The organism is Streptomyces sp. SID5464 (assembly GCF_009862985.1).
In the GTDB taxonomy this organism is placed as follows: Bacteria; Actinomycetota; Actinomycetes; order Streptomycetales; family Streptomycetaceae; genus Streptomyces; species Streptomyces chartreusis_D.
In genome coordinates, this window is sequence record NZ_WWIQ01000037.1 from 1 (window position 1) to 46,609 (window position 46,609).

General features: G+C 67.8%; 42 protein-coding genes and 9 pseudogenes. 27 read left to right on the forward strand and 24 right to left on the reverse strand.

The genetic code is table 11. From position 1 onward, the window contains the following. Positions 1-210: 210 nt before the first annotated feature. Both GTY47_RS20170 and GTY47_RS20175 read right to left on the reverse strand, forming a co-directional pair. Complete coding sequence (locus GTY47_RS20170; RefSeq protein ID WP_158688479.1) at positions 211-411, reverse strand: hypothetical protein; 201 nt, start codon at positions 409-411, stop codon at positions 211-213. Between the two features lie 8 nt (positions 412-419). Then, the gene (locus GTY47_RS20175) at positions 420-857 is read right to left on the reverse strand and encodes an Lrp/AsnC family transcriptional regulator (protein WP_010048344.1); all 438 of its coding nucleotides are present in this window, start codon (positions 855-857) and stop codon (positions 420-422) included. A gap of 170 nt (positions 858-1,027) precedes the next feature. Here GTY47_RS20175 and GTY47_RS20180 point away from each other — a divergent pair, with 170 nt between their 5' ends. Then, the gene (locus tag GTY47_RS20180) at positions 1,028-2,305 is read left to right on the forward strand and encodes an ArgE/DapE family deacylase (RefSeq protein WP_173937218.1); all 1,278 of its coding nucleotides are present in this window, start codon (positions 1,028-1,030) and stop codon (positions 2,303-2,305) included. Between the two features lie 822 nt (positions 2,306-3,127). Here GTY47_RS20180 and GTY47_RS20185 read toward each other — a convergent pair. After that, entirely contained in the window at positions 3,128-3,616 is a 489-nt protein-coding gene (locus GTY47_RS20185) for an NUDIX domain-containing protein (protein WP_078602995.1), read from the reverse strand. A gap of 168 nt (positions 3,617-3,784) precedes the next feature. Between GTY47_RS20185 and GTY47_RS20190 the strand changes: the two are divergent. After that, positions 3,785-4,738: pseudogene (locus GTY47_RS20190) on the forward strand (IS701 family transposase); the annotation flags it as partial. Here GTY47_RS20190 and GTY47_RS41035 read toward each other — a convergent pair. Both GTY47_RS41035 and GTY47_RS20200 read right to left on the reverse strand, forming a co-directional pair. Next, complete coding sequence (locus GTY47_RS41035) at positions 4,680-5,381, reverse strand: Lrp/AsnC ligand binding domain-containing protein (protein ID WP_231911035.1); 702 nt, start codon at positions 5,379-5,381, stop codon at positions 4,680-4,682. The pseudogene GTY47_RS20190 and the gene GTY47_RS41035 sit on opposite strands and share 59 nt — an antisense overlap. After that, complete coding sequence (locus GTY47_RS20200) at positions 5,378-5,890, reverse strand: MarR family winged helix-turn-helix transcriptional regulator (protein ID WP_231911037.1); 513 nt, start codon at positions 5,888-5,890, stop codon at positions 5,378-5,380. Before GTY47_RS20200 ends, GTY47_RS41035 begins: the two co-directional genes overlap by 4 nt. 140 nt (positions 5,891-6,030) lie before the next feature. Here GTY47_RS20200 and GTY47_RS20205 point away from each other — a divergent pair, with 140 nt between their 5' ends. The 8 genes and pseudogenes from GTY47_RS20205 to GTY47_RS41050 all read left to right on the forward strand — a co-directional run. Continuing rightward, positions 6,031-7,164 (forward strand): extracellular solute-binding protein, encoded by a 1,134-nt coding sequence (locus tag GTY47_RS20205; RefSeq protein WP_010048360.1) that lies wholly within the window; start codon positions 6,031-6,033, stop codon positions 7,162-7,164. 160 nt (positions 7,165-7,324) lie between these two features. After that, complete coding sequence (locus GTY47_RS20210) at positions 7,325-8,131, forward strand: MBL fold metallo-hydrolase (RefSeq protein WP_010048363.1); 807 nt, start codon at positions 7,325-7,327, stop codon at positions 8,129-8,131. Between the two features lie 5 nt (positions 8,132-8,136). Beyond that, positions 8,137-8,559: a nuclear transport factor 2 family protein gene (locus GTY47_RS20215; RefSeq protein WP_040904401.1), complete on the forward strand. Its 423-nt coding sequence runs from the start codon at positions 8,137-8,139 to the stop codon at positions 8,557-8,559. A gap of 606 nt (positions 8,560-9,165) precedes the next feature. Beyond that, positions 9,166-9,603, forward strand: a pseudogene (locus GTY47_RS20220) (ABC transporter substrate-binding protein); the annotation flags it as partial. 369 nt (positions 9,604-9,972) lie between these two features. Next, a complete protein-coding gene (locus GTY47_RS41040; protein ID WP_231911213.1) occupies positions 9,973-10,692 on the forward strand; it encodes a recombinase family protein in 720 nt (239 codons plus the stop codon). Between the two features lie 513 nt (positions 10,693-11,205). Next, positions 11,206-12,855: a BBE domain-containing protein gene (locus GTY47_RS20230; protein WP_010048376.1), complete on the forward strand. Its 1,650-nt coding sequence runs from the start codon at positions 11,206-11,208 to the stop codon at positions 12,853-12,855. Positions 12,856-12,996: 141 nt separating this feature from the next. Next, positions 12,997-13,149: pseudogene (locus tag GTY47_RS41045) on the forward strand (IS110 family transposase); the annotation flags it as partial. Positions 13,150-13,314: 165 nt separating this feature from the next. Then, positions 13,315-13,806, forward strand: a pseudogene (locus tag GTY47_RS41050) (transposase); the annotation flags it as partial. A 764-nt stretch (positions 13,807-14,570) separates the two neighbouring features. Here the strand turns inward: GTY47_RS41050 and GTY47_RS20245 are convergent. After that, complete coding sequence (locus GTY47_RS20245) at positions 14,571-15,818, reverse strand: MFS transporter (protein WP_029181762.1); 1,248 nt, start codon at positions 15,816-15,818, stop codon at positions 14,571-14,573. A 205-nt stretch (positions 15,819-16,023) separates the two neighbouring features. Then, positions 16,024-16,302 (reverse strand): annotated as a pseudogene (locus GTY47_RS20250) (LysR family transcriptional regulator); the annotation flags it as partial. Positions 16,303-16,413: 111 nt separating this feature from the next. Between GTY47_RS20250 and GTY47_RS20255 the strand changes: the two are divergent. Continuing rightward, a protein-coding gene (locus tag GTY47_RS20255; protein ID WP_231911039.1) for an IS5 family transposase occupies positions 16,414-17,308 on the forward strand; the annotation gives its coding sequence in 2 pieces (ribosomal slippage) (positions 16,414-17,268 and positions 17,270-17,308; 894 coding nt in all). Positions 17,309-17,483: 175 nt separating this feature from the next. Here GTY47_RS20255 and GTY47_RS20260 read toward each other — a convergent pair. Further along, positions 17,484-18,320, reverse strand: coding sequence for an MBL fold metallo-hydrolase (locus GTY47_RS20260; protein WP_010048385.1), 837 nt, complete (start codon positions 18,318-18,320; stop codon positions 17,484-17,486). A 404-nt stretch (positions 18,321-18,724) separates the two neighbouring features. Between GTY47_RS20260 and GTY47_RS20265 the strand changes: the two genes are divergently transcribed. Further along, positions 18,725-19,027: a hypothetical protein gene (locus GTY47_RS20265; protein WP_010048386.1), complete on the forward strand. Its 303-nt coding sequence runs from the start codon at positions 18,725-18,727 to the stop codon at positions 19,025-19,027. Positions 19,028-19,122: 95 nt separating this feature from the next. Here GTY47_RS20265 and GTY47_RS20270 read toward each other — a convergent pair whose 3' ends face one another. The 3 genes from GTY47_RS20270 to GTY47_RS20280 form a co-directional block, all read right to left on the reverse strand. After that, complete coding sequence (locus tag GTY47_RS20270; protein WP_158688480.1) at positions 19,123-19,509, reverse strand: hypothetical protein; 387 nt, start codon at positions 19,507-19,509, stop codon at positions 19,123-19,125. Positions 19,510-19,745: 236 nt separating this feature from the next. Next, positions 19,746-20,069 (reverse strand): DUF6336 family protein, encoded by a 324-nt coding sequence (locus GTY47_RS41055; RefSeq protein WP_010048388.1) that lies wholly within the window; start codon positions 20,067-20,069, stop codon positions 19,746-19,748. 563 nt (positions 20,070-20,632) lie between these two features. Then, positions 20,633-21,241, reverse strand: a complete 609-nt coding sequence (locus GTY47_RS20280) for a TetR family transcriptional regulator (RefSeq protein WP_010048389.1) — start codon at positions 21,239-21,241, stop codon at positions 20,633-20,635. A gap of 32 nt (positions 21,242-21,273) precedes the next feature. Between GTY47_RS20280 and GTY47_RS20285 the strand changes: the two genes are divergently transcribed. Together GTY47_RS20285 and GTY47_RS20290 are read left to right on the forward strand one after the other, a co-directional pair. Next, positions 21,274-22,587, forward strand: a complete 1,314-nt coding sequence (locus tag GTY47_RS20285) for a M14 family zinc carboxypeptidase (protein WP_040904395.1) — start codon at positions 21,274-21,276, stop codon at positions 22,585-22,587. Between the two features lie 169 nt (positions 22,588-22,756). Further along, positions 22,757-22,909, forward strand: coding sequence for a hypothetical protein (locus tag GTY47_RS20290; protein WP_010048394.1), 153 nt, complete (start codon positions 22,757-22,759; stop codon positions 22,907-22,909). Between the two features lie 400 nt (positions 22,910-23,309). Here the strand turns inward: GTY47_RS20290 and GTY47_RS20295 are convergent, their stop codons facing one another. From GTY47_RS20295 to GTY47_RS20305, 3 genes are all read right to left on the reverse strand, one after another. After that, on the reverse strand, positions 23,310-23,915 hold the full coding sequence (locus GTY47_RS20295; RefSeq protein ID WP_010048397.1) for a dihydrofolate reductase family protein: 606 nt from the start codon (positions 23,913-23,915) through the stop codon (positions 23,310-23,312). 395 nt (positions 23,916-24,310) lie between these two features. Next, a complete protein-coding gene (locus GTY47_RS20300; protein WP_010048399.1) occupies positions 24,311-25,546 on the reverse strand; it encodes a SpoIIE family protein phosphatase in 1,236 nt (411 codons plus the stop codon). A 583-nt stretch (positions 25,547-26,129) separates the two neighbouring features. Then, positions 26,130-26,876, reverse strand: coding sequence for a phosphotransferase (locus GTY47_RS20305; protein WP_010048401.1), 747 nt, complete (start codon positions 26,874-26,876; stop codon positions 26,130-26,132). A gap of 262 nt (positions 26,877-27,138) precedes the next feature. Between GTY47_RS20305 and GTY47_RS41060 the strand changes: the two are divergent. Together GTY47_RS41060 and GTY47_RS20315 are read left to right on the forward strand one after the other, a co-directional pair. After that, positions 27,139-27,336 (forward strand): annotated as a pseudogene (locus GTY47_RS41060) (transposase); the annotation flags it as partial. An 810-nt stretch (positions 27,337-28,146) separates the two neighbouring features. After that, positions 28,147-29,010 carry an alpha/beta hydrolase gene (locus GTY47_RS20315; protein ID WP_010048405.1) on the forward strand — a complete coding sequence of 288 codons (864 nt, stop codon included), beginning with the start codon at positions 28,147-28,149 and terminating at the stop codon, positions 29,008-29,010. On the opposite strand, the pseudogene GTY47_RS20320 reads toward GTY47_RS20315, so the two are convergent. Then, positions 29,005-29,920 (reverse strand): annotated as a pseudogene (locus tag GTY47_RS20320) (IS5 family transposase). The gene GTY47_RS20315 and the pseudogene GTY47_RS20320 overlap by 6 nt on opposite strands. A gap of 107 nt (positions 29,921-30,027) precedes the next feature. On the opposite strand from GTY47_RS20320, the gene GTY47_RS20325 reads away from it, so the two are divergent. Then, positions 30,028-30,636: a GNAT family N-acetyltransferase gene (locus tag GTY47_RS20325; RefSeq protein ID WP_010048415.1), complete on the forward strand. Its 609-nt coding sequence runs from the start codon at positions 30,028-30,030 to the stop codon at positions 30,634-30,636. 74 nt (positions 30,637-30,710) lie between these two features. On the opposite strand, the gene GTY47_RS20330 is transcribed toward GTY47_RS20325, so the two are convergent. Both GTY47_RS20330 and GTY47_RS20335 read right to left on the reverse strand, forming a co-directional pair. Continuing rightward, positions 30,711-31,562: a chromosome condensation regulator gene (locus GTY47_RS20330; protein ID WP_078602997.1), complete on the reverse strand. Its 852-nt coding sequence runs from the start codon at positions 31,560-31,562 to the stop codon at positions 30,711-30,713. Positions 31,563-31,621: 59 nt separating this feature from the next. Beyond that, positions 31,622-32,229: pseudogene (locus GTY47_RS20335) on the reverse strand (transposase). Between the two features lie 188 nt (positions 32,230-32,417). On the opposite strand from GTY47_RS20335, the gene GTY47_RS20340 reads away from it, so the two are divergent. The 4 genes from GTY47_RS20340 (at position 32,418) to GTY47_RS20355 (ending at position 35,528) form a co-directional block, all read left to right on the forward strand. Beyond that, positions 32,418-32,861 (forward strand): PaaI family thioesterase, encoded by a 444-nt coding sequence (locus GTY47_RS20340; protein ID WP_010048419.1) that lies wholly within the window; start codon positions 32,418-32,420, stop codon positions 32,859-32,861. A 314-nt stretch (positions 32,862-33,175) separates the two neighbouring features. Then, positions 33,176-33,772 carry a TetR/AcrR family transcriptional regulator gene (locus GTY47_RS20345; RefSeq protein WP_010048420.1) on the forward strand — a complete coding sequence of 199 codons (597 nt, stop codon included), beginning with the start codon at positions 33,176-33,178 and terminating at the stop codon, positions 33,770-33,772. 128 nt (positions 33,773-33,900) lie between these two features. Continuing rightward, positions 33,901-34,635 (forward strand): NAD(P)-binding domain-containing protein, encoded by a 735-nt coding sequence (locus tag GTY47_RS20350; RefSeq protein WP_029181764.1) that lies wholly within the window; start codon positions 33,901-33,903, stop codon positions 34,633-34,635. A 194-nt stretch (positions 34,636-34,829) separates the two neighbouring features. Further along, positions 34,830-35,528, forward strand: a complete 699-nt coding sequence (locus tag GTY47_RS20355; RefSeq protein ID WP_010048423.1) for a nitroreductase — start codon at positions 34,830-34,832, stop codon at positions 35,526-35,528. A 693-nt stretch (positions 35,529-36,221) separates the two neighbouring features. Here the strand turns inward: GTY47_RS20355 and GTY47_RS20365 are convergent. Together GTY47_RS20365 and GTY47_RS20370 are read right to left on the reverse strand one after the other, a co-directional pair. After that, the gene (locus GTY47_RS20365) at positions 36,222-36,782 is read right to left on the reverse strand and encodes an AAA family ATPase (RefSeq protein ID WP_040904397.1); all 561 of its coding nucleotides are present in this window, start codon (positions 36,780-36,782) and stop codon (positions 36,222-36,224) included. A 394-nt stretch (positions 36,783-37,176) separates the two neighbouring features. Next, entirely contained in the window at positions 37,177-37,761 is a 585-nt protein-coding gene (locus tag GTY47_RS20370; RefSeq protein ID WP_010048425.1) for a TetR/AcrR family transcriptional regulator, read from the reverse strand. Between the two features lie 213 nt (positions 37,762-37,974). Between GTY47_RS20370 and GTY47_RS20375 the strand changes: the two genes are divergently transcribed. Further along, on the forward strand, positions 37,975-38,913 hold the full coding sequence (locus tag GTY47_RS20375; RefSeq protein ID WP_010048426.1) for an alpha/beta hydrolase: 939 nt from the start codon (positions 37,975-37,977) through the stop codon (positions 38,911-38,913). 206 nt (positions 38,914-39,119) lie between these two features. Here GTY47_RS20375 and map read toward each other — a convergent pair whose 3' ends face one another. Next, positions 39,120-39,902: a type I methionyl aminopeptidase gene (map, locus tag GTY47_RS20380; protein ID WP_010048427.1), complete on the reverse strand. Its 783-nt coding sequence runs from the start codon at positions 39,900-39,902 to the stop codon at positions 39,120-39,122. 65 nt (positions 39,903-39,967) lie between these two features. Here map and GTY47_RS20385 point away from each other — a divergent pair, with 65 nt between their 5' ends. Further along, the gene (locus GTY47_RS20385; protein WP_010048429.1) at positions 39,968-40,270 is read left to right on the forward strand and encodes a helix-turn-helix transcriptional regulator; all 303 of its coding nucleotides are present in this window, start codon (positions 39,968-39,970) and stop codon (positions 40,268-40,270) included. Between the two features lie 187 nt (positions 40,271-40,457). Here GTY47_RS20385 and GTY47_RS41065 read toward each other — a convergent pair. Continuing rightward, positions 40,458-40,678, reverse strand: a pseudogene (locus GTY47_RS41065) (polyprenyl synthetase); the annotation flags it as partial. A 239-nt stretch (positions 40,679-40,917) separates the two neighbouring features. Here GTY47_RS41065 and GTY47_RS41070 point away from each other — a divergent pair. Beyond that, a complete protein-coding gene (locus tag GTY47_RS41070; protein ID WP_231911049.1) occupies positions 40,918-41,223 on the forward strand; it encodes a hypothetical protein in 306 nt (101 codons plus the stop codon). 47 nt (positions 41,224-41,270) lie between these two features. Continuing rightward, positions 41,271-41,936: an SGNH/GDSL hydrolase family protein gene (locus GTY47_RS41075; RefSeq protein WP_231911051.1), complete on the forward strand. Its 666-nt coding sequence runs from the start codon at positions 41,271-41,273 to the stop codon at positions 41,934-41,936. 234 nt (positions 41,937-42,170) lie between these two features. On the opposite strand, the gene GTY47_RS20400 is transcribed toward GTY47_RS41075, so the two are convergent. The 3 genes from GTY47_RS20400 to GTY47_RS20410 all read right to left on the reverse strand — a co-directional run bounded on the left by GTY47_RS20400 (position 42,171) and on the right by GTY47_RS20410 (position 44,276). Continuing rightward, positions 42,171-42,395 (reverse strand): hypothetical protein, encoded by a 225-nt coding sequence (locus GTY47_RS20400; protein WP_029181766.1) that lies wholly within the window; start codon positions 42,393-42,395, stop codon positions 42,171-42,173. Then, on the reverse strand, positions 42,392-43,519 hold the full coding sequence (locus GTY47_RS20405; protein ID WP_010048430.1) for a hypothetical protein: 1,128 nt from the start codon (positions 43,517-43,519) through the stop codon (positions 42,392-42,394). The genes GTY47_RS20400 and GTY47_RS20405 overlap by 4 nt, the downstream gene beginning before the upstream one ends. 253 nt (positions 43,520-43,772) lie before the next feature. After that, positions 43,773-44,276, reverse strand: a complete 504-nt coding sequence (locus GTY47_RS20410) for a hypothetical protein (protein WP_158688481.1) — start codon at positions 44,274-44,276, stop codon at positions 43,773-43,775. Between the two features lie 1,213 nt (positions 44,277-45,489). Here GTY47_RS20410 and GTY47_RS41645 point away from each other — a divergent pair. Then, positions 45,490-45,819, forward strand: a complete 330-nt coding sequence (locus GTY47_RS41645; RefSeq protein ID WP_267880853.1) for a DUF899 family protein — start codon at positions 45,490-45,492, stop codon at positions 45,817-45,819. After that, the gene (locus GTY47_RS41650) at positions 45,806-46,249 is read left to right on the forward strand and encodes a DUF899 family protein (protein WP_267880855.1); all 444 of its coding nucleotides are present in this window, start codon (positions 45,806-45,808) and stop codon (positions 46,247-46,249) included. The genes GTY47_RS41645 and GTY47_RS41650 overlap by 14 nt, the downstream gene beginning before the upstream one ends. Positions 46,250-46,609: the final 360 nt, after the last annotated feature.

The window sequence follows — 46,609 nt, forward strand, 5'->3', positions numbered from 1 at the left end:
ACTAGAGACATCGCCCTACGGCGAAACCGGGCGTTCCCCGCTCTGAGCAACAAGTGGTGTCAGCTCCCACGTACAAAACCAACCTCGTGCTGGTTCCGGGAGAGTGACCCCGACATCTGCTTCTGTGACGGCGGCGGATGCCGCAAATGACCCGCCTCCTGGACACGCTGAGAACGAGCGCATGAGACGGTGCCGGGAGGGTCCGCCGCCTTACAGGTTCTCGGCCTCGTCGCCGAGGTCGCGCAACCTCTGTGATTCGCGGACGGCGCACACGACGAGCGCGGCGAATGCCGGCATCGCCCACGTCTCCGGATCGATCGCCCGTCTGCTGTAGCCACCGAGGCGACCACCGGTCTGCTGCGTCGGCCCGAGGCGGGCGGACGCCGGCCTCGGCACTCGCGGTGGTCCCACGGCGTCGATCACACGCGAGGCCGGTTCAACAGCCGGGAGAGCACGATGGCGCTCTCGGTCCGTTCCACAGGAGGGGTGGCGCGCATGCGTTGGATGGCCTGTTCCAGGTGGGGGATGTCTCTGGCGAGGATGTGGACGACTGCGTCGGCGGCCCCCGAGACGGTGCAGGCTTCTACGACCTCGGGGATGGCCTCCAGCGCTTGGCGCAGTTCGGCGGGGGCGGGATTGCCGGCGCAGTAGACCTCGACGAAAGCCTCGGTATGCCAGGCCAACGCCTGAGGATCGACGAGAGCGGTGAAACCGCGGATCGCTCCGGTAGCCACGAGGCGGTCGAGACGCCGCTTGGCGGCGGGCGCGGACAGCCCGGACGCCTTGCCGATCTGGGCGTATGTGGCCCGTGCGTCGTGCAGCACGTACCGGATGATCGCTTGATCGATGGCGTCCATGACCTCACTCCAGACATCGGAACCCTGCGGCCCAGCGCAATAAATGGCCACGGGCCCGCTGACATTGCAAGAAAGCGATGGTGGACAGCAGCAAATGGCGATTGCTTGCATTATCCGCCGAACATAGTCTCCGGCTTGTCCTGATGTCACGTGCTGGGAGCGGTGTTGAGATGACAGCAAGCCTGAGCGATGTGGAAGCCTCGGCACTGGCCGCGGTGGACGAGGCGGGCATCGCCCGGCTGCTGCTGGAACTTCTCGCTGTTCCGAGCGTGACGGGGAGCGCCGCGGAGTCCGAGGTTCAGCACGTGCTGGCCCGGCATCTGAAGCGGATGGACCTCGATGTCGACCTGTGGTCCATGAACCTGCCCGAGCTACGTGACCATCCCCGTTTTCCCGGCAGCGAGGCCCCGCGCACCGAGGCGTGGGGCCTGGTGGGCGGCACGGTGCCCCAGGGCGACGGGCCGACCCTGATCCTCCAGGGGCACGTCGACGTCGTCCCTTCCGGGGACCTGGCGCGTTGGGAGGGTGACCCCTTCCGCCCTCGGGTTACCGGGGACGTGGTGCACGCACGAGGAGCGTGCGACATGAAGGCGGGTGTGGTGGCGATACTCGGCGCCCTGGCCGCGATACGGGAGGCGGGCGCAAGGTTGCGCGGCCAGGTCTCCGCGCAATTCGTGGTCAGCGAAGAGGACGGGGGGCTCGGGGCGTTCGGTACTCTCCAACGCGGCCACACCGGCGACGCCTGCATCATCACCGAACCGACCAGCGGCGCGGTCATGACTGCGAACGCCGGCGCCCTGACCTTTCGCATCCAAGTACCCGGCCGGGCCACCCACGGCAGCACCAGATACGTGGGAGTGAGCGCCATCGACGCATACCTGCCCGTCCACCGCGCGCTCGCCCATCTGGAAGCCCGCCGCAACGTCGGCGCCGACCCGCTCATGTCCGAATACCCCATCCCCTACCCGCTGTCCGTCGGTACCGTCCATTCCGGCGACTGGGCCAGCAGCGTGCCCGACCTCCTGGTGGCCGAGGGAAGACTGGGCGTCCGGCTGGGCGAGGATCCGGCCCAGGCACGCACCGAACTGGAGGCGTGCGTGGCCGAAGCCTGCGCGGCCGACCCCTGGCTGCGCTCCCACCCCGCCACGGTGACGTGGCCCGGCGGGCAGTTCGCCAGCGGACGGCTGCCGGCCGGGCATCCGCTCGCGGCCCAGGTCGCCGACGCGCACGCCGACGTCACCGGCGGCCCGCGACCTTCCGAGCGAGGCGCCCCCTACGGCAGCGACCTGCGGCTGTACTCCGGGGCGGGCATCCCCACGCTGCAGTACGGCCCCGGCGACGTACGCCTCGCACACGGTCCACAGGAACAGGTCCGCGTGAGCGACATCGTCACCGTCACCCGGGCACTGGTGCTGGCCACACTGCGCACGGTCGGCACCAAGTCGTAGCCCCCCAGCCTCACCCCCTACCGGCTGCTTGTGCCCCGGTGGAAGTGACTGTTGCGGCGAGCCGGAGGCGGTCGCAGGGGTGGCCGGCGGCGGTTCCGACAGTACGGCAGTCCTCGGCCACCGGCCCGAGAGCGATCACCGCAGTCCTCTCACCACGGCCGAACCGCTCACCTTCCTCGTACCGGATCCGCTCACGAAGCCGTCGCCTCTCGGCGGTCAGCCCGCCACCCTGCGCGTACCGCATACCACCGGCCTACAGGGCCCACCCGTCACCACCCCCGACCACACCCCGAGGAAGTCAGTGATCAACAGGCACGGTAGCGAGATCAAGACTCGCGGACCGATCAACCCACCTGCCCGGGCACGTCTTTCATCCGTCACACCCCCTCCAACGACTCACAACCCGCACTGCTCCGCCCTGCGGGTTCAAGGACGGGATCTGACGTCATTTCTCGTGAACATCCACGGCCCCGCCGACCGCCCATCGCCACCCAAACCGATGGACAAACGCTGCTGCTTGAAGTGAACGAAGCCAGTGAGCGGTGTCGGGATGGCGGAGCCGCAGCTTGTTGATCACGCGTCGTGCAATGGGCGCCGTGCGTCGACGACAAGGGCAGGGCCGGCGACCGTAACCACTCCTCAACCGCCGCGCCGCCACGGCATAGACGCTTCCCGTGTCCGTGGCACACCGTCCGGTGCAGTGGTGGCACGCGCGGCGAATCCACCCACCTGAACACCCCTGCCTGCAACACGACACCCGGATACCTCGGCGGCCTAGTCGTGAGCGGGCTGAGCAACGAGGGTGATGCTCACGGTTTCGCTCTACCAGTCACACGGAGCGTGCAGGTCGCGGATCGAGTCGTCGAGTTGCACGGGCCGGTCGGGCCAGCCGTTTGTGGACCATTCGGTGATGCGCCACGCCAGTCTCTTGGGCCAAACGGGGGTGTTGGGCAAGAGGGCCACGTCCACCCACTCCAGTTGCTGACCGGGCGACAAGTCACCGGGAACTGCGCGCTGTTCAGCGCAATGCGGGTCGCCCAAGCGCATCAGGTAGTAGTGCTCCACGCGGTCGCTGTTACGTACCACGGCCAGTTCCCGCTCAGCCGTCGCGGTCAGACCGGTCTCTTCCGCCAACTCCCGCTCGGCAGTCAGCGATGGGGCTTCCCCTGGCTCGACGCCACCGCCAGGGATGAAGTACTTGTGGCCGTCTTCGGGGGCATATCGGATGAGAAGCATCCGCCCTCTGGCCAATACGACTGCGCCTCCCCGGCGAGGAACGTCGCGGGTACGACCCTGCCATGCATCCGTCATCGTTACTCCTGCACTCCAGCATCAGATCGTGATTTGGCTGGTCAAGGCCCGATGTGGCATGAGTGCGGCCACCGTTGATCATCGTGAGTTGTGTGGACAGACGACGAGACGGTGGGTGCAGGCCACAGCATAGATCCCGTCCGCTGGCGGGAGACGTTCGAGGTGGCCATGGGGCGTATCGCGGGCCGGTTCGCGCGGGTCGAACCCCGCCTGCGGGCCGGGCGGTTGGTGTTGGGCTGCTGGCTGACCTGCCGCGCAAGAGCTGCTGGACGATCGCGGAGTGGGCCGGGGAATCGACCCCGCACGGCATGCAGCACCTGCTGTGCCGGGCCTCCTGGGACGCGGATGCGGTCCGTGACGACGTGCGCGAATACGTCGTCGAAAACCTCCACGACGAGGCCGCGGTACTGGTCGTCGACGAGACCGGCGATGTGAAGAAGGGCACCCACACGGTCGGGGTGCAGCGCCAGTACACCGGCACAGCCGGGCGGATGGAGAACTCCCAGGTCGCCGTCTACCTCGTCTACGCCGGCGAGCGGGGACACGCCACAGTGGACCGGGAGCTGTACATTCCGCGGTCCTGGACGCGCGACCCGGAACGCTGCCGGGCCGTGGGCTCGGCGAGGACACCTCCTTCGCGACCAAGCCGGAACTGGCCCACACGATGATCGAACGGTTTCTGGACGCCGGACACCACGTGAGCTGGGTCAATCCGGGGACGAGGTCTACGGCGGCAACCCGAAACTGCGCACGGCCATGGAGGAACGCGCCTGGGCTATGTGCTCGCGGTGGCCTGTTCGGCCGGAAGACCACCGGCGCAGGCACCTTCCGCGCTGATGCCTGGCGCGGAAAGTGCCCAAGCGGGCCTGGCAGAAGCTCTCGGCCGGACGCGGCGCGAAGGGACAACGGTTCTACAACTGGGCCGTCATCGATCTCGCCGAAGCGGCGCCGGGCCACCGCCAGCTCCTGATCCGCCGTAACCGCACGACCGGTGAACTCGCCTACTACCGCTGCTGCTCACCCGAGCCGGTGCCGCTGACCACCTTGGTGACGGTCGCCGGATTCAGATGGCGGGTGGAAGAAACCTTCCAGAGCGAGAAAGGGCTGGCCGGCCTCGATGACCCCAAGGACCTCTTCGGCTTTGCCTTGTCCCCCAGCCCGGTCGGCTGAGCCCACCGAATCGCCAGTAGTCACAACGAAGGGCCGGTTGAGCAGCCGGGAGAGCACGATGACGCTCTCGGTCCTGTCGACGGGAGCGGTGGCGCGAACCCCGTTGGATGGCCAGTTCCAGATGGGTGATGTCTCTGGCAAGCATGTGGAGCACTGCATCGGCTGCTCCGGAGACGGTGCAGGCTTCGACAACTTCGGGGACGTCTTCCAGGGCTTGGCGCAGCTGGGCGGGGATGGGGTTGCGGGCGCAGTGCACCTCGACGAACGCCTCGTGTGCCAGGCCAGCGCCTGGGGGTCGACGAGAGCGGTGAAACCGCGGATCGCGCCCGTGGCCACCAGGCGGTCGAGACGTCGCTACCCGACAACACCCCGAGGAAATCAGTAACTGGCCGACTATGAGGATGTCGCCGAGCAGGAGCGCGCTCGCCTCGCGCAGTTCCTCGCGGTCCTCCGCGACGAGGTCCTCTCCCGACAGGGCGGTTTGGACCACGGCCTCGATGCAGAACTCCAGCTGTCGGTGACCGAGTGCGAGGACCGTTACCGCCGACCATCGTCCGAGCGCGCAGCTATCGCCTGGGTCTAGGCCCGAGCTCACTGGTTGGCGTCGCGGAGTGTGCGCAGGATGCGTGCAAAGTGGCAGCGATCTTCGGCTGAGAGCACGGAGGTGACATGACTGCGCAGGTGGGAGACATGTGCGGTCAACGCCTTGTTGAGGGCTTCGCCGCCCTGCTCGGTCAGTACGGCGAGTGCCGCCCGCCGGTCGCGGGGGTCGGGCTCTCGGCGGATCAGCCCTTCCCTCTCGATGCGGTCGGCGAGCCGGGTGAAGCCGCCCGAGCTGAAGGACACGGCATCGGCCAGGTCGGTCATGCGCATCCGGTGACCGGGTGTGCGGCCCAGTCTCAGCAGCACCTCGAACCAGGTGTCGGGAATGCCGATATCGCGGTTCACCAGTGGCTTGATGCATGCGTAGGCCTCCACGAACAGACCGAAGAGGGTCACGTCCTCGTCATTCAGCAGTTGCTCATTCACCTCACCAGAATGCCAGAAGTCCGATGTCGGAAGGATCTGCGCTTGCAGAATCTGCAGCAGCAGATATATTTCCAAGCACGTGGTGTCGCCCGCCGCGTCGGCAGCGGCCGGGGCTGACGTCCGCGGACCGGGTCACCGTCCTGGACCCCACCCACGGCATCGGCGCCCGGCATCTCTGACCGCCTGAAACCCTCCAGGCCCCCGAAGGAGTAGTTGTGAAGTCGACCCGCAGCACCTGGGCCCTCGGCGTCGCTCTGTGCGTCCTGGCCGCGGGCGGTGCCACCGCCGCCGTCCCCTCCTCCCAACCCGCACAGACCGGATCGAGTGCGGAGGCCCAGCTTCAGGCGCTGTACCAACAGGCCGTGACCGAGGGCGGCCGCCTCGTGGTCTACGCCGGGGGAGACAAGCCCGGCCAGGCCGACTACCTCAAGAAGGCGTTCGAGAAGAAGTTCCCCAAGATGAAGGTCGACATCGTCGTCGACTTCAGCAAGAACCACGACGCCCGCGTCGACCACCAGGTCGCCGAACGCCACGTCGTCGCCGATGTCGTCCATCTGCAGACCCTCGACGACTTCCCGCGCTGGAAGAAGGAAGGAGCGCTGCAGAAGTACAAGCCGGTCGGCTGGGACAAGGTCTACCGGCAGATCAAGGACAAGGACGGCTACTACACCGGCCTGTTCTTCTTCGCCTTCGCCAACGTCACAGCTACCACCCTCGGCTCGGACGCGCCGGTCGAAGCGAGGGACTTCCTCAAGCCCCAGTTCAAGAACAAGCTCGTCTTCACCTACCCCAACGACGACGACGCCGTCCTCTACTACTTCAAGCAGCTCACCGACAAGTACGGCTTCGACTACCTGAAGCGACTGCTTGCCCAGAACCCGAAGTTCGTGCGTGGCACCCAGGACTCCGCCGACCTGGTCGGCACCGGCAACAACGTGGCGAGCTTCGGCACCGGCGGCAGTGCCAGTGGTCTCTCCCGGACCAGCCTGCCACGCAAGTCCCCTTGGGTGGCCTGGCCTCAGACCGGCGCCATCCTCAATAGCGCCCCACACAAGGCCGCCGCCAAGCTGTACCTGAGCTGGCTGCTGTCCAAGGACGCCCAGGAACACGCCATCGGCACCTGGAGCGCCCGCACCGACGTCGCCCCGCCGGCCGGCCGCAAGAGCGTCTTCGACTACGCCAACATGAACCCGCTCGGCCTCGGTGAGTTCATGAGCGACCGTGCGGCCCTGGATCGTTACAAGGCTCGCATCGGCCTTTACGTCGGCGACGTTCATGGCGCCAACCCGTCGGATCCCAAGAACCTTCTCGGTCTTTACCCCACAGACCAGAACGGCACCCAGGGCTGACGGTCCGCTCCTACCGGCACGGCGTACGAGCCGACGTGTGCTCCGTGCAACCGCAGATCGATCTTGACTGCAGCTCCGACCTCACCCGTCTCTCCAGGACGCACCGCCACATGGCGGAGCGCCGGTTTCCCCAACCAGCACCTCACGTCAGGAAGCAGCCATGAGCACTCTTTCCTTCAAGGTCCTCGACCTCGACTTCCCCGCCGGCAGCAAGAACAAGACCGCCACCCTCGTCACCGGCGAGCACGAGGCGCTGCTGGTCGACGCCGCCTTCACCCGCGCCGACGGCCACCGCCTGGCCGCCGAGGTCCTCGACTCCGGCAAGAAGCTCACCACGGTGTTCGTCAGCCACGGCGACCCCGACTTCTACTTCGGTGCCGAGGTCATCGCCGACGCCTTCCCCGAGGCGCGGTTCGTCGCCACCCCGATCGTCATCGAGCACATCAAGCACTCCTACGAGGGCAAGCTCAAGGCCTGGGAGGCTCTCGGCCCCAACCTGCCCACCCGCCTGGTCGACCTGGAGCCCTTCACCGGCGACCTCACCCTCGAAGGCCACCGCTTCGAGCTCAAGGGCGGCCCCGCCGGACTGTCCGACCGCCACTACCTGTGGCAGGCCGAGCACCGCGCCCTCCTCGGCGGCGTCCTGCTGTTCCAGAAGGAGCACGTGTGGGTTGCCGACACCCCCACCTCCGACGACCGCGCCGTCTGGATCGGCCTGCTCGACGAGATGGCCGCCCTGCGGCCGGAGCTGGTCGTTCCCGGCCATCGCCTCCCCGGCGCCCCTGCCGACGCCTCCGCCATCACCGCCACCCGCGACTACCTGGTCGCCTTCGAGGAGGAGCTGGACAGGGCCGCCGACGGCGCCGCGCTCACCGAGGCCCTCGTCGCGCGCTACCCGGACAACGGCATGCTGATCGCCGCCCAGCTGGGGGCGAAGGTCGCCAAGGGCGAGATGAAGTGGGGCTGACCGGCATGACGCACGACAGCACCGATCTCGTCGCCTCCACCGCCCCCCCGGACGTCGTCCGCCGCCAGTACCTGGCCTCGGCGGCCGGTGACCTGGCGGCCCTGCGGGCCACGCTCGCCCCCGACGTCGAGTGGACGGAGATGGCCGGCTTCCCGCTCGCCGGCACCTACCGCACGCCCGAAGGCGTCACGTCCAACGTGATGGAGAAGCTCGGCCAGGACTGGACGGGCTGGATCGCCCACGACGACACCTACGTCGTCGACGGCGAGAACGTCGTCGTCCTCGCCCGCTACACCGCCGTCAACAAGGCCACGGGCGAGCCGATCGACGTGCGCGTCGCCCATCACTTCGTCGTCCGCGGCGGACTCATCGTCCGCTTCGAGCAGTTCGTCGACACCGCGCTCGTCCGCGACGCGATGAACGACTGACCATCGCAACGCCGGCCGTTCGCCGCGGTTCCCCGTCGCGGCGCATGGCTTCCGCACGTGAGGAGGACACTTATGACGTGCTGGCCGCGCATTCCTACGGCGGTGTTCCCGCCACCTGGGCGGCGGCCGAGACGGGCCAGGTCGCAGAGCTGGTCTACATGGCCGCGTTCGCGCTGGAACCGGGCAGCTCGATGATGGAACGGATGGGCGGCGATTTCCCGCCCAACTGGATCCACTCGCCGGACGGACTCGCCGTCAAGGCAGGTGACGTCCAGCAGGCCATCTTCAGCGGTGTCGATCCCGACCTGACCGCCCAGGCCGTCAAAGGGCTCAACTGGCAAGGAATGCGCGCCTTCACCGAAACGCTCGGTGCCGCCCCCGCCAACACACCACTCACCTACACCGTGGCAACACAGGACCCCTCCCTGCCGCCGGCCGTGCAGGAACAGTGGGCCGCCCGCGCCGCACACAGCGTGCAGGTGCCCTCGGGGCATTCCCCGCACCTGTCCCTACGATGTCGCGGCGATGCTCGCCGAGGCGGTCGCACGGGCCGCGGAGCGCGCCTGAACCGAGATCACCCTCCCCTCACGCAGAAGGCGAAATCCCGTGACCAACTTGCCCAGCCGACGACGACTTCTCGCCACCGGAGCGGGGACTGCGCTCAGCCTCGGCACACTCGGCACCACCGCATCCCACGCCTCGGCCGCCCCCGCCTCGGCCGCTTCCACCAAGTCCGCGAACGGCAGCGGCTCCGAGGAGAGCAGGACCCTCGACGAGCTGTACCAGGACGCCCTCACCGAGGGCGGCGACCTCGCCAACTCGGGCAGCGGTGCGAGCGTGCGCACCGTCTTCCGCGCACGGTTCCCGGAGATAGACCTCCAGCTGATCGTGGACTACAGCAAGTACCACGATGTCCGGATCGACAACCAGTTCGCGACCGGCACCCTCGTCCCCGACGTTGTCCAGCTGCAGACGCTGCAGGACTTCACCCGCGGGAAGCGCGAGGGCCGGCTGCTGCACTACAAGCCCGCCGGCTTCAGCAAGCCCCACAAGAAGTCGGAGCCGAACACCCCGGCCGGACTGGTGGGCACCCGGAGGGAAATCCGGCCTGTGCAGCGAGTTGCAAAGGAGTGCCCGGCGGCGGCACATGACCTCACCAAGCCGCCGCCGGGCTCCTGTGCCGCGCAGATCCCGCCCCAACGGTCCGCAAACGACCGTCTGTCGCTACTCACCCGGGTGATCACAAACCCCAGGTGGGCAGTGTCGGCTCGCGTCGGGCATCAACGTCGGTGAACAGTCCGGCCGATCGATTTCGACACACGCTCATCGGCTACGCGCGGGCCTCGACCGCCGACCAGAACCCCGATCACCAAGATTGACGCCCTGCTACGAACCGGCGTCGACCGCGACAACATCCACGTCGACAAGGCGAGCGGTGCGAAGGCGTCCCGGCCGAAGCTCAAACTCGTCCTTAAGCTGCTGCGTGAGGGCGACACATTGAAGGTCACTCGGCTCTCCCGTTCGGTGCTGCACTTGGTGACGCTCGGCGCCGACTTGCGCGAGCGCGGGATCGGGCTGCACGTCATCGAGCAGGGCATCGACACCACCACGATGGCGGGCCGGGCGATGTCCGGGATGCTGTCCGTGCTCGCCGAGCTCCAGCGTGAACTGATCGTGGCGAACACCAACGACGGTCTCGCCTCCGCGCGGGCTCGGGGCCGGGTCGGCGGGCGCCGGCCGAAGCTCACCTCGGACCAGGCCGCGCTCGCCCAACGGTTCTACGATGAGCGAGAAAAGACCGTCCAACAGATCGCCGACATGTTCGGCGTGCCCCGGTCGACGGTGTACGGGCACCTCGACAAGATCAAGACCGTGCCTTGCAAGCCCGACCCCGCTGACATACAACTGGTGCAGCACGCCGCCACCATCGCCCGGCACAAGACACGATCAGACCACCGCCGGATCACCAACTCCTGTCGCGGCGGCGATTGGTGCTGGCCACGTCCCGTATCAGCGCGTTGCCGCAGTACACGTCGCGGCCTCAGGCCGCGCGCCCCTCAGCTGAACTCGGATGTCTCGCTGCAGGACATGCCCAAATGGCTGCAACGCCGTCTACATACAGGCAAGAGCTAGAACTCGGCGCAGGTGAAGATGCGCTCAATCCTGGTTGCTGACATCACGCCCGCGGCAAATGATTATCCCACTAACAGATACGCTGAGGGACTCTGACGCCGCGTAGTTGCAGTGTGTGCTGCCGCACAAGTCAAAAGACAGATGGCACCGGCGCGTCTTTCCCCCGGTGCGCAAGCCGCGCTTTCACATGCCAGCGGTGCAAACGCGGCGCGTGAGGCGGTCCTGTGGGGGACGGCGCGCATTAAACGCAAAGCCGCACGCCTTCCTCTGCAGGCCGACGTCTGGCGACAGTGACAGGTGTACGCGTTCCGTCCGTGATGAGCCCTGACGGGTGGTTGCCTGCGGGGTGCGCCGACGGGTGCTCCCCGGTGGTGAACAGCTGTCGACGGAATGCATCGCCGCAGTCGGCGAGTGGTTGTGGCGGCCGGCCAGGCACGGCCGACCTGTCCGAGGCCGCCGACCGACTCCGACCTCGCATGCTCATGCACGCTCCCCCCACCATGAGAGGCACCGATGCCAGCACAACCGATCGAAGTCAAGCCGGGCGATGAGCGGTACGACGCACTGCGCCGCGGGTTCAACCAACGCTGGATCGCCCATCCCGACCACATCGTGGTAGCAACGTCCGCGGACGACGTGTCAGCAGCCCTGACCACGTTCCTCAGCAAACCGGCCAACACCAAGCGCCGCATCACCGTACGCTCCGGCGGCCACTGCTATGAGAACTTCGTCTCCTCCCACGACGTCGGCGTCATCATCGACGTCAGCCCCATGAACCGCGCCTACTACGACCCGTCGATGAAGGCGTACTGCGTCGAGGCGGGCGCGACGAACTGGCACAGCACCACCCAGCTGTACCGGACCACGGGCCGGGCCCTGCCGGGCGGCTCCTGCTACTCCGTCGGCAGCGGCGGCCACATCTGCGGCGGCGGATACGGCCTGCTGTCCAGGCTCCATGGCCTGACCGTCGACTACCTCTACGCCGTCGAGGTGGTCACCGTCGCCGATGGCAGGACCCCCCGGGTCACCGTGGCCCGCAAGGACTCCGACGACCCGAGCCTGCGCGACCTGTGGTGGGCCCATACCGGCGGAGGCGGCGGGAACTTCGGTGTCATCACCCGCTACTGGTTCCGCGACCTGCCTCAGCCACCCGCCCAGGTGCTGCTCAGGTCCGTCGCCTGGAAGTGGGAGCAGTTCCAGCAGCACCCCGACCTGTTCAAGTCGCTGGTGCGCCGCTACGGGCAGTTCTTCGAGCACGAGCATGCCGGGAACGGACCGGACTTCATCCACCGCTACGGATACCGAGACCTGTTCACCCTGCTCAAGCTCACACACGTGTCCAACGGCAAGGTCGGCCTGATCATCCAGATGGACGGCACGAGCGACGACTCACCCGCGCGCCTGAAGGCCTTCCTGGACTACATCACCGAAGGCTTCACCGCCGGCACCCAAACGTACGTCCACGAGACGGTCCTGGACCAGCCGACCGGTGAGCACCCCGCGCAACGTGAGCTGTTCATTCCCACCCTCCTGCCGTGGCTGACCGCCACCCAGAGCCTGAACGACTCCGGCCCCAACCGCTGCGGCAAGTACAAGTCGGCCTACCACACCAAGGCGTTCACCGAGGAACAGATCGACGCCATTCACCGCCACCTCACCGACACCACCTATGAGAACCCCGACGCTCTGCTGCAGGTCGACTCCTACGGGGGGATGGTCAACGACGTCGCCCCGGAGGCGACAGCTGTACCGCAGCGCTCCTCTGTCATGAAGCTGCAGTACCAGGCGTACTGGACCTGGGACAAGGACGCCGACGCCAACGGGGTGTACGACTACCGCGACGCCGACAAGGACAGCGGGATCGCCGAACCGCACCTGCGCTGGATCCGCAACTTCTACAAGGACGTCTACAAGTCCACCGGTGGCGTGCCCGCGGTACCCGATGTCGCCCTGCCCGCATCGCAGACATCAAACACAGACGGCTGCTACGTCAACTACCCCGACGTCGACCTCGACAACGCCACCCTCAACACCTCCGGGCAACGATCACCCCGGCTCTACTACAAAAACAACTACAAACGCCTGCAGCGCACCAAGCAACGCTGGGACCCCAAGAACGTCTTCCGCCACGCCCAGTCAATCCGACCGCCCGAACGCAGTTGATCACCGCGGCTGGCGCTGGGGTACTGGCCCCGGCCGGACTTTGTCGGCGTCTGTCCTTCTGGCAGTGGCCGGGTCCACCGCGGGGTTTCGGTCTGGGTCCAAGAGCGCGCAGGTCGATCACCGCATGGCCGACCCCGCTCCCGCGACCCGCACTCGGGCTCGTACAAGAAGATCGCCGTAGGCAAGCACCGCACCCAAGGCCTCCTCTGCCTCGCGAGACGACGAACCGACGTGCTCTTCGCAATGCTGCGCGACGGCACCTTCTACGACCCCCAGCCCGCTCCCACAGGTTGACCAAACCCATAGGGGCCCCCTACACACCAAGCGCCGTCAAGCAGCGCGAACATCACCCAAAAGAAGTGAGAGACTGTTTCGTGCGATCACGATCCGTTGCGAGTGCATTCGCCGTCGGGGTGGCGCTGGTCGCTACCAGCGGCCGCGGGTGCCGGACCGCAGGCGTTCGGCTCGGGCATGACCTGCTGGCGGCGTCTGGCAGCCTGGAACGAGGCCGGCGTCTAGGACCAGCTGCTGCTGCACCGGCTGCGCTCGAAGAACAAGCTGGACTGGTCGCGGGCGGTGATCGACTCCTCTCACGTCCGGGCGGCCCGGCGGGGCCCAAAAGCGGTCCCAGCCCGGTCGACCGCGCACGCCCGGGCAGCAACCACCACGTCATCACCGACGGCCAGGGCATCCCGCTCGCGGTGTCGCTGACCGGCGGCAACCGCAACGACGTCACCCAACTGCTGCCCCTGCTGGACAAGATCCCGGCAGTGGGCGGAGTCGTCGGCCGGCCACGCCGACGGCCCGACATGCTGTTCGCGGACCGCGGCTACGATCCCGCGCGGTACCCAGGCCGGTGCCGTGCGACTGTCCCCGCTCGGCGATCGCCGACCGCATGGCTTCCGCCGTCTGCGGATCCGGTGGGAACGACGCGACGACATCAACGAAGCACAGTTCCCGCCGGACGCCCCCGCGACCCTGGCCGACATCGAAATCCGTGGTGGCAGGTCAGCACCGCCGACCTTGTGGACCGCTACAACCTGCAGTGCAGACCGGTCCGCGACCTCATCGTCGACTACCTCACCGAACGCCAGCCGAACCTCGACTACACCTCGCTCAACAAGCTATCGACGTCCCTGACAAGCCTGTTCTGGGCCGACCTCGAGCAACACCACCCCGGCATCGACTCCGTCTGGATGCCGAAACGGGCACGGCCTGGAAGACCTGCCTCGCCACGAAGACGGACCGGAAGCGCAGCCCGAACGGCACCGTCGTCACCATCACCGAACCCCGGGCCAGCGCCCACACGGTCAAGCAGGCCGTCCGGGCCTTCTACCCGGACATCGCTCACTGGGCCCTCGATGAACCCGAGAGATGGGGCCGGTGGGCTGCACCAGTCCCCACATTCGATCAGATCGCCGCCCGCAACAGCGCCGTCAGAAAGCCCTGACCGTAGTGATCTCTGCCTGCGCCGAGCGCCGCCTACGATTCCGAATCGTCGTCATCCAGGGTGGGCGAGAACGCCTTCGCTTAGCTGCACCGCAGCGGCCGCGCCCAGCAGGAATCCTCGCGGACTCCACGCCGCAGACCGCGGTGATGCCGACATGCTTGAACGGCTCGACGCGGACGTGGACGACCGCGTGCAGGGCCTTGGCGCCTCTGAAGATTGCCCACACATCGGCATGGCCGTCCATCCATACACGTCAGAGTCGAGTTCAGCCAGGCACCGGATCTTCGGAGGCGGGCAGCGGTTCCGCGGTCTTCGGAGCCAGGGCGCGGATGGAGGGGGTGGCGACCATGGTGAGGGTGGCGAGGAGGATGAGCGCGGCGGCCGCGTAGAGGGTGGCATGGAGACCGAGGAGGAGCACGGCGGGTCCGGCGGCGAACTGGGCGAGCGGAAGCGCGAGGTAGGAGCCGAGGTCGTCGTAGGCGTAGACGCGGGCCAGGCGGTCCTCGGGGATCTGCTCGTTGAGGGTCGAGTACCAGGCGACGCCGGCCTGTTCGACGCCCACGCCCGCCACAAAATTGGCCACGACCAGCACCCAGGTATACGGGGCGAGCGCGAGCAGCAGCGGGATCGTCGCCGTCAGGCCCATCAGCGCGCAGCCGACCAGAATGGCGCGCCGGGGCCGCCATCTCAGCGACAATATGCCGCCGGCGACCGCACCGAGCGAGCCCGCAGCAAGGGCCAGGCCCCAGCCGCTGCGGCCGATCCCGGTGGTGTCGGCGACGGCCGGGCCGAGGACGGTGAACGAGGCGGTGAGGCCGGCGTTGAGGAAGCAGAAGGCCACCACGATCACCCACACCCAGGTACGGGAGGTGAACTCCCGCCAGCCGAGGCGCAGTTCATGCACCAGGCCGGGGCTGGGCGCGGGCGGCGCGACCTGGACGCGGACCAGCGCGAAGGACGCGGCGGCGAGCGCGAAGCTGAGCGCGTCGACGGCCAGGCCCCAGCCTGGGCCGATGGCGGCGACCAGTACGCCGCCCAGCGAGGCGCCCACGATCATCGCGCTGCTGCCCGCGACCCGGGAGAGCGCGAGGGCCGCGCGGCCGGACTCGGCCGGCACGGTCTGGGGCAGCAGGGCCTGGGCGGCCGGCTGATAGCAGGAACTTGCCGCCCCGTTCACCGCGGCGAGCACCATGAGCACAGGGATGGCGGCGCTGTGGGTGAGGACCAGGGCCGCGACCACCGCCTGGCTCGCGGCGCTGACCACACTGCTGCCCACCAGCAGCGGGCCGCGCGGCAGCCGGTCCGCCAACACCCCGCCGTACAGCAGGAAGAGGATGCTGGTGAGGGAGTGGGCGCCGACCACCAACCCGAGCGAGCCGACCGAGCCAGTGGCGTCGAGCACGGCGAAAGCCAGGGCGATCGGCGCAACTCCGTTGCCGAGCAGGTTGGCCGTCGTACCTATGAAGAGGTAACGGAACGCGCGGTGGCGCAGAGGCATCAGGGCGGCAGACATGCGCCTGATCGTCAAAGCCGGGCGGCGTGCCCGTCAACGGATTTTACGACCGGGCCGGGTGTGCGGCTGCCCGCTCATTGGCTTCTGAACGACGCCTACGCCGGCGCGGCAGGCGTGGCCCTGCGGATCGACGGTACCGCGGTCCAGTCCGCCGCCGCGCGCGAACAAGCGGGCCCAGGGGGTGTCTGTTAATTCGGTCATCTGGTCAGCGGGCTACCCAGTCCGGTGCCCACACGTCGTGCCGGCTAGGCGGGCCTGCGGTGCGCAGATGGTCGCGTAGCGCGGTCAGCACGGGGTGCTGGTCTCCGCTGCGGAAAAGCAGCACATGCGGGTAGACCGGGGTCGGGTCGTGCAACGGGATGCGCCGCAGGTCGTGGGTCTGGGGCCACAGATACCGGTCCCCGCTGCCGACGAGGGTGGCCAGCGAGGCCGAGTCGGCCAGCGTGTCCATCAGGGCCTCGTCGCCGGTGTTGGGGCCGAGCGCGTGTTCCAGCTGGCACCGTGGTCGCGGGAGTGCCCGCCCAGGTGATCAAGACGATTGACTGATCCAGGCCGGGCCGGCCCAGCTGCACAGCGCCCCCACGGTCTGATCCTGTTGCCTCGCTACGCCCGGCTGACCGACCGGCTGTGGGACCGGATCCGACCTCTGCTGCCCTCCGGTACCGGTCGTCGCGGCAGGCCGTGGGCCGATCACCGCTGCGTTGTGGAGGCGATCGTCTACCGGTACCGCACCGGCATCCCTTGGCGAGACCTTCCAGCCGTGTTCGGATCCTGGAAGACCGTGTGGGCCCGCCACCGCCGCTGGGCCGCCGTCGGAATCTGGGACCGCGGGCTCGGCGTCCTGCTCGCCCGCGCGGACGACGACGGGCTGATCGATTGGCGGGTGGCGGTGGACTCCACCATCACCCGGGCCCACCAGCACGCCACCAACACGCACCGTCCCGAGGAGTGCCGGGCTGCAGCCCAAGGGCAGGGCCTCAACGGCCACCGAGAGCCCGCTGGGCACGCGATCGGCCGTTCCCGCGGTGGGCTGACCACGAAGATCCACCACGCCGTGGACGGTCAGGGCCGACCGCTGGCCGTCATCGTGACGCCTGGGGAGGCGCACGACGGCCGCTCCCTGCCGTTGCTGCTGGACGAGCTGCGAGTCCCCAGGACTGGAGCGGGCCGCCCCCGCGCGACCCCGACCATGCTGCTAGGGGACAAGGCATACTCCTCCCGAGCGATCCGAGCGACGCTCAAGGCCCGGGGGATCACTGCGGTCATCCCTGCGCGGCGTGACCAGCAGAAGCACCGTCGCCGCCGTGGTTCAGCAGGCGGGCGTCCGTCGAAGTTCGATCCGGTGGCCTACAAAAACCGCAACGTGGTCGAACGGTCCTTCGCGCTGCTCAAGCAGTGGCGGGGTTTGGCCACTAGGTTCGACAAGCTCGCGATCGTCTACCGCTCGGGCTGCGGTCCTCGCCGCAGTGCTGGTCTGGGCTCGCATTTAACGGACACGCCTAGTGGCGGCTTGCATGGAGCAAAGGAGGTAGGCTGCCCCGCGCACTGTGACTCGCAGCGATAGTTGGCCACTCGCAGTGCTGCTTGGCCAGGTGGACGCCCGATCCGCACCGATCACCGACCGCTACATCACGGCCTGTCGCGCATATGCAGGCGACGCGGAAGTCATCCCGGGCTACCGGGTGCAGGCTGGTGCCCGCCGCCGGTGGGCTCGAACCCTGCCAGCATCTGCTCCAGCGCCGCCTGGTCCGGCCCTACGAACGCCGATTCCCCGGCTGCCGAGCCGAGCGTGTCGATCATCGACGCGGTGAGCCCCGGCGCCGGTGGCAGATGCGTGGAGAGGATGAGCTCCGGCTCCCTGTCCCGCAGCGGCTGGAAGGTGCCGAGGAACTTCTGGACATCCACGTTGTGCACCCACGGGCTGTCGACCGTGGCCCACAGCAGTTGCGCGGCCCTCAACTCCTCCACGCCGACCGCACGGACGTCATCGGCGTGTGCCAGTTCAGCACTGGGCATCGGCCCACCGAAGCAGTCGGAGCTGAAGCAGACCCCCGACCGGTCGTCGAAGAGGGCGACTGTGGCTGGGTTGTCGAACAGCGGCGGCTTGAACCCCGTGAGCGTGCGGTCGCCGACATTGAGGCTCTGCCCCGGATTGAGCAAATACAGGCGATCGAGCGGCAGCGGCCTCTCACAGGACATGAACCCGGCGGACAGGAACGTGGTCACGACGCGCGCCTTGGGCGCCGCGGCGAGCAGATCGAATATGCCACCCGTGTGATCACGATCCGGGTGCGTAAGCCAGATCCATCGCACGTCGGCGGGATCCAGCACAGAACCAAGCACCTCTAGAAAGTTCCTGTCGGGGAGCCCTAGTCCGGTGTCGATGACGACGGGCTGCGAGGCGAGCAGTACGAAGGCGTTCACCGGGAGGTGCCCGATCCCCGGCGCCTCAAGGCTGTCATTCAGAACGCTGATGTCCGGGCGGACCTTGTGAACCGGCATGTCGCATCTCCATGCCCCCAGGATGGTGATCGCGCCGCGGCCTACGCGTCAATCATCTGCCCCTCTCCCTGGCCTCGCATCCCGGCCACGGCATCAGGCAGGCGTGGCAGCAGGAGCGGTGGCGGCGGCAGGAAGGTCGCCGAGGAGCGGACCCGCGAAACGGCCCCTCCAAGCCTGAGCCCTCCTCCATCGGCCGGAGCCGGGAGGCCGCTCGCAGCGCACTGCGGGGCGGCCTAGCACTCAAGCGGTAGATCGTGATCTTGCTCCCGCAATGCTGTGGCAGGAGCGCTCCGCGCGGTGGCTGAACTCTCGCACGTTTTGCATGCCCAGGGATGCGGCGAGAGCCTGGAAATGGCGGGGCTGCCGCCCGGCAGTCACGGCTCGCAGCAGTTATGGGAGGTCTCATGGCTGTCCTGGTGGAGGTCGAGTTTTCGGGAGTGACAGCGCAGCAGTACGACACTGTGGATCAGCGTGTGGGCGCGCGAGCGGAGCGGCCTCCTGAAGGGCTGCTGTTCCACACGGCGATCATCACTGACACGGGTTTGCGGGTCGTTGACCTGTGGGAGTCGACCGAGGCGTGTGAAGCGTTCATCGCGAACCGGCTCCAGCCCGTCATCAGGGAGGTGGGCTACCCCGAGCCGTCGTCGGAACCGAAGTTCTCGAATGTGCACTACCACTTCGAGCGGCGGCAGCAGGTCGACGCCTGAGGTTCCTGAAGCGACAGGCTCCAGGGCACGGCCCCACCGCACCGCCCTTTCACGGTTACGGGACAGTCCTTAGCTGGGGAATAGACCGCGCACCCCTATGCCTGGAATTGAATGCCCCTCGAATCGACAGGCCGCCAGAGGCGGCGTGCCACGGCATCCTGAAGTTGAGCCGCTACCTCTCGATTCTTAGCCCACTGGCTGATGAACGTCGTATCGAAACAATCTTGCTCGCTATTGGAAGCGACCTGGGCAACCAAACTCCCATGGCCTTGACCCACGCCGTTGTCCCAAGCGTTGTTGCATGGAAGGGTCCGAATCCTTGCCTCGAGCCAGGATCTGAGTTCGGCCGGTACGAGTACGTAGCAGGCCCTCAGGAAGGCGATGGTCTGCTGAGGGGCAACGGGCAGCGTGTCGCCCGCGATGATGCGGCGGGTCATGCTCTTGGTCCCGGCGAGCTCCTCGTCCTTGGTGGTGGTGACCACGATGAAGGCCTGGACGGTCTCCCAGGCGGGGACAGTGCTGCGGAGGCGGCGCGCTCAAGCGTCGCCTTCGACGGTGCCCCCCTTCACGTGCAGGAGCTTGGTCATCTGCTCATAGGTCAGTCAGCCCCGGCCTTGCGGCTGCGCAGAAAGTCCGCGAGCTTCGCGCACGTCGGTACGGTGCGGTCCACCGGCTTCTCGGGTCGTCCCATGGCGACCGCCCGCGCCGGGCGCGAAGCTCAGTCGCCGTACAGCCAGCTGCCGTATCCGGCGCCGCCCACGAGATAGTGCAGGCCGAAGACGCCGGGGAACAGCACCAAGGCCGGCACCCCGACCCGCATCAGGACCGGGGCCCCGACCGACAAGGGCCCGGCCCGGCCCCTGACGGTGCGCCAGTCGCAGCAGCGCCGGACCTCTCCCCCGCGAAACCACCACAAGAAGAGCCCGGGGAGCGTCCCCACCACGGCTATGAAGGCGGCACACAATCCCACGACAGCGAGGAACATCCTCCGGCCGCCGTGGCCACCCAAGAACAGGGAGGCCACCCCGAACAGAGCCACCACGGCCAGCCCCTACACGGCCCCACGCACCGCCACGTCCCCAATTCACCGACAGAGTCGTTCCAAACGAGGCACATGACGCCGGGTGGCCGGGCCTCTCCGCCACAGGCAACCTACCTCTACGCCCTTCGAACGGGCGAAACTCCTCATCCGTGCGCAACCACCGGACCCGGGTACGTGTCCCACGCAGGCGACGTGCCTGCAATCCCCGCGCCCGCGCCTCTTCCAGGACCTGTCCACTGTTCGGGATTGTGCTGGCGACGACAGCCGCAGCGGCTACTGCCTCGATGCCGTCTCCGCCATCCACGCGTGCTCCGGAGTCCGTGACTCGATGAAGTGCTCGCTCAAGCACGTCGATGACCTTCTGAGGAGTCAGCCCCTCAAGCTCATCGACGAAGTCTGCAGCGAGGTCGCTGTCGAATGGGCCGGTTCCCCACGTTCCCATGCACGGCTTCTGCCATCGCTCTATCGGACGAAGGCAGCATTCACTTTTGGCGTCGCCCAGGGGCTTGCGGTGGGACGGTGGACGGTGGAGTGGTTCTGCCGCGGGACTCGATGCGTCACTGTCAGGCAGGCCCGAGCACCTCGGGTGCGACCAGGGCGCGGGCGGTATCGGCGAAGTACCGCTCAGGGGCCTGCTCGGTCAGGCCGAGGACGGCGCGCTGGCCGAGTCCGGAAAGCAGTGCCCGCAGCGCTCTTGCCAGGTGCCGCGCCTGCCGCGCCGACACCGTGGAGCCCTGATGCGGTCTGCCGGTGAACAGCTCAGCCAAGCGCTCTTCGTGTGCCTGGATGGACGTAGCCAGCCTGGCCTTCAGCTCGGGGTCGCGCAGGGCCATGTCCTGCAGGCTCGTCTCAAACGACAAATGACGCAGGGCCTCGGGGTTCGCACAGGTGCGCGCGTAGAAGTGGGCGAACGCCTCGACGGCCGCCAGCAGGTCGAGGCTGGCGGGCACCGCCTGGTCGATCCCGTCGTAGTGCGGGCCGAGGTGGTCGGCGACCAGGGCGGTCAGCAGGCCGTTCTTGCTCCCGAAGAGCGAGTAGACGGCCCCGGTGGTCAGGCCGGCCTGTTCGGCGATCTCTTCCAGCCTGGCGCCATGACCGTCACGGGTCACGACCCGGCGTGCGGCCTCCAGCAGTGCGCGGCGGTTGCGTTCCTTGGTCTCCGCCCTCGTCATTCTCATAATCACATTATTACAGTAATCTCCTTATGGATATCACGCGCTACATGGGCCAGGTGCCCGACTACCCGTCCTTCCCGTCCGTCGACGCCCTCCACGCGGAGTTCGACGCCATCACCACCACCCACCCGCAGCTGGCACGGATCAGGACCGTCGGGACCTCGCGGCTGGGCGATCCCCTGCGCGTGCTCACCATCGGCGACGGCCCGGCGGACGCCCTGGTTATTGGTGGGCCGCACCCCAACGAGCCGATCGGCTTTCGCACGATCACCGCCCTGGTCGACCTGCTCTGCCGGGACTCGGCACTGCGCGCTGAGTTGGGATGCCGCTGGCACGTCCTTGCGTGCGCCGACCCCGACGGCGCCCGGCTCAATGAGGGCTGGTACGGAAACCCCGGCGACCGCCGCGCCTACGCCGAGCACTTCTACCGCCCTGACCTGGACGAGCAGGTCGAGTGGAGCTTCCCTCTCACCGTCGGCGACTACCGCTTCGACCGCCCGTTGCCGGAGACCACGGCTCTGATGCGGCTGATGGACGAGATCGAGCCGGACCTGGTCTGCTCGCTGCACAATGGCGAGCACCAGGGGGTGTTCTACTACCTCAACCGCGACGACGCGGCGCTCGCCCGGCAGCTCGCCGAACTCGCCGCCATCGAGGGGCTACCCAGCCATCACGGCGAGCCCGAGGTGCCGGGCTCGCGGCTGATCGCGCCATCCGTCTACTCCACCCCCACCGGCTCCACCCTCGGCCCGGCCTTCGGGGCGGGCGCCGGCAGTGCCGACTACGCCGCCCGATTCGACGCGCTGCACTTGGTGGCCGAGGTCCCCCTGTGGACCGACGACCGGGCGGCCGACGAGACCGCGACGGACCTCGACTACCGAGACCTGGTAGCCGCCTCCGCAGCCGCCCGGAAAGAGGCGTTCACGACCGTGGAGACCGCACTGAACGCCGTCGCCAACGACCTCACCGTACGATCCCCGTTCCGACGCTCCGTCGAGGGCACGCTGCGAACATTGCGTACGTACGCCGGCCAGCTCGAGGCGCTCGCCCTGCCTGATCGGCCCGCCACGGTCGCCGAAACGTTCGACCAGCGCCAGGAAGTACACCTCGTCCGGCTCCGCCTGCTCGGTACCTGCCTGCGCATGCTCGACGCCGAGATCGACGCGGGCAACCCCGCCCCGGCCATCCGCACCCAGCGCTCCCGCCTCGCCGGGCACTTCGACCGCTGGACGACCGAAGCCGAGACCGAAACCGCGGGCATGCGCCTGGAGATCCGCAGACCCGTCGCCGTGCAACTGGGCGCCATCCTGCTCACCGCACAGGCTCGGCGCCATGAACGCTGAACAGAGCGGCCGGGCCGATCAGTGGTCTCCCCGCAACATTCCCGCCGAGCAACGACATCAATTCCCGCCGAAATCGATCACGCAAACAGCTGGCAGGTGACTCCCACACGGGCCCAGCAGCGCGTACCCCGAGGGCGGATACCACTCCTACGACCGCTGCATCCCGATCGTGGCGATCACGCTGGACCTGCTGCGCGAACACGACCCGGCCGGACCGGCGTTCCGGCGCTTCGGCCGCGACCACTGCGAGCCGCTGCTGGACGCGATCGGCAGCCCCTGCCGGGACGCCTACATCGCCCGCCGCCGCCACGCCGCCCGGTAGGAGGAACAGCGCCGCGCGGAGCGGGAGGCCAGGCGTCCGAACTCCTCGACGAGGCAAGCATGCGACATGCCTGGTCAGCGATAGGGAGTGTCCACGGAGGGGGCCCCGAGGCCTGGGCTCCCCATCGCGCATCTCCCATAAGCAGCTGTCAAGAAGCGCCCGGGGCGGTCGGCTGCTCCCATCCGTGCCAGCAGGCCGACGGCGGCGCGCCGGCCCCACTGGGCGATCTCCTCCCAACATGATCACTGGCTCCGTGCCTGTTCTGCTGCGGCGTCAACTCTCGCCGCACCGCGACGATGGACCGGGCGTCCTGACGTTGGCCGTTCGCCCCCTATCAGGTCTTGCTCCGCGCCCGCCGGCGCCGGCCTGGCGGCCGTCCAGACCGGCGGACGAGGCGACGTCACCCAGGGACGCCGAGCGGCGGGTGCTCGAGCACGCGGGGCTTGTACTCGACCAGCTGGATGCGGCCGTCGAAGGTGCGGTGCTCGATCATCTCGAGGGCAACGTCCGGATAGCCGTCGTAGATGCGTTCTTCGCCTGTCGCCCCGGTGATCACTGGAAACATCACGACCCGGAAGCGGTCGACGAGTCCGGCACGTAGCAGGGACCGGCACAGGCTGAGGCTGCCGATCGTGCTGAGGAGCCCCGAGCCACTCGACTTCATGGCGCGGACCGCCTCGACGGCGTCGTCGCGGACGAGCGTGGAGTTGGCCCACGTCAATGGCTCCTCGAGTGAGGAGGAGAACACCACCTTTGACGCTTGCGTGAGCTCGTCGACGGACGCCTCTTCTTCGGGCCTGAACTCGTCTTGGCCCTTCGGGACCTCGCCTGCGGCGAAGCCCGACATCAGGCGGTAGGTGTTCGCTCCCATCAGGTAGGTGACCTCGGGCTGCTCGCCGAGCCACGCGAGGTACTCCGGGCCCTCGAGGCCCCAGAACCCGGGCCATCCCTCTCCCGAGGCGTAGCCGTCGAGGGTGGTGATGAAGTCGACGAGAAGCTCCGACATGGCGGTGTCCTTTCCTAGGGTCTCGCGAACTTGGACTGGCCGGGAGCCACAAACTCATCGGCCGCGCTGTGGAGTAACGAGATGAGGATGCGGCTGAGTAGCTGCCTGGGCAGCGGCGGGCGAGTCAGCGTCGAGTGGTGGGCTCGTGGGGCCACGCACAGCGTCCAGTACCTTCTGCCCCCGCTTGTCGACGTACTGAGTGAACAACTCCCGCGCGTAGCCGAAAATGATGGCCCGGGCGATGATTCGCGCTGAGGAGTCGAGCGCGCTCCGTCCCGGTACGTTCGCACAACGGGGCGTAATGCGAATTGGAGTTGCGTACCTGACGTCGCGCTACTGCGTCCGGGTGAGCGAAGGTCTCGGCTCCCCATCGGAGCTGCTGAGGCTCGCAGCGTTCACAGGCGCATGACGACCAGGGCGATGTCGTCGAGCGCTCCGCTGGCCACGCTGAGGCGAGCCAGCAGGGCGTCCGCGAGTTGCTCGGGAGCGAGGGCGCTGTCCTGGGCGAGGGCTGCGGTCAGGCGGGCCAGGCTGGTGTCGATGTCCTCGTCGCGGCGTTCGATGAGTCCGTCTGTGTAGAGCACGAGCGTGTCCCCCGGTGTGTAGGGCAGGCCGGCCTGGGGGCGGGGGACGTGGTAGGGGCGGGCACCGAGCGGTGGATCGGTGGCCTGGTCCAGCAGCTCGCAGGTCCCGTCGGGGTGGAGCAGGACGGGCGGCGGGTGCCCGGCGTTGCTGTAGATGATCAGTCTGCTGCGGGTGTCGATGAGTACCTTGACCGCGGTCGCCGCCGTCGCGCCATCGACGGAGCGGGCGTACAGGCCGAGGACTTCCAGGGCCTGGGCGGGACTGGGGACGGCCCGGATGGCTGCGCTCAGGGCACTGCGGAGCATGCCCATGACGGCTGCGGCCTCAATGCCGTGGCCCACGACGTCCCCGACCGCCGCCGAGTAGCGGTCGGGTGCCAGGTCGACGACGTCGTACCAGTCGCCGCACACGTTCAGTGATTTCGTCGCGGGCAGGTAGCGCACGGCGATGTTGTCGCGGTGCTGGGTGAGGTCGCGGTCCTGCAGCATGGCCTCCTGCAGGGCGATGGCGACCTGGCGTTCTCGGGCGTGGGCCTGGCGCAGTTCCTGATTCAGCCGGTGCAGCTCCCGGGCCCGGGCGTAGAGCTCGGCTGCCATGCCCTTCTCCCGTTCGGTGAACTCCTCAGTGAGTTCGCGCGCCCGGCGGGAGTGGATGAAGGCGGTGACGTCCTCGGACCGCTGGACGATCCATGCCACTGTGCCGTCGGGGCCGGGGAGCGGGGTGTGGATGTCGGACCACCACCGTTCCTCGAACCCGCTCGGCTGGTCAGGGGCGGAAATGTCGTACCGCTGCAAGACCAGGGTGTCCGGCTGTCCGGTGTCCCGGGCCCGCATGAGCGATGCCTTGAGTTGTTCTGCGTCGCCGGTAGTGGTGGGATTCTCTGGCAGGGCGTCGAAGAAGTACTTCCCGATCAGCTCATGCCCGGTCCGCCGGGTGGCCTGCAGGTAGGCCCGGTTCACGTAGCGAATCACCAGGTCCGTGTCCAGCACCAGATACGGGCTCGGAGTGGCATCGAAGAAGGCCGAGAAATTGATATCCGCTGCCATAGCGCGCTCTCTTCAGCTCGGCGAGCGCGACTGCCCGTCGTCTACCAATCTACGAGCAATCCAGCGGTCAGGCTCATCGGACCGCTGCTTGGGCTGATCGGCGTCTGTCATGTTCGAACGTCGGCCGAGGAGCGACGGGGCGGGCTGTCGGCCCCTGCACAGCGCCGAGGGCGTCGCCTGCTGGCCGGCAGGCCCGCGCGAGTGGTGCCGAGCTCGCGCTGGCGTTCGTGCCGGTACCGTTGCGGAACATTCTGGAGATCACGGAAGCCGATCAAGTGCTGCACGTCTGTGACACCGCCGCAGAGGCCGCAGCAGACCTCGGCAAGCGAGGGGACGCCGCCGGCACCCTCGCTTGAGTGCTGTGAGCGGCGACGCCAGACGGTTGCCGCCGCGCCCGCACGCACGTGCGCCGTCGTCAAGCCCCCGCCGCATCCAGCTCCGGCAGCCGCGCCACCAGCACCGGCCTGGATACCCTCAGCCCTGCCGTGACCTCACCCCACGCGCCCGGCTCCCCCACCCTGACGCCCATCCGCTCACGGAGACCGACACCGACCACCGTGCCGCCGCGCCGGCCCCAACAGCCTCACATCCGCGATTTCAGCACGTCGACCTCACATCCCGGCGCGAAGGGGTCGAAGTCATGCTCGACCAGCCAGCGAACCCCCAGCAGGCTTCGCAACGACCACCACGCGTGGATCACGTCGAGGTCGACATCGGTGCCATAACCGGCGATGACGTCGTAGAGGTGCTCCTCGTGTCCGAGCGTCAAGGTAGCGAGGTCGAACAGGGCATCACCCCGGCCCGCCTCGGACCAGTCGATGATGCCCGTGACCTCGTCGCCGTCGACGAAGACGTGCCCGATCTGCAGGTCGCCGTGCGTGAACGCCGGAGTCCACGGCCGGAGCGCGGCCTCGGCGACCTGGCGGTTGCGGGTGACCAGGTCGGCCGGCAGGACGCCGTTCGTCACGAGCAACTCGCACTCGCCGTCGAGTTCCGCCACCAACTCGTCGGGGCTCCGGCGGCGCCGGCCGGCCCAGGGGGGCAACGGCGCTTCGTGCAGCTTCCGGATGGCGGCGCCCGCCGCAGCCCACGCTGCTGACGACCCGGTCGACGGCTCACCGAGACGGCCGAGCACCGTCCCCGGGAGTGCGGCGATCGCGAGCACGGGCGGCTTCCGCCATAGGACCTCCGGGGTCGGGACCGGCGCGAGGGACATCGCCTCGACCTCGACGTCGATGCGTGCCTGATCGGCGTCCACCTTCAGGAACACGTCGCCGACGCGCAGAGTCGCGCGCTCGGAATGGGCGACGACGACTTTGACCTCATCCATGGGCGACCAGTATCCCGGGGATGTTCGCCGACGTCGCCGGGTTTATCGCGTGTGATTACGCGGCTGACCGCGTCCCGCTACCCGGCGGCCTCGTGCACGACACCGTCCTCTGACCAGGTCAAGCCCACCACTTTTGTCAGGAGTCCTTACTCAACATCCGACCAGCGAAAACCCCCCGGCCTGACCTGCGGTCACTGACACCCCGCCCACTGACACCGAACAGGCACATGGCAGCCGTGGTGGTGAGCCAGTCGGTGGCTAATACGCCGGCACGCTCGGGAGGATCGACAACTGCCAGATCGGCACCTTCCTCGCCTACGCCACCCCGGACGGCCACCGGATGTTTCCAGACCGGGAGTTGTACCTGCCCGAGCACTCCTGGACCGCCGATCGCAAGCGGTGTCGGCAGGCCGGCATCCCGAAACCGGGTGAAAAACCCGACACGGCCGCCCGGCAACGCCGCCAGCTGCAACTGATGAGCCTGGCGGAGACCCGCCGCCTGTTCAACCTCATCGGCCGCCCCGTCCACGAGTTCCGCAACGCCCTGCACTGGTCGACGTTCCGCCGACACCAAGTCGAGGCCCGGCGCCACCACTTCCGTCGACGTATGCGACTCCGGATGATGCGGATCTAGCCCGATCTACCCCTGTAGTACCAGCCGAACAGCGACAGCGCCGAGCACCACGCAACACCAGGAGGACCCGATGGTGCGACAGGAACGCGCGATCCGCACCCGGCGGACCATCCTGGAGGCGGCCGCGGTGAGGGAGCCGCACCCTGGTCGCATAAAGGCGTGAAACTCCTGGTCGGCGAGTTCACAACTGAGATCACTCGCGTGACCAGGAGCGTCGTCGTGCTTGTCCATCCGTCCGCGATCGACCTGTCCAGCCCACACTTGCGCTGCCTGACCGGCAGCTCGCCGAGCGCCGCCGACAGGTCGGCCCCCTTCGGCGGCGCCAGCCCCCGAAGTCGAAGTCGAGGCCGTGCGGGGGTGGGTGGCGAAATGGACGGGTGGAAAGGCCCGTCCGGGTCGTGCAGATGATCTCCACTGAGTAGTGTGAATGATCGGATAGCGGTCAGCCGTTCGCACGCGGCCCTCGCGACTCCGCGCTTGACACTGACGCTTGCCATGCATGAAGACGTCCCTGCGGCTGGATGGTGTGCCGCAGGATGACGTCCTCGTTCCTCGGTCGCGAAGTGGGTTTGCGGCGTTGGGAAGAGGGACACGTTCCGCCGACGCCGCAGAGGACCAACAAGGGAGTGCAGACACATGCAACCGACGTTCGTACTCGTTCACGGAGCTTTCGCGAACTCTTTCTCGTTCGCACCACTCCAGGCCGAACTCGGCCTCCTCGGACATCGCTCCGTCGCCGTCGACCTTCCGGGGCACGGGTTCGCCGCGACGTACCCGCGGGCCTATCAGGCACCGCAGGACCTCGAAGGGCTCGCCACCACGCCCGGGGCCATCAAGGGCGTCACGCTCGCCGACAACGCCACGCACCTCATCGGGTTACTGGAGAGAGCCAAGCGGAACGGGCCCGTCATCCTCGTCTCCCACAGCCGAGGCGGCATGACAGCCACCGTCGCAGCCAACCAGCGGCCCGACCTGATCGACCGGATCGTCTATGTCTCCGCCTGGTGCCCCGTCGACCTCGACGTCAGCGCCTACTACGCCGAGCCCGAGATGGCCACCGTCGACGCCACAGCGCTGGCCTCGGCGATGATCGGGAACCCTGCCGAGCTCGGGCTGCTGCGCTCCAACTTCCGCACCGCCGACCCCGACGTCCTCGCGGCCTTCAAGGCGGCCTTCCTCGCCGACGGGACGGACGACGAGTTCATGGTCTTCCTCAACACCTTGCAACCCGACGAGAACCTCGACGCCGGCACACCCGATGACCGGGCGCAACCCGACAGTTGGGGGCGGATCCCCAAGACGTACATCCGGCTGACCGAGGACACCAGCGTGCCGCTCGCCATGCAGGACCGGATGATCCGCGAGGGCGACGCACTGACGCCGGAGAACCCCTACGACGTCCGTACGCTCACCAGCAGCCACCTGAAGTGGCTGGTCGACCCGGCACCGGCGGCCCGGGTTCTGGGTGAAATCGCCGCGCTCCTGCCTGCCGAATCATGATCGAAGCCAGATGAGGAGAGCGGCGGCGGTGACAGTGCCGAGGTAGACGTGCCCTCGCTTGTCATACCAGGTAGCGATGGCTCCGAACTGCTTGAGCTTGCCGATGGCTCTCCACCGTGTCGCGATCCTCATACCGGATACCGGTCCTTGTCGAAGCCCAAAGGCCGCCCGCCGCGTGCACCCCGGCGCAGGTGGGCGGCCTCGAGGTCCTTCTTCTCCGGAAGGCGGATGCCGCGTTTACGGAGGTAGGTGCGGATCTTGCGGTTGCTGTACGACTTGTCAGCGCCCACGCTGCCCGGAGTACAGCCGGGACGCCCGAGCCCCGTCCAGGAAACGCGGATCTTGCCCATCACCGGCTCCAACTGGGTACAGTCCGCCCGCTGGCCCTGCGTGATGAGCACAGTCAGCGGGCGGCAGCGGCCCTACGCGACGACATGGATCTCGGTGGTCAGCCCGCCGCGGGAACGGCCAAGGGCCTCGCCTGGCGCACCGCCACCTCCAACCAGGGCTACAGCGTGATGTCCGCGTACAGATGAACTGATCTTGGTGCCCCTTGTGAGGAGCGGCGTGGGGTCGGCAGCGGCTTCTGCAGAGCACCGGCGGCGTGCTGGTGCGCCCGCACAGAAGTGGAGTCGACGTTCACATTCCACTCGAGGCCGCCGTCGGCGTCGGCACCGGCCTGGACGTGCTGGAGGAACATCTCCCAGGTGCCGTCGGCCGACCACAGCAAATGGCCCGGGTGGACCGACTTCCACGGGCCGAAACGATCGGGCAGTTCACGCCACTGAACCCTGGTGCCGAGGCGGCGAATGATCCCGTTGACCACCTGCCGGTGATCATGCCAACGGCCGCATCCGTTATTGCTCACCGCCAGCAGCGACTCCAGCACAGCCCACCCGGCGTCAGCCAGATCCCCCCACTGAGCATGGCCAGAAGAACGAACCGCCTGATGGAAGAAAGACGGCCTAGATCCCCCCGCTCGTTCACCGAAGATCATCGGGCTGAAGAATGATCCCCATGCCGATGACGAAGACCCCCAAGACCGCAACGATCGACGACGCTCCGCTGATCGGTCGGACTCTGGCCCGCGCCTTCGACGACGACCCGATGATGCGCTGGCTCTTCCCCGACGACGCCTCGCGTGAGGCGGGGCTGGGGCGCTACTTCACCACGATCTTCACCCGGCAGTACGTCCACCACGGCGTGTGTGAGCGCACCGAGGCGGCGGCCGCCTTCTGGGTACCGCCGGAGGCGCAGGCCAAGGCAGTTCCCGACGCGGAGACCATTCAGGAACTCCAGAACATCCTCGGCGACCGGGCTCCACTGTTCAGGGACACCGTCGAGACGGCCGCCAGGCACACTCCCCGGGAACCGCACTGGTCCCTGGCGGTGATCGGCGCCGACCCGGCCGCCCGGGGTCAGGGACACGGGGCGGCCCTGCTGCGCTCGGGACTGGCCAAGGCCGACGCGGCGGGTCTGCCCGCCTACCTGGAGTCCTCCAAGCCGTCCAACCTGCCTTTCTACGAGCACTTCGGCTTCACCGTGTGTGCGGAGCTGCGGCTGCCGGAGAACGGGCCGGTGCTGTGGGCGATGGGTCGCGGACCGCGTCGCCCGGCCGGCGCTTAGGACCGGAATCAGAATGAGGTCTTCGGGGCCCGAAGATGACGGCATGTCAGTTCGGGTCGGCGGGGCCCGGAGGTCTATGGAAGCTGGACTCCGGACCAGGCATCGACTTCGCACTGTCCGTCGGCATTGTTCCCTGCGGTCACGACTGTGCCGTTGGCACGCAGGCCAAGGGTGTGTGTCGAACCGGCCGCCACGGCGACAACGTCGCGCCAATCGCCGACTTCGCACTGTCCGTGGCTGTTGTCTCCCGCTGCGAGGACCCGCCCGGACGCCGTGACCCCGACCGTGTGGTAGCTGCCCGCGTCGAGCGCCACCACGTCTTCCCACTCATCGACCTCGCACGCCCCAGTTGCCCGGTCTCCGGTCGCTACTGCCCGCCCGTCGGCTCTGAGGCCGACGGTATGGAGATACCCGGCCGAAATGGCCGCCAGGTAACGCCACCCTTCAACGGCGCACTGCCGTCGTCGGTTGTTCCCCGCGGCCAGTGCAGAACCGTCCGACCGGACACCGACCGAGTGCCAGTCACCACACGACAGGACGACCATCTCGCGCCAGGACTGCACGTCGCACTGTCCTTCTGAACGCCGGCCAACCGCTAGCACACGGCCATTCGCGAGTAGCCCGAGCGTGCGGCGCCAGCCTGCGGCCACGGCCGTGACGCCTCGCCATCCGGCGACATCACATTGCCCATCGGCATTCCAACCCGTTGCCAGCACCGTGCCGTCCGACCGGAGTCCCACCGTATGAGACCTGCCCGTGTTCGTCGCGGTATGGACGTTGCCAACTGCCACCGCGACGACGTCTTCCCATCGCTCGACACGACATTCAGCAGCTGCCGTATTGCCCACGGCGAGAACGGTTCCATCCCAGCGCCGTCCGACCGAATGACGTCTTCCGGCCGCCAGCGCCGACGAGCTAGCGAGCATTCCGCCTCCTTGCGCTTGGCGCGAGTTCGCGAGGGAATTCACCTTACTTTGGCCTGTAATCAGAGCGGGGTCCTCAGTCGTCGCCAGCAGATGACGGCACAACCGAGTGTGATGAAGGCCTGGTGGATGTCGTCGCGGATCTCCCCGACCCGGCGGTGTACGCCGAGTCCGGAGCCGGTGTTCGGTGCCGCGTCGGGCGATGTGCGGGGTGATGTCGAACCGTCGGACCTGGTCGCGGTAGCACTCGTGGTCGTAGCCGCAGTCGACGCAGAGGTGCTTCGGGCGGCGCAGCGGTTGGCCACATTTGCCTCGGATCGGCGGGACCGCTCGGATCAGTGGGATCAGCTCGGTCACGTCGTTGCGGTTGCCGCCGGTCAGCGCGGTGGCCAGCGGGATGCCGTGAGCCTCGACGATCACGTGGTGCTTGCTGCCGGCCTTGCCCCGGTTCCCCGGGGACGGGCTCCGGCCTCGTTCCACTCCGACACCCCCCTCCAGCAGGTCATCCCGGAGCCGAAGCCGAGTCCTGAGGGAGGTAACGCCGAGGGATACCGGTGTAGAGCACGAACAGGATGCCGCATAGAACCCGCCGGTCATCGAGCCGACGACGTCCCGGGTACCGGAAGCGCCGCTCAATCCCCGGCAACAGCGACTCGATACGCTCCCACAGACCATCGTCAACCTCCCACGAGTCTCGGTCGCAACCACCCTCCGCGCCACATCAACGCTAACTGACACACCGTCATGCCCGACCCCCAGAAACCTCATTCCGATTCCAGTCCTTAGCCTCTCCCCACCTGACGAACACACCGCCTCTCGCGGCGGTGACACCACCAGAACCACGCAAGGAGAACGACCGTGCCGACCACCGACTTCGCCGCCATGACCGGCCTGGAACTGATGCGCTGGGTGCAGTCTGAACGCCCCACCGACATCCCCTCCATCGGCCGCCTGCTCGGCATGCGCTTCGACGAGGTCGACCACGGTCGCATCGTCATCTCCCTCGACACCCGCCCCGACTTCGCCAACCCCCTCGGCACCGTCCACGGCGGCATCGCCGCCACCCTCCTCGACTCCGCCATGGGCTGCGCCGTCCACACCACCCTCCCCGCCGGCACCGGCTACACCACCCTCGAACTCAAGGTCAACTACATCCGCGCCGCCCGTACCGACGGCCAGACCCTCACCGCTACCGGCACCGTCATCCACGCGGGCCGCCGCACCGCCACCGCCGAAGGGAAGGTCCTCGACGAACAGGGCAAACTCATCGCCCACGCCACCACCACCTGCATGATCATTTAGGTTGCCCCACCGGAGCTGGCTCCCCACCGTCGTCAGCTCCTTGCGATGAGGTCGACGATCGCCCGCTTGGTGTGTCCTTTCACCACCTCAATGATCTTGTCGAACGTGAGGCCGAACTTCTCGCAGAGGCGGCGAAAGGCGGCGTAGTCCGTGTGCCGCAGCCATGGTCTCGGCAATCGTCGGCCGAGCCGCCGGTCTGGCGATGAGGATGAAGGCAGGGGCACCGTTTGACCCGGAGGGTGCCTCCGCTTTACTGTGGGCACAGTACGGAGACAGCCTCCGTTTTGATGATGTCGCAAGGGCCGAGAGAGCGCATGAGTGCCAGTGAGCAGAAGGGGCGCAAGCCCCGTGCGGACGTCCAGCGCAACCGTGCCGCCCTCCTGGGAGCGGCGCAGTGTCACTTCCTGAAGTACGGGGTCGGTACGTCCCTGGAGGCGGTGGCCAAGGAGGCGGGCGTCGGACCTGGCACCTTGTACCGGCACTTCCCCACCCGGGAAGCGCTGCTGGCGGCCGTGCTGCAGACGCGCTCCGAGGAGCTGGTGGCGCGCCAGGCGGAGATCGCGCAACTCGGCGACGCTGACGAGGCGCTGGAGCAGTGGCTGCGTGCGCTGGAGGAGTACTTCAGCGCATTCAGCGGACTGCCGGAGCCGCTCATGGCAGCGGCCAGGGCGCAGGATCCGGACAACCCGCTCACGCTTCCCTGCGACACGGTCATCACCGCTACCGAGGAGTACGTACGAGCCGCCCAGCGGACGGGGCACGTGCGCGCGACGGTGACGGGGTACGACCTGTTCCTCGCGGCCATCTCCGTCGCCTGGCTCAAGGGTGCCGGCGCCGCCGATGAGGAGTCCCTGGACCGCGTTCGCGCGCTCATCGCCACCGGCTACCGCGAGCGGTACACCCAGGCGTAAGTCCCTGCCCGGCGATCACCGGAACTCCCAGCGCCGCTCTGGCATTTCGGGAGATGTCCGGTGCCTCCATCCCCTAGTGATCACGACGCACGATCCTTGGGGTGGTGCGACTTCTGAGAGGACAAATCATGAAAATTTCTGTTATCGGAGCTGGAGCGATCGGTGGCAACCTCGCCCGCAAGCTCAGTGGAGCCGGTCACGAGGTCGAAGTGGCGGGCGCCCGCGGCCCCGAGGCCGTCGCACCCGATGTGCTGGAGACCGGCGCCCGCGCCGTGGCACTCGAGGACGCCGTCAGGGGCAGGGACGCCGTCATCCTGGCCATCCCCTTCGGGGTGGCGGGGCAGCTGGCCGACCTGTTCGCCTCCGTCCCCGCCGAGACGGTGGTCATCGACACCTCCAACTACTACCCGCACCTCAACGGGCGGATCGAGGCAGTGGAGGACGGTGCGGTGGAGAGCGTCTACACCTCCGAGCTCCTTGGCCGCCCCGTGGTCAAGGCATGGAACGCCGCCCTGGCCGAAACCCAGCGGACGAAGGGTGTCCCAACGGGTACTCCGGGCCGCATCGCCATCCCGGTCGCCGGCGATGCCGATGAAGCCAAGCGCGTGGCCATGCGCCTGGTGGACGACACCGGATTCGACCCCTACGACGCCGGCGCACTGGCCGACTCCTGGCGTCAGCAGCCCATGGGCCCCGCCTACTGCACCGAGCTGACCCTCGACGAGCTGCCGGCGGCCCTGGCCGCGGCCGATCGCCCCAAGGACACGGCCGTCCGCGACAGCATGTCAGAGCGCTTCGCCGCCCTCGGGGCCAATCCCACCCTCGAGGACGTCGTCGAGATGAACCGCGCCGCCCACCGATGACGACGCCTGCCGCCAGCCGCGGCGCACACCCCGCGTGAGAGGTCGCCCTACGCCTCCTCATGCTCGGAGTGCCGCGGCCGGGTTCCGCGGCACCCGCCTCACCAGCCGGCTGATGGAAAGCGGAAGCGTCGACCGGCGGTTCGTATACGGCGATGCCACAACAACAAACTGAACGCTCTCGAAAGGGACCTGCTTTGCCCACCGCCGCCTCGTTCTTCACCGATCTCGCGCGAACCCGGCACTCCCCCCGGCAGTTCCTGCCCACTGCGCTGCCCGCCGCGGACATCCGCGGCGTTCTGGAAGACGCCCAGACAGCCCCCTCGAACAGCAACACCCAGCCGTGGAACGTCCACATCGTCTCCGGCGCGGCGCGGGACGCCTTGAGCCATGAACTCCTCAAGGCGTACGAGGAAGACCGGACCTCCCCCGACTTCACCTCCGGCTACGGCGAAGGCATCTACCGTGAGCGGTCGCATCAGCACGCCGCCATCGTCTACGGAGCCCGTGGCGTTGAGCGCTCGGACCGGGAGGGCAGGAAGGAGGTCATCCGCGAGAACCTGAGGTTCTACGGTGCGCCCCACGTCGCCCTCCTCTTCATGCCGGTGCTCGGCGACGGGGTGCGGACAGCCGGTGACATCGGCATGTACGCCCAGAACTTCCTGCTCTCGCTGACCGCACGCGGATACCGTGGCATCCCCCAAGCCGTCCTCGGCGTCTACGCCGACACAGTCCGCAGGACCCTCGGCGTCTCCGACGAGCTCAAGCTGCTGTTCGGTATAGCCTTCGGCATCGGCGATCAGACATCGCCCATGCATGACATCAGCATGGGGCGCATCCCGCTCCAGCAGAGCGTGGTCCTGCACGACACCCCCGGCGTCCTCGACAAGCGCTAGGCAAGAGCGCCAAGCGCTCCTTCCGGAATTGACGATCTTCTCGCCGGGAAGACGCCACGGAATACCGCAGGTCCCGAATACGAGCGCTGTACCAGTGGGTGCGCGAGACGACGGTGGCTTCCATGGACGGGGTCGTTCTCCGCCGGGTGGGCAGCCGGGAGACTCTGGACGTCACGCTGGTGGAACCCGAGCCGGTGGTGGAAGTCGGCGTCGACATCGCCCGCGACGTCTCCGGCCGATGGCGCCACCCGGCACCCCGCACGCCTCCACCGTGCCCGACCCGACCTCTCCCCCGCCGACGTCCCACGTCTCACATCGCCGCCGCACTGACGGCGGCGCGAGCGCGGAGACCCTCGCCGACGTGCAACACCGGTGAGCGTGCCCAGTTCCCGGCTGCGTCCGCGCCGCCCATTCCTCCCCTCCCTCATCCTCGTCTCCAGCGAGGACATGGGCGAAGGGGGTCGCGACGGGGATGTCAGCATCCCGGCCACGCCGTACGCCCGTGGTGACCTGCGCTCGTGGAGGTCGCGCGGATGGGTCCGCAGACTGGCCCGATGTGCGTGCCCCGTGCGCGTGGAGGAGATTCGGGACAACGGCACGATCATCGAAACCGGCACCGACTCCCACCGCCTCGCCCACTCCCAACCCATGAACGGACAGGCCGCCGGGACCCGAACGGGTCGGGGATTTCGTTCAGTTCACCTGAGCGCGATGGCGAGCTTCCCGGATGATGCCATCGGCGGTCTCCTCAGGAGTGAGGGCTGCGGTGTCGAACCACCAGCCGGCGTCGCCGAGCTCGCGTTTCATGGCGGCATCGAGATCTTCATAGCCGTCGAAGTCGAACCGCTCTCGTGGATCACGGAGGGAGTTGCGGTACCGGCACGCCTCGATACCCGGTGCCAGGACGACGAACAGGACGTGCCCAGCCGGAAGGAGAGAGACGAAGAAGTCCAACTGCTTCCGGTCGGGGATCACCCAGTCGATCACGGGCGTGAAGCCGGCGTCGGAGAAGTTGTTCGCCAGCATGCACAGATTGCGGTTGCACAGCTCCACCTGCCGCGCTGCCTCGTCGGCAGGCTCACCGAGGGCCCAGACGCGACCACTGACGACCAGCCTACTGATGAAGTCACCGTCCAACCGGGCGGAGCGCGGCAGGCGCTCCGCGACGAGCCTGGTCACCGTCGACTTCCCGGCCCCGGGCATCCCCGTCACGATCAGGCAGTCCGGCGTCTCAGCAGTGATCACGCCCGCCATCGTGCCAGCGCGCCTGGTGGCCGGCAATCGTATTCTCAAGGCGCGATCTACCCGTAGCTCAAGGCGACACTCGAGGAGTGGCGCACCGACACAGGCGGTCGGCCTCTACCACACCCAGGCGCGCGGCTACCGGGCCTGGAAGCGGCGCACCGCGCTCGCGCCCGTCGGGCGACTGCGGCATGACCGCGCTGACCGTCCCCGAAATCCAGCGCCTTCTCACCGTGATCACACGGCGAATACAACAGCCCGCGGACCTCGCGATCCACCTGGCCTGGTCCGCTTGGCGACGAAGCCACCAGGCCGGAGCCCGTTGGCACCACTACCGCGCACGCCTCGAACTCATGAAACCACTGTGCGTACCGGGCTCTGCGAGTCCGACGGCGTATCAGATGCGTTACCTGTGCAACGCCTGCGACAGCGCGTCAACGGTCACGCCCACGATAGCCAGGAGCTGCGCCGGGCTCGCCCCGGCCCTGCTCATGACGGCGAGCGACTGGTTCACAGCCGCCCCGTGTACCGCGAAGGCCTCGGCGTCCTGGTCGGTCAGTCGGCCGGCCTTCAGCGCGGCGCGCAGGCGCAGGCGCTGGAAGCCGAGCGCCTGCTTGGCGTGCGCTGCGACGCTCGGACTCAGCGCTGGAATCGCCATGGCCGACTGGGCAATCAGGCATCCATCAGGTAGTTCGGGATCGGCGATGCGCTCGAGGGTGACGTCGAAGAACGCACGAACAGCGGCAACGGGGTCCGAGGCCGCACACGACAGGGCGGCGTCGTACTTCTCGCCATAGCGCGCGGCGTAGAGATCCAGGCAGCGCAGGAAGAGCGTGTCCTTGTCGCCGAGGGAGGAGTAGATGGAACTGCGGTTCAGGCCGGTTGCCCGAGACAAATCGTCCAATGAGGTGTCGGCGTAGCCGTCGCGCCAGAACTGGATCATCGCGGCGTCGAGCGCCGTGTCCATGTCGAACTGCTTCTTGCCTGCCACGCGGCACTTCCTTGCCGATGCGTCGATGGTTCGGACCGTGTTGGGCACCATTCTATCTTGAACTTATCAGTTCAAGATATGTTAGCTTCGAGCGTGGCCATGGCCAGGCATACCGCGCGCTTCGCGACCGCGCGAGAAACACACCACGTGGTCCAGGCCACCGCCGTCGACTAACCGCCTGAACCGCACACCTGACACCGACGGAGGATTCCCGTGACCGGCCCAGCAACCAGCACTCCGCATGCCTCCGGAAGCAACCCCATCCGCGACCTGCCCCTGCAGCATCTGGCCGGATTCACTCACCGCTGGGTCGACGCGGACGGCGTCCGCCTTCATGCCGTCGAAGGCGGACGGCCGAGCGGCCCGGCCGTCGTCCTGCTCGCCGGATTCCCGCAGACCTGGTGGGCCTGGCGGAAGGTGATGCCCGGCCTCACCGACCGGTTCCACGTCATCGCCATCGACCTGCCGGGTCAGGGCCACTCCGAGCGTCCGGAGCGCGGCTACGACACGCACGCGGTCTCCGCGCACGTCCACACCGCCGTGAAGGCTCTCGGAGTGTCGACTTACTCCCTGGTCGCCCACGACATCGGCGCCTGGGTCGCTTTCTCCCTCGCCCTCAACTTCGAGAGTCACCTGCGCGGGGTCGCTCTGCTCGACGCCGGAATTCCCGGTATCACTCTCCCGGAAGCGATTCCCACCGACCCGGATCGAGCGTGGAAGACCTGGCATTTCGCGTTCCACATGGTGCCCGACCTGCCCGAGACGCTGCTCGCCGGCCGCGAACGCGAGTACGTCGGCTGGTTCCTGAAGGTGAAGGCCCTGTCTCCCGACACGTTCGACGACGCCGAACTCGACCACTACGCGGCGGCCATCGCCGTCGACGGCGGCCTGCGCGCTTCCCTCGCGTACTACCGAGACGCCGCGGAGTCAGCGCGCAAGAACCGCGAGGCGCTCAAGTGGCGGCACCTGACCGTGCCCGTCCTCGGAATCTCCAGCAGCCACGGCTCCGTTCCGGACATGGCCGCCTCCATCAGCCCATGGGCCGACAACACCACCCGAATCGTCGTGCCCGACGCTGGACACTTCATCCCCGACGAGCAGCCCGAAGCCATCGCTGCCGCGATACGCGACTTCATCGCCGACCACGACTGACACCCGTCGAACTACCCGCCCGCGCCGCCCAAGGCCGCGCGAAACTGAGACCACGAGGTCTGACTGCCGTACTGGGAGCCCCGATCAGACCCGTCGAGGGTGGCGTTCTGTCACCACCGAATGTGCGACAGAGCCCAGTGAACGGTGTTTGCGGAGTTGTGGGGATCACCTCACAGCAGTTCCGCGCGGCAGGATGACACTTGGCCTCACGCCGGCCCTTGCTTCGGCATGGTGAGGATCTCCGCTCCGTCGTCGGTGATGGCGATCGTGTGCTCGCTGTGTGCCGTCCTGCAGCCGGTGGCACTGCGGAGGGTCCAGCCGTCGGCGTCGGTGACGAGTCGGGCGGTGTCCGCCATCACCCATGGCTCCAGAGCCAGCAGCAGTCCGGGGCGCAGTGTGTAGCCGCGGCCGGGCCGTCCGGTGTTCGGGACATGCGGGTCCTGGTGCATCGTCGAGCCGATGCCGTGACCGCCGAACTCGGTGTTGATCGAGTACCCCGCCGTGGTGAGAACCGTGCCGATGGCGTGGGCGATGTCGCCGATCCGCGCTCCGGGCCCGGCGGCAGCGATCCCCGCGGCCAGCGCGCGTTCGGTCGCACTGATGAGGGCGACGCTCTCCGGGGGCCTGGTGTCACCCACGATGAAGCTGATGGCGGCGTCGGCGGCCACTCCGCCCAGGGAGACGGCAAGGTCGAGCGTCAGCAGGTCGCCGTCGGCGAGCGGATAGTCGTACGGCCGCCCGTGCAGGACCGCGTCGTTGACGGCGGTGCAGATGTAGTGGCCGAATGGGCCGCGTCCGAAGGAGGGAGCGTAGTCGACGTAACAGGACGTGGCTCCCGCCTCGACGATCATGTCCTTGGCCCACCGGTCGATGTCCAACAGGTTCGTGCCGATCGTGCTGCGGCTCTTCACCGTCTGCAGGATGTCGGCGACCAGGGCGCCGGTGTCTCTCGCCCGGGTCAGCAGGGTGGGGTTCAGGATCTCGATCATGTGACGCCCTCTCGCCAGAACCAATAACTATACCGGTCATACTGTACCGGTATAGAATTCGTGCCATGGTCAGGTTGCCGCTCACTCCCGAAGAGGTCGAACGCGGACAGCGTCTCGGCGCCCTCCTGCGCCGTGCCAGGGGAGAGCGTTCGATGCTCGAAACCGCGCTGGCCGCGCGCATCTCGCCGGAGACTCTCCGGAAGATCGAGACAGGCCGCGTGGCCACCCCCGCCTTTCCGACCATCGCGGCGATCGCCGATGTCCTCGACCTCTCCCTCGACGCGGTGTGGGCCGAGATCAGCGGAGCCGAACGCGTTGTCGGGCCCGCCGGCTCCACCCACCGCTCCCCGGAACGGCTGGCGTCCTGAGCGACGCCGCGGTGGCCCTGACGGTCGGGGCGGCCGCCGAGGCGGCGCGGACTCGGGCCCGGCCCCCCCAAAAAGCGTCCGAGGGACTCTGTGCGCAGTCCCTCGTGGATGGTGCGCACCGCGTTCTTGGCCGCGGCGTAGACGGCCATCGAGGGGGACACGGTCAGGGCGGCCAAGGAGACGATGCTCACCAGGTGGCCCGCCCCTTGCCATCGCCGGCGGGCCGCCGGGACAGGGCGTGCTGGCCGAGGATCTCCAAGTGGGCCGGTGGAACGGTTGCGTACCGGTCCAGCGCGAGGCGGCCGCGCGCCCTCAAGTCCTGCTCGGCCTCCGCGGCCAGCTCCGCGGCTCCAAGCGGCGCAGCAGCCCCCGCACCGCCTGCGGAGCCGCGCCCAGCGTACTCACCGCCGGAATCGCTCGGCTGAGTCAGCGCAGTTGCTCGATGGTCATCCAAGGCCGATGGTCACCAAGGTCGTGTCGGCGAAGTCTGAGTGGCAGTCAATGCTGCTGCGCCAGGGTCAGTGGAAAAACTCGCAGGCGCGTACACGAGATCCGACAGTGGATGGTCTTGGGCAGGACCGGTGACAGTGGCGATGCGGGCGGTTCCGCTGGTGGGCGGGCCGGTGGAGTTACGGGGTGCGCTGGACGTGGAGATCACGCAAGCCGGGGTGATGCCGCGCCGGTTGCCCGCGTGGACCAAGGAGCAGTACCCCGACCCGTCGGTGTACGGGGTGACCGTGATGCCTTCGGGCGTGCGGCTGGTGTTCCGCACCGATGCGTGTGAGCTGGAATTCGAGGTGCTCACCTCGACAGGGCAATTCGACATCGACCCTCAGCCCCGCCCGACGGGCATGGTGGATCTCCTGGTGAACGGCACCCTGGCCGAACGTCGCCAAGCGCCAGTGGGCAAAACGTGCTGCGGATGGCGGGCCCCGGGGCAGAGCAGCGGCTGATTCCGGGCGATCCGGGGACCATGCGGTTCACCGGGTTACCGTCCGGCATGAAGGATGTCGAGCTGTGGCTGCCGCAGCAGACTCCCACGGAACTGGTGGAGTTGCGCGCTGACGGCGACGTGCTGCCGCCGATGCCGGACGGCAAACGCCGCTGGGTGCACCACGGGAGTTCCATCGGCCACGGCATCGAGGCTGATGGCCCGACCGACACCTGGCCGGTGGTGGCGGCCGCGCTGGGCGGAGTGGAGGTGGTCAACCTCAGTCAGGCGGGCAATGCGCTGCTGGATCCGTACGTCGCCCGGACAATCCGCGACATGCCCGCAGATCTGATCAGTCTCAAGGTGGGCATCATCATCGTAAGCCTGGCCGCCTTTCGGCTGCGGACGTTCGGCCCTGCGGTGCACGGCTTCTTGGACACGATCCGGGACGGCCACCCGGACACCCCGCTCCTGCTGGCCTCCCCCGTGAGCTGTCCGGCGCTCGAGGACACCCCCGGCCCGACCGCGATGGGCCCGGACGGGAAGATCACAGCTCTGGGCGATCCGGCCGACGTGGCCGGTGGAGCGTTGTCACTGGCGGTGGTCCGTGCCGAGCTGGAACGGATCGTGATGGCCCGGCGGACACGCGATCCCCATCCCAAGGCCGCGAAGCGCTGGTGGAGGCCCTGGACGAGGAGCGTGGGGCAGGTGATGCGGGACGCCTCGTCCCAGTAGGGTGGTGGCCACTTCGGTGATCGTGTCGCTGATCGTCGTGCGGCCCCATGTGGAGTGCCAGCCGTCGGCTCGCTGCTCCAAGGTCCTCGTCCAGGCCTCGTGCCCGAAGAAGGATTCCGCCTCCTCCAGGGATGTGAACGGGGTCGGCCGGCTGTGCAGCCAGGTCGCGATCCGGGCGGGGGGCCGGCTGCCCGGCAAGCCGGGCAGAGACATCGTCCGAGCCACGGAACCAGCTCACCTGCGCTGCGCGTTCACGTCACCGCCGGTGTCCAAGACCTGGACCGGGTAGCCATCGACGTCACTCGGGAGCTGGCCTGTGTCGTCGTTCGGGTTGACCAGTACGACGATGCACGGCGAACCATCGGGCTGGGTGCCCGGCGCAACGCCGACCACCCCGGCGATCCCACCGCCCATCCAGGCCGTGGCTTTCGCCAGGGCGTCAGAGAAGTCGCGCGTCATCGTGTCTCGGTGATGGTGATGCCGAGGAGCTGCTCCACGAGCGGGATCGGGTTCATGATGGTGACGTTCGGCGAGCCCGCGAAGAGCAGTCCCACAGCGCCTTCCTCCAGGTCGCAGACCAGGCTCCCCGAGTCACCGCCGGCTGACATGGGAGTGGTGAGGATCTGATTGGCGAACCGTGCGACGCGCCCCTCGCCATAGTTGACGTCCACGGTCGCGTTGATGTTGAGCACGCGCCCGGTGGTGTAGTTGGTCGTCCGGCCGCACTTCTGCACCACGGTGTCGATCTGCGGTGCCGAGTTGATCCGCTTGATGTCGCCCACCCAGTACAGGCGCCGGTCCAGATTGCGGAAGTCGGCTTCCGCGATGGCTGCGTCCACGTAGTTCAGCGGTGCGGCCCCGTCCTGGATGTACTTGATCGGCACGTACCGGCTCAGCCATGCGATCGTGTCGTTTTCCGGGGTGCCGCCGTCGTACGGACCGGGCTGCAGGACTGGGTCGCCGATACGGGCGTTGTTGGAGTTGGCCAGGACGTGGTTGTTGGACAGCACGTAGTATTTCGGCGGGACTCCGGGAAACGACTGTCCGTCGTAGACGCAGCTCCCCAGTGTCCCTGCGGTGATCTTGTAGTGGCCGATGCTCACTCCGCCGCAGGCGGGGCGGACCCGGGGTGTCAGCGCCTGAGCTCTGCCGGGAGCCAGTCCCGGGGCCACCGGCGCCGGAGCGAGGAACTCGCGCGCACCGGCTGTCGGGGAGCGCTCGTCCAAGGGCTCCTGCGTGGCCTGCCGCCCACGTGCGACCTCCATGACGCCGTCCATCATGTGCATGGAGACGTTGGGCGCCAGAGCGGGGCCTACGCCGGCGAAGAGGGGACCCACCTCCATGACGTCGAGGGGCGTGTCGCCGCTGAGTGCGACGAGGTCGTCCCGGGCGAGCAGGTCCTTGCCCAGTTTCGTCTCCACCAGCGCAACGAGCGCCTGCTGGTCGGTGCGCTGGCCACCGACGTACTTGTAGCCGAGGCCGACCCCGACCACGTTCGGCTTGGAAAGCAGCGCTTCCTGTTCGCTCGCCTGGATGTCTGCCAGTTCACGGAATGCGGGGTGGATGAGGTCCTTACGCTGCATTGCGCTTTCCTTTCACGGTGCGGCGGAATCGCGTCGTCGCCCTGGCCAGGACAGTCGAGGCGGAGAGCGCCCGGCGCGAAGGGGGGATCACATGGTGGACGACGGCTCGGTGTCCCCCGGACTCACCGGCAGCCGGCATGCGGCCAGGGCGCCACCGGCCGCCGCACGCGCACAACGAGGCGATGCGGGTGTGGTGGCCGATGGACGCGAGGCACCGCGACTCACGGACGGCGGGCCGGCCGCCTGAGGCGTTTCAGACAGGCCAGTTCGCGAGACCGAACTTGACCAGGTTGACCATGCCGAAGCCGGCGGAGATGACGAATCGTGTGGGGTCGAAGACGTCCTTCTCCTGGCCGGTCACGGTACCGGCGACCAGGGGGCCTTCGTTGGGCAGCCACAGCGGTCCTCCGGACCATCCAGGGCCAAGTTGGTAAACGTCCCGTGAGAATTCCAGTTCAAGGCCCGGGTCGTCGTTGTCGATGTCGACGATCGCCATGTTGAATTCCACTGCGGGTCGCCCCTGGAAGGAGGAAGGATAGCCTGTGGAGGTGTAACGTCGCCGGTAATATTCGCTCTCTGCGCCGAACGCTACGGAACCCATCCAGCCGAGCCCGCGCCCCAAGGGATTGTAGAGCCGGCAGACGACATAATCGTATCCGGTGACATCCCCTGCGGCTACACGGAATCCCCGATACTGGGAGACGAAAGAACTACCGAAAGGCCGATGCCCCTGCCGGAAGCCGGGCACGAATTCCATACTCCAAGGACTCGAGCCCCACGGAGCAGTGACTTGCGGTCAGCATCAGGTTCGGACCGACCAGGACACCGCTTCCAGCCGGTCTGCCGTTTGTGATGACCAGACCGTTCGTCCGCCACGGATAGGTGAGCCTTTCCGCCTCCACAGCCTTGGGTTCCATGTAGACGCGGCCGGGATGCTCGGCCGTCTGGAACGGCACCAGTCGCGGCAGGAACTCATGCGGTACCCATGGCGGCCGGTAACCCTGGGTGCCGTCGATGGCGGGCACCGCCGCCTCTGCACCCGTCGGTTCTACCTCGGTCTGCTCCTTACCGGGTATCGCCGTCAGGAGCTCCTCGTCACCCGGGCTGTCGAGGAGCTCCCACAGTCCAGGAACTCCTGGGATCTCCTGCGTCCCGAAGGCCAGTCCGGCTTGCTTTCCGACTGGACATACAGACCCGAGCCCTCAGTCAGAAGATGCCCGATTTCGGGGGGCTCCGGCTCTGTGGCAGGGATCGTTGCGGCGTCCGTGAGCTCGTCCAGCGTCATGTAGGCACTCAACGCTTCTGGGGACGCCGTAGAATATTCACTCATGGTTTCGACTCATTCTCTGTTCGCAGCGTGACGTATGCGATCCGCACATCACTATCACGGCCGACTTACCTCCGAAGGGGCTGGATTTCAGCAGCCTCATGGCCGTTGCCGTCGACCCTGGATGCGTCAGTACAACGCTACGTCCACCCAGTTGGCCCTGCATCCCGAAAATCAAGCGATCCTGAGTTTGAGGAGTTGACCGCTAAACGAGTCACCCGTTCAAGCAATCATCAGTAATTGACGAATGAATGGTTGAGAATGGATCCTATATGGCACTTCTATTGAACTTCATACGTTTTCCCTGAACTGTTCTGTCAGCTGAATGTGAAGGGACGCCCCGGTTGCATGGCAGACGGCCACCGCCCGCTCGTCAGGGCGATTGTAAAGTCGCGATGATCTCGTGAGTGTGCAGGTCACGGCGGTGTGAACGGATGCCACCACCGCAAGACGAGGTGGTCTCAGGACTCGCGCGTTCTCGGGTGATGAGACGCCCTGAACTGTCCTCGGTGGGCGCTAAGCGAGATTTCAGAAGTTCTGCGCGTCACGCGTGACGGTGTTCGTGCGGCCGGGGTCGTGGTCAGTCTGCGCCCGGCTCGGGCTCCACCGATGAGTTCTTGCGAGCTGCCGGGCCAGTACGGCCATGACTGCTGAGAACAAGCCGCCGGTCGTCTCCCGCGGGGAGTGGCTGGCCGCGATCGACACCCTGCGCGTGAGGGAGAAGGCGCACACCCGCGAGGGCGATGCGATCGCCGCCGCCCGGCGACGGCTGCCCATGGCCGAGGTGGACCCGTCGGCCCCGCTCGTCGAAGGTAAGGGGCACGCCCCCCTGATCGACGTCTTCGAGGGCCGCACTCAGCTGTTCGTGTCGTATCACATGTGGCACGACGGCCACACCGCCGCCGACCAGTGCGAGGGCTGTACCTTCTTCACCGGCCAGGTCCCGCGAACTGTCCTATCTGCACCAGCGTGACGTCACCTTCGCCGTCTTCTGCCAGGGCCCCTACGAGGGGTCCGACCGCTACCGCCGATTCATGGGCTGGGACATGCCCTGGTACTCCGTGCCCGCCGAGTCGCGCGAACGGCTCCTCGCCGGCCGCCACTTCGGGATGAAAGCGATCTACCTCCGCGATGGGGACCGCGTCTACGAGACGTACTGGACCTCCGGACGCGGCGTCGAACCCATGGCGCCGTCCTACGGCATCCTCGACATGACCGTCTACGGTCGGCAGGAGACCTGGGAGGACTCCCCGCCCGGCTGGCCGCAGCCGTACGAGACCCACGGCCAGCAGTTCCGCAAGGACGGACGGCCGACCGCGCAATGGGCACGGATCGCCGCCGGCCACGGCGAAGACCTCCACGGCGGACAGCCCCGCACAGGCGGCTCAGGCTGTTGCTCGTGAACCCGCGCCCGACGGCCGTCTCGGCAGCGTGGTCAGGGCCTGCATGTCCTGCGAACCGTTCACCCCAGTTGCGCGCAGAACTTCTGGAATCGCGCTCAGCTGAGGCCAGGGGCGGTGGTCTAGGAAAGGAAGCGGTCCGTGATGATCGAGGTGTCTGACGCCTCATCAACACGAACCGCTTCCTGCGGGCACCACTCTCGATGCCGGCCGGGTCGTGGACCTGGCCGATGTCCTGGACGTTCTGCCGGATCCCCGCCGCCGTCAGGGCCGCCGCTACCGCCTCGGCGCCCTGCTCGCCCTGTGCACGATCGCCGTGCTCGCCGGCGCCACTAGGTGTATTGACCCGCAGGGTTGTTCACG

Bases quoted from the DNA above. Each gene is read 5' to 3' on its own strand.
- GTY47_RS20175 (WP_010048344.1), bottom strand. From the start codon at position 857: ATGGACGCCATCGATCAAGCGATCATCCGGTACGTGCTGCACGACGCA.
- GTY47_RS20180 (WP_173937218.1), top strand. From the start codon at position 1,028: ATGACAGCAAGCCTGAGCGATGTGGAAGCCTCGGCACTGGCCGCGGTG.
- GTY47_RS20185 (WP_078602995.1), bottom strand. From the start codon at position 3,616: ATGACGGATGCATGGCAGGGTCGTACCCGCGACGTTCCTCGCCGGGGA.
- GTY47_RS20210 (WP_010048363.1), top strand. From the start codon at position 7,325: ATGAGCACTCTTTCCTTCAAGGTCCTCGACCTCGACTTCCCCGCCGGC.
- GTY47_RS20215 (WP_040904401.1), top strand. From the start codon at position 8,137: ATGACGCACGACAGCACCGATCTCGTCGCCTCCACCGCCCCCCCGGAC.
- GTY47_RS20230 (WP_010048376.1), top strand. From the start codon at position 11,206: ATGCCAGCACAACCGATCGAAGTCAAGCCGGGCGATGAGCGGTACGAC.
- GTY47_RS20245 (WP_029181762.1), bottom strand. From the start codon at position 15,818: ATGTCTGCCGCCCTGATGCCTCTGCGCCACCGCGCGTTCCGTTACCTC.
- GTY47_RS20260 (WP_010048385.1), bottom strand. From the start codon at position 18,320: ATGCCGGTTCACAAGGTCCGCCCGGACATCAGCGTTCTGAATGACAGC.
- GTY47_RS20265 (WP_010048386.1), top strand. From the start codon at position 18,725: ATGGCTGTCCTGGTGGAGGTCGAGTTTTCGGGAGTGACAGCGCAGCAG.
- GTY47_RS20280 (WP_010048389.1), bottom strand. From the start codon at position 21,241: ATGACGAGGGCGGAGACCAAGGAACGCAACCGCCGCGCACTGCTGGAG.
- GTY47_RS20285 (WP_040904395.1), top strand. From the start codon at position 21,274: ATGGATATCACGCGCTACATGGGCCAGGTGCCCGACTACCCGTCCTTC.
- GTY47_RS20295 (WP_010048397.1), bottom strand. From the start codon at position 23,915: ATGTCGGAGCTTCTCGTCGACTTCATCACCACCCTCGACGGCTACGCC.
- GTY47_RS20300 (WP_010048399.1), bottom strand. From the start codon at position 25,546: ATGGCAGCGGATATCAATTTCTCGGCCTTCTTCGATGCCACTCCGAGC.
- GTY47_RS20305 (WP_010048401.1), bottom strand. From the start codon at position 26,876: ATGGATGAGGTCAAAGTCGTCGTCGCCCATTCCGAGCGCGCGACTCTG.
- GTY47_RS20315 (WP_010048405.1), top strand. From the start codon at position 28,147: ATGCAACCGACGTTCGTACTCGTTCACGGAGCTTTCGCGAACTCTTTC.
- GTY47_RS20325 (WP_010048415.1), top strand. From the start codon at position 30,028: ATGCCGATGACGAAGACCCCCAAGACCGCAACGATCGACGACGCTCCG.
- GTY47_RS20330 (WP_078602997.1), bottom strand. From the start codon at position 31,562: ATGCTCGCTAGCTCGTCGGCGCTGGCGGCCGGAAGACGTCATTCGGTC.
- GTY47_RS20345 (WP_010048420.1), top strand. From the start codon at position 33,176: ATGAGTGCCAGTGAGCAGAAGGGGCGCAAGCCCCGTGCGGACGTCCAG.
- GTY47_RS20350 (WP_029181764.1), top strand. From the start codon at position 33,901: ATGAAAATTTCTGTTATCGGAGCTGGAGCGATCGGTGGCAACCTCGCC.
- GTY47_RS20365 (WP_040904397.1), bottom strand. From the start codon at position 36,782: ATGGCGGGCGTGATCACTGCTGAGACGCCGGACTGCCTGATCGTGACG.
- map (WP_010048427.1), bottom strand. From the start codon at position 39,902: ATGATCGAGATCCTGAACCCCACCCTGCTGACCCGGGCGAGAGACACC.
- GTY47_RS20385 (WP_010048429.1), top strand. From the start codon at position 39,968: ATGGTCAGGTTGCCGCTCACTCCCGAAGAGGTCGAACGCGGACAGCGT.
- GTY47_RS41075 (WP_231911051.1), top strand. From the start codon at position 41,271: ATGAAGGATGTCGAGCTGTGGCTGCCGCAGCAGACTCCCACGGAACTG.
- GTY47_RS20400 (WP_029181766.1), bottom strand. From the start codon at position 42,395: ATGACGCGCGACTTCTCTGACGCCCTGGCGAAAGCCACGGCCTGGATG.
- GTY47_RS20405 (WP_010048430.1), bottom strand. From the start codon at position 43,519: ATGCAGCGTAAGGACCTCATCCACCCCGCATTCCGTGAACTGGCAGAC.
- GTY47_RS20410 (WP_158688481.1), bottom strand. From the start codon at position 44,276: ATGGAATTCGTGCCCGGCTTCCGGCAGGGGCATCGGCCTTTCGGTAGT.
- GTY47_RS41645 (WP_267880853.1), top strand. From the start codon at position 45,490: ATGACTGCTGAGAACAAGCCGCCGGTCGTCTCCCGCGGGGAGTGGCTG.